At 68.0% G+C, this 55,194-nt stretch carries 60 protein-coding genes (2 of these 60 running past the window's edge); 45 read left to right on the plus strand and 15 right to left on the minus strand.

The window, feature by feature from the left end:
- The 3 genes from NYP18_RS02265 to NYP18_RS02275 form a co-directional block, all read right to left on the minus strand.
- Positions 1-758, minus strand: the 5' portion of a protein-coding gene (locus tag NYP18_RS02265; RefSeq protein ID WP_259426478.1) for an isochorismate synthase. The gene continues 346 nt to the left of window position 1, outside the view; only the first 758 of its 1,104 coding nucleotides appear in the window; it begins with the start codon at positions 756-758; its stop codon lies beyond the left edge, outside the window.
- A 5-nt stretch (positions 759-763) separates the two neighbouring features.
- The gene (locus NYP18_RS02270; RefSeq protein ID WP_259426479.1) at positions 764-1,414 is read right to left on the minus strand and encodes an isochorismatase family protein; all 651 of its coding nucleotides are present in this window, start codon (positions 1,412-1,414) and stop codon (positions 764-766) included.
- A gap of 134 nt (positions 1,415-1,548) precedes the next feature.
- A complete protein-coding gene (locus tag NYP18_RS02275) occupies positions 1,549-2,304 on the minus strand; it encodes an SDR family oxidoreductase (RefSeq protein ID WP_259426480.1) in 756 nt (251 codons plus the stop codon).
- A 176-nt stretch (positions 2,305-2,480) separates the two neighbouring features.
- On the opposite strand from NYP18_RS02275, the gene NYP18_RS02280 reads away from it, so the two are divergent.
- From NYP18_RS02280 to NYP18_RS02300, 5 genes are all read left to right on the plus strand, one after another.
- Positions 2,481-3,404, plus strand: a complete 924-nt coding sequence (locus NYP18_RS02280; RefSeq protein ID WP_259426481.1) for a hypothetical protein — start codon at positions 2,481-2,483, stop codon at positions 3,402-3,404.
- Positions 3,405-3,632: 228 nt separating this feature from the next.
- Positions 3,633-4,001: a 50S ribosomal protein L14 gene (rplN, locus tag NYP18_RS02285; protein ID WP_126120162.1), complete on the plus strand. Its 369-nt coding sequence runs from the start codon at positions 3,633-3,635 to the stop codon at positions 3,999-4,001.
- On the plus strand, positions 4,002-4,316 hold the full coding sequence (gene rplX / locus NYP18_RS02290) for a 50S ribosomal protein L24 (protein WP_259426482.1): 315 nt from the start codon (positions 4,002-4,004) through the stop codon (positions 4,314-4,316). It begins immediately after the preceding gene.
- Positions 4,317-4,318: 2 nt separating this feature from the next.
- A complete protein-coding gene (gene rplE, locus NYP18_RS02295) occupies positions 4,319-4,873 on the plus strand; it encodes a 50S ribosomal protein L5 (protein WP_126120160.1) in 555 nt (184 codons plus the stop codon).
- A 117-nt stretch (positions 4,874-4,990) separates the two neighbouring features.
- Positions 4,991-5,323 (plus strand): hypothetical protein, encoded by a 333-nt coding sequence (locus NYP18_RS02300; RefSeq protein ID WP_259426483.1) that lies wholly within the window; start codon positions 4,991-4,993, stop codon positions 5,321-5,323.
- Positions 5,324-5,335: 12 nt separating this feature from the next.
- On the opposite strand, the gene NYP18_RS02305 is transcribed toward NYP18_RS02300, so the two are convergent.
- From NYP18_RS02305 to betT, 3 genes are all read right to left on the minus strand, one after another.
- The gene (locus tag NYP18_RS02305) at positions 5,336-6,808 is read right to left on the minus strand and encodes an MFS transporter (RefSeq protein ID WP_259426484.1); all 1,473 of its coding nucleotides are present in this window, start codon (positions 6,806-6,808) and stop codon (positions 5,336-5,338) included.
- A 6-nt stretch (positions 6,809-6,814) separates the two neighbouring features.
- Complete coding sequence (locus NYP18_RS02310) at positions 6,815-8,056, minus strand: amidohydrolase (RefSeq protein ID WP_259426485.1); 1,242 nt, start codon at positions 8,054-8,056, stop codon at positions 6,815-6,817.
- Positions 8,057-8,373: 317 nt separating this feature from the next.
- A complete protein-coding gene (betT, locus tag NYP18_RS02315) occupies positions 8,374-10,626 on the minus strand; it encodes a choline BCCT transporter BetT (RefSeq protein WP_259426486.1) in 2,253 nt (750 codons plus the stop codon).
- A gap of 527 nt (positions 10,627-11,153) precedes the next feature.
- On the opposite strand from betT, the gene rpsH reads away from it, so the two are divergent.
- From rpsH to rplO, 6 genes are read left to right on the plus strand one after another with little or no spacing between them, the layout of a single operon-like run.
- A complete protein-coding gene (gene rpsH, locus NYP18_RS02320; protein ID WP_126120157.1) occupies positions 11,154-11,552 on the plus strand; it encodes a 30S ribosomal protein S8 in 399 nt (132 codons plus the stop codon).
- A gap of 16 nt (positions 11,553-11,568) precedes the next feature.
- Positions 11,569-12,105 (plus strand): 50S ribosomal protein L6, encoded by a 537-nt coding sequence (gene rplF / locus NYP18_RS02325; protein WP_259426487.1) that lies wholly within the window; start codon positions 11,569-11,571, stop codon positions 12,103-12,105.
- Between the two features lie 2 nt (positions 12,106-12,107).
- Positions 12,108-12,512: a 50S ribosomal protein L18 gene (gene rplR / locus NYP18_RS02330; protein WP_259426488.1), complete on the plus strand. Its 405-nt coding sequence runs from the start codon at positions 12,108-12,110 to the stop codon at positions 12,510-12,512.
- Positions 12,513-12,552: 40 nt separating this feature from the next.
- The gene (gene rpsE / locus NYP18_RS02335; protein WP_259426489.1) at positions 12,553-13,203 is read left to right on the plus strand and encodes a 30S ribosomal protein S5; all 651 of its coding nucleotides are present in this window, start codon (positions 12,553-12,555) and stop codon (positions 13,201-13,203) included.
- A gap of 3 nt (positions 13,204-13,206) precedes the next feature.
- On the plus strand, positions 13,207-13,392 hold the full coding sequence (gene rpmD / locus NYP18_RS02340; protein ID WP_259426490.1) for a 50S ribosomal protein L30: 186 nt from the start codon (positions 13,207-13,209) through the stop codon (positions 13,390-13,392).
- A 6-nt stretch (positions 13,393-13,398) separates the two neighbouring features.
- The gene (gene rplO / locus NYP18_RS02345; RefSeq protein WP_259426491.1) at positions 13,399-13,848 is read left to right on the plus strand and encodes a 50S ribosomal protein L15; all 450 of its coding nucleotides are present in this window, start codon (positions 13,399-13,401) and stop codon (positions 13,846-13,848) included.
- A gap of 69 nt (positions 13,849-13,917) precedes the next feature.
- Here the strand turns inward: rplO and NYP18_RS02350 are convergent, their stop codons facing one another.
- Positions 13,918-14,043, minus strand: a complete 126-nt coding sequence (locus NYP18_RS02350) for a hypothetical protein (RefSeq protein WP_259426492.1) — start codon at positions 14,041-14,043, stop codon at positions 13,918-13,920.
- Positions 14,044-14,229: 186 nt separating this feature from the next.
- On the opposite strand from NYP18_RS02350, the gene secY reads away from it, so the two are divergent.
- From secY to NYP18_RS02420, 14 genes are all read left to right on the plus strand, one after another.
- The gene (gene secY, locus NYP18_RS02355; RefSeq protein ID WP_259426493.1) at positions 14,230-15,552 is read left to right on the plus strand and encodes a preprotein translocase subunit SecY; all 1,323 of its coding nucleotides are present in this window, start codon (positions 14,230-14,232) and stop codon (positions 15,550-15,552) included.
- On the plus strand, positions 15,549-16,094 hold the full coding sequence (locus NYP18_RS02360) for an adenylate kinase (protein WP_126120150.1): 546 nt from the start codon (positions 15,549-15,551) through the stop codon (positions 16,092-16,094). The genes secY and NYP18_RS02360 overlap by 4 nt, the downstream gene beginning before the upstream one ends.
- Before the next feature lie 87 nt (positions 16,095-16,181).
- Positions 16,182-16,976 carry a type I methionyl aminopeptidase gene (gene map / locus NYP18_RS02365; protein ID WP_259426494.1) on the plus strand — a complete coding sequence of 265 codons (795 nt, stop codon included), beginning with the start codon at positions 16,182-16,184 and terminating at the stop codon, positions 16,974-16,976.
- 62 nt (positions 16,977-17,038) lie between these two features.
- The gene (locus NYP18_RS02370; RefSeq protein ID WP_259426495.1) at positions 17,039-17,755 is read left to right on the plus strand and encodes a L,D-transpeptidase; all 717 of its coding nucleotides are present in this window, start codon (positions 17,039-17,041) and stop codon (positions 17,753-17,755) included.
- A 266-nt stretch (positions 17,756-18,021) separates the two neighbouring features.
- On the plus strand, positions 18,022-18,240 hold the full coding sequence (infA, locus tag NYP18_RS02375; protein WP_003854422.1) for a translation initiation factor IF-1: 219 nt from the start codon (positions 18,022-18,024) through the stop codon (positions 18,238-18,240).
- A 202-nt stretch (positions 18,241-18,442) separates the two neighbouring features.
- Positions 18,443-18,811, plus strand: coding sequence for a 30S ribosomal protein S13 (gene rpsM / locus NYP18_RS02380; RefSeq protein WP_259426496.1), 369 nt, complete (start codon positions 18,443-18,445; stop codon positions 18,809-18,811).
- 3 nt (positions 18,812-18,814) lie between these two features.
- Positions 18,815-19,219, plus strand: a complete 405-nt coding sequence (gene rpsK, locus NYP18_RS02385) for a 30S ribosomal protein S11 (RefSeq protein ID WP_259426497.1) — start codon at positions 18,815-18,817, stop codon at positions 19,217-19,219.
- Positions 19,220-19,240: 21 nt separating this feature from the next.
- On the plus strand, positions 19,241-19,846 hold the full coding sequence (rpsD, locus tag NYP18_RS02390) for a 30S ribosomal protein S4 (protein WP_126120145.1): 606 nt from the start codon (positions 19,241-19,243) through the stop codon (positions 19,844-19,846).
- Positions 19,847-19,953: 107 nt separating this feature from the next.
- The gene (locus NYP18_RS02395; protein ID WP_259426498.1) at positions 19,954-20,979 is read left to right on the plus strand and encodes a DNA-directed RNA polymerase subunit alpha; all 1,026 of its coding nucleotides are present in this window, start codon (positions 19,954-19,956) and stop codon (positions 20,977-20,979) included.
- Positions 20,980-21,053: 74 nt separating this feature from the next.
- Positions 21,054-21,641, plus strand: coding sequence for a 50S ribosomal protein L17 (rplQ, locus tag NYP18_RS02400; RefSeq protein WP_259426499.1), 588 nt, complete (start codon positions 21,054-21,056; stop codon positions 21,639-21,641).
- A 106-nt stretch (positions 21,642-21,747) separates the two neighbouring features.
- Positions 21,748-22,608, plus strand: a complete 861-nt coding sequence (gene truA, locus NYP18_RS02405) for a tRNA pseudouridine(38-40) synthase TruA (RefSeq protein ID WP_259426500.1) — start codon at positions 21,748-21,750, stop codon at positions 22,606-22,608.
- A gap of 134 nt (positions 22,609-22,742) precedes the next feature.
- The gene (locus NYP18_RS02410) at positions 22,743-25,052 is read left to right on the plus strand and encodes a DUF6541 family protein (RefSeq protein WP_259426762.1); all 2,310 of its coding nucleotides are present in this window, start codon (positions 22,743-22,745) and stop codon (positions 25,050-25,052) included.
- 58 nt (positions 25,053-25,110) lie between these two features.
- Positions 25,111-26,349: a type VII secretion protein EccB gene (gene eccB, locus NYP18_RS02415; protein ID WP_259426501.1), complete on the plus strand. Its 1,239-nt coding sequence runs from the start codon at positions 25,111-25,113 to the stop codon at positions 26,347-26,349.
- 61 nt (positions 26,350-26,410) lie between these two features.
- The gene (locus NYP18_RS02420) at positions 26,411-26,839 is read left to right on the plus strand and encodes a TIGR02611 family protein (protein WP_259426502.1); all 429 of its coding nucleotides are present in this window, start codon (positions 26,411-26,413) and stop codon (positions 26,837-26,839) included.
- On the opposite strand, the gene NYP18_RS02425 is transcribed toward NYP18_RS02420, so the two are convergent.
- Both NYP18_RS02425 and eccD read right to left on the minus strand, forming a co-directional pair.
- Positions 26,802-27,923, minus strand: a complete 1,122-nt coding sequence (locus tag NYP18_RS02425; protein ID WP_259426503.1) for a S8 family serine peptidase — start codon at positions 27,921-27,923, stop codon at positions 26,802-26,804. The genes NYP18_RS02420 and NYP18_RS02425 overlap by 38 nt on opposite strands.
- A gap of 5 nt (positions 27,924-27,928) precedes the next feature.
- A complete protein-coding gene (gene eccD / locus NYP18_RS02430; RefSeq protein ID WP_259426504.1) occupies positions 27,929-29,257 on the minus strand; it encodes a type VII secretion integral membrane protein EccD in 1,329 nt (442 codons plus the stop codon).
- Between the two features lie 219 nt (positions 29,258-29,476).
- On the opposite strand from eccD, the gene eccCa reads away from it, so the two are divergent.
- The 10 genes from eccCa (at position 29,477) to NYP18_RS02480 (ending at position 39,567) form a co-directional block, all read left to right on the plus strand.
- Positions 29,477-33,109 (plus strand): type VII secretion protein EccCa, encoded by a 3,633-nt coding sequence (gene eccCa, locus NYP18_RS02435; protein ID WP_259426505.1) that lies wholly within the window; start codon positions 29,477-29,479, stop codon positions 33,107-33,109.
- Positions 33,106-34,080 (plus strand): type VII secretion-associated protein, encoded by a 975-nt coding sequence (locus NYP18_RS02440; RefSeq protein WP_259426506.1) that lies wholly within the window; start codon positions 33,106-33,108, stop codon positions 34,078-34,080. The genes eccCa and NYP18_RS02440 overlap by 4 nt, the downstream gene beginning before the upstream one ends.
- A 173-nt stretch (positions 34,081-34,253) precedes the next feature.
- Positions 34,254-34,571, plus strand: coding sequence for a WXG100 family type VII secretion target (locus NYP18_RS02445; RefSeq protein ID WP_126120134.1), 318 nt, complete (start codon positions 34,254-34,256; stop codon positions 34,569-34,571).
- A gap of 38 nt (positions 34,572-34,609) precedes the next feature.
- Positions 34,610-34,897, plus strand: a complete 288-nt coding sequence (locus NYP18_RS02450) for a WXG100 family type VII secretion target (protein WP_126120133.1) — start codon at positions 34,610-34,612, stop codon at positions 34,895-34,897.
- A gap of 324 nt (positions 34,898-35,221) precedes the next feature.
- The gene (gene rplM / locus NYP18_RS02455; RefSeq protein WP_126120132.1) at positions 35,222-35,665 is read left to right on the plus strand and encodes a 50S ribosomal protein L13; all 444 of its coding nucleotides are present in this window, start codon (positions 35,222-35,224) and stop codon (positions 35,663-35,665) included.
- Positions 35,662-36,207, plus strand: a complete 546-nt coding sequence (rpsI, locus tag NYP18_RS02460) for a 30S ribosomal protein S9 (protein WP_126120131.1) — start codon at positions 35,662-35,664, stop codon at positions 36,205-36,207. Before rplM ends, rpsI begins: the two co-directional genes overlap by 4 nt.
- A gap of 114 nt (positions 36,208-36,321) precedes the next feature.
- Positions 36,322-37,665, plus strand: a complete 1,344-nt coding sequence (gene glmM / locus NYP18_RS02465; RefSeq protein ID WP_259426507.1) for a phosphoglucosamine mutase — start codon at positions 36,322-36,324, stop codon at positions 37,663-37,665.
- A gap of 83 nt (positions 37,666-37,748) precedes the next feature.
- Positions 37,749-38,048, plus strand: coding sequence for a hypothetical protein (locus tag NYP18_RS02470; RefSeq protein ID WP_259426508.1), 300 nt, complete (start codon positions 37,749-37,751; stop codon positions 38,046-38,048).
- The gene (locus tag NYP18_RS02475; RefSeq protein ID WP_259426509.1) at positions 38,048-39,367 is read left to right on the plus strand and encodes a hypothetical protein; all 1,320 of its coding nucleotides are present in this window, start codon (positions 38,048-38,050) and stop codon (positions 39,365-39,367) included. The genes NYP18_RS02470 and NYP18_RS02475 overlap by 1 nt, the downstream gene beginning before the upstream one ends.
- A complete protein-coding gene (locus NYP18_RS02480) occupies positions 39,361-39,567 on the plus strand; it encodes a hypothetical protein (protein ID WP_439648039.1) in 207 nt (68 codons plus the stop codon). The genes NYP18_RS02475 and NYP18_RS02480 overlap by 7 nt, the downstream gene beginning before the upstream one ends.
- Here the strand turns inward: NYP18_RS02480 and NYP18_RS02485 are convergent.
- Entirely contained in the window at positions 39,564-40,409 is an 846-nt protein-coding gene (locus NYP18_RS02485) for a poly(ethylene terephthalate) hydrolase family protein (RefSeq protein WP_259426510.1), read from the minus strand. The two genes, NYP18_RS02480 and NYP18_RS02485, sit on opposite strands and share 4 nt — an antisense overlap.
- Before the next feature lie 154 nt (positions 40,410-40,563).
- Here NYP18_RS02485 and glmS point away from each other — a divergent pair, with 154 nt between their 5' ends.
- The gene (gene glmS, locus NYP18_RS02490; protein WP_259426511.1) at positions 40,564-42,426 is read left to right on the plus strand and encodes a glutamine--fructose-6-phosphate transaminase (isomerizing); all 1,863 of its coding nucleotides are present in this window, start codon (positions 40,564-40,566) and stop codon (positions 42,424-42,426) included.
- A gap of 12 nt (positions 42,427-42,438) precedes the next feature.
- Here the strand turns inward: glmS and NYP18_RS02495 are convergent, their stop codons facing one another.
- A complete protein-coding gene (locus tag NYP18_RS02495; RefSeq protein WP_259426512.1) occupies positions 42,439-43,566 on the minus strand; it encodes an FAD-dependent oxidoreductase in 1,128 nt (375 codons plus the stop codon).
- 2 nt (positions 43,567-43,568) lie between these two features.
- Positions 43,569-43,769 carry a ferredoxin gene (locus tag NYP18_RS02500; protein ID WP_259426513.1) on the minus strand — a complete coding sequence of 67 codons (201 nt, stop codon included), beginning with the start codon at positions 43,767-43,769 and terminating at the stop codon, positions 43,569-43,571.
- A gap of 104 nt (positions 43,770-43,873) precedes the next feature.
- On the opposite strand from NYP18_RS02500, the gene NYP18_RS02505 reads away from it, so the two are divergent.
- The 4 genes from NYP18_RS02505 to tsaE all read left to right on the plus strand — a co-directional run bounded on the left by NYP18_RS02505 (position 43,874) and on the right by tsaE (position 47,759).
- Entirely contained in the window at positions 43,874-44,821 is a 948-nt protein-coding gene (locus NYP18_RS02505) for a LysR family transcriptional regulator (protein ID WP_259426514.1), read from the plus strand.
- A gap of 88 nt (positions 44,822-44,909) precedes the next feature.
- Positions 44,910-46,115: a cytochrome P450 gene (locus NYP18_RS02510; RefSeq protein WP_259426515.1), complete on the plus strand. Its 1,206-nt coding sequence runs from the start codon at positions 44,910-44,912 to the stop codon at positions 46,113-46,115.
- A 58-nt stretch (positions 46,116-46,173) separates the two neighbouring features.
- Complete coding sequence (alr, locus tag NYP18_RS02515) at positions 46,174-47,271, plus strand: alanine racemase (protein ID WP_259426516.1); 1,098 nt, start codon at positions 46,174-46,176, stop codon at positions 47,269-47,271.
- Positions 47,268-47,759 carry a tRNA (adenosine(37)-N6)-threonylcarbamoyltransferase complex ATPase subunit type 1 TsaE gene (gene tsaE / locus NYP18_RS02520; RefSeq protein WP_259426517.1) on the plus strand — a complete coding sequence of 164 codons (492 nt, stop codon included), beginning with the start codon at positions 47,268-47,270 and terminating at the stop codon, positions 47,757-47,759. The genes alr and tsaE overlap by 4 nt, the downstream gene beginning before the upstream one ends.
- Before the next feature lie 115 nt (positions 47,760-47,874).
- On the opposite strand, the gene NYP18_RS02525 is transcribed toward tsaE, so the two are convergent.
- Positions 47,875-48,582 (minus strand): hypothetical protein, encoded by a 708-nt coding sequence (locus NYP18_RS02525; protein ID WP_259426518.1) that lies wholly within the window; start codon positions 48,580-48,582, stop codon positions 47,875-47,877.
- Positions 48,583-48,897: 315 nt separating this feature from the next.
- Positions 48,898-49,623: an NUDIX hydrolase gene (locus tag NYP18_RS02530; RefSeq protein WP_259426519.1), complete on the minus strand. Its 726-nt coding sequence runs from the start codon at positions 49,621-49,623 to the stop codon at positions 48,898-48,900.
- A 61-nt stretch (positions 49,624-49,684) separates the two neighbouring features.
- Here NYP18_RS02530 and nadB point away from each other — a divergent pair, with 61 nt between their 5' ends.
- On the plus strand, positions 49,685-51,358 hold the full coding sequence (nadB, locus tag NYP18_RS02535; RefSeq protein ID WP_259426520.1) for an L-aspartate oxidase: 1,674 nt from the start codon (positions 49,685-49,687) through the stop codon (positions 51,356-51,358).
- 6 nt (positions 51,359-51,364) lie between these two features.
- On the opposite strand, the gene NYP18_RS02540 is transcribed toward nadB, so the two are convergent.
- Positions 51,365-51,871, minus strand: coding sequence for a hypothetical protein (locus NYP18_RS02540; protein ID WP_259426521.1), 507 nt, complete (start codon positions 51,869-51,871; stop codon positions 51,365-51,367).
- Positions 51,872-52,069: 198 nt separating this feature from the next.
- On the opposite strand from NYP18_RS02540, the gene NYP18_RS02545 reads away from it, so the two are divergent.
- The 4 genes from NYP18_RS02545 to rimI form a co-directional block, all read left to right on the plus strand.
- Positions 52,070-53,683: an aspartate:alanine exchanger family transporter gene (locus tag NYP18_RS02545; RefSeq protein WP_259426522.1), complete on the plus strand. Its 1,614-nt coding sequence runs from the start codon at positions 52,070-52,072 to the stop codon at positions 53,681-53,683.
- 70 nt (positions 53,684-53,753) lie between these two features.
- Positions 53,754-54,239 (plus strand): hypothetical protein, encoded by a 486-nt coding sequence (locus tag NYP18_RS02550; protein ID WP_259426523.1) that lies wholly within the window; start codon positions 53,754-53,756, stop codon positions 54,237-54,239.
- An 18-nt stretch (positions 54,240-54,257) separates the two neighbouring features.
- A complete protein-coding gene (tsaB, locus tag NYP18_RS02555; protein ID WP_259426524.1) occupies positions 54,258-54,920 on the plus strand; it encodes a tRNA (adenosine(37)-N6)-threonylcarbamoyltransferase complex dimerization subunit type 1 TsaB in 663 nt (220 codons plus the stop codon).
- On the plus strand, positions 54,921-55,194 hold the 5' portion of the coding sequence (gene rimI, locus NYP18_RS02560; RefSeq protein ID WP_259426525.1) for a ribosomal protein S18-alanine N-acetyltransferase. The gene runs 188 nt beyond the window's last position; only the first 274 of its 462 coding nucleotides appear in the window; it begins with the start codon at positions 54,921-54,923; its stop codon lies beyond the right edge, outside the window.

Raw genomic sequence — 55,194 nt, forward strand, 5'->3', positions numbered from 1 at the left:
ATGTCCTGGTCGGCGAGGGTGCCGGTGATGCGGGTCCCCAGGTGCCAGGTGTGGGTGCTCCTGGTCAACGAGGGACCGACCGGGATGTGGAGGTCCGTGCACAGGGGTGCGAGGATCCGGTTGATCTCCCCGGTGACGTAGGCATGTTCCTCGGCGTCCTTGGCGGAACCGAGCAGTTCTGCCGCCCGTGCCCGGTCCTCCTCCGGATCGGCTGCACGGGGCACGGTGCCTGCGAGCGGGTGCGAGATGATGCTGCGCCCCCGCCGGGAGATGAGCAGTTCCGGGGTGGATCCGACAAGTGTGGCACCACGGTGGGTGGGGCCGGCGGGGGAGAGGTCGACCAGGTGGCCGTTGCCACCCGGGGAATTCTCCAGGAAGCGGCGCAACAGCACCTCCGGGTCCACTGCATCGTCGAAGAGGTAGCGCACCTGCCGGGAGAGGACGATCTTGTCGAAGTCCCCCTCCCGGATGCGGCGGATGGCCTCCCGCACCCGTTCCGCATGATCATGTTCGGTGGGCAGCTTCTCGGCCGCGAGGAACCCCGGAAGCGGGGCCCGGGGCAGGTCCGGCGCATCAGTGCCGAGGGTCTCGGGGGTGAACAGGACGGCGGGGTCGTCAGCGTGGAAGGGTAGGGCCCCGACCACCGGGCCCTGCCCGCGGCGCAGAGCCTGGTTCGCCGCGGAGGCGTCCGACCATCGGGAACGGATACCGCGGGCGCTCAACTCCCGCCTGGGAGTGCGCAGTATGAAAGAGTGCATGGTTCTCAGGCCTCCGGGCTGGTCGGGGCCGAGGTCAGCTGTTCGAGAACCCGGGTGGTCGGGAGGGCGACCCCGCAGCGGCGGGCCACCCAGTCGATGGTGTTGTGGTGGTCTGCGGCGGTGAAATCGGCGATACCGTCGGTGACCAGGAACGGGGCCACGTCATTCATGAATGCGTCGACGGCGCTGACCTGGCACCCCATGTGGCCGTAGACACCGGTGATGATGAGCTGGTCCCTGCCGGCGAAGGCCAGGGCGTGGCGCAGGTCCGTGCGTGCGAAGGCGGAGTAACGCCACTTGGTCACCACGTGGTGGTGCTCCCGGGGTGCGAGGTCCCCGACGATCGCGGCCTCCTCCTCGGTCCGGATGCCCTCGCCCCAGAACTCGCTGAGCAGTCCGCGGCGGGACTGCTGCTGGCGGGGCGGCTGGGCGGAGTAGAAGACCGGGACACCGGTGTCGTCTGCGGCGTCGATCAGCCGTCTGATGTTGGGGAGGACGGTGTCCATGGGGGAGGCGGAGGTGTCGTAGGCCTCGATGAAATAACTCTGCATGTCATGGACGAGCAGGGCACAGCGCTGCGGATCCAGACTCCATCTGGCTGCCGGGGAGATCGGGGCAGCGGGCAGGGGGTAGGGCGCTATCCGGGGAATGGCCATGGCGGTGGTGTGCTCCTTCGTGGGGTGGATCCGGGGTGGACGCAACGCATCCAGCCCCCTGGAAGTTAGCCAAGGCTGTCCTAAATGACAAGAGGGTGAATTTTCACCGCCTCCCCCGCATCGGGCGGGGCGGTTCAACTGTCGAGTGTGGCACCGCCGTCGACCCGTAGATCATGCATCGTGATGTGCTTCGCCGCCGGCGAGATGAGGAACAGGCAGGCTGCGGCGATGTCCGCCGGATCAGCCACCCGGCCGAGGGGGATGCCCAGCCGGAAATGCTCCGGCGCTCCGGCGATCACGTCTCCGAGATGGGCCTCGGCGGGCTGCGGTGAGTCGGCCGGCCACATGCCGCGCAGCATGGGGGTGTCGGTGGAGCCGGGGGAGACGATGTTGCAGCGCACGCCATGCGGGGCGCATTCCAGGGCCAGGGTCCGCAGCCAGGAGGTGGCGGCAGCCTTGGACAGCCCGTAGCTGGCCATTCCGGCCCGCGGCACGGCGGCTGCGTTCGAGGAGATTGCGACGATTGCACCCTCCCCGCGCTCGACCATGCGGCGGGCCACTGCGGAGCAGGTGGTCACCGTGCCCGTGAGATTGATGCGCACGGACTGCTCGAGGGTGGCCGGGTCCGGGTGCAGTGCGGAATCGGCGAGAAGCGTACCCGCGCAGTGGATGAGGGCGTCGAGGGGGCCATGCCGCTCCTCGAGGCTGGACAGCGCCGCCGCCACCCCTGCCGGGTCGGTGACGTCGTGTTCCGGGATGTCCCACGCATGGGCGGTGTGACCTGCCTGCCGGAGCAGGTCCACCGCGGCGGACCCGATTCCGCCCCCGGCACCCGTGACGAGGACGTTGAGCGGGGTGGTCGGGGTGGGGTGTAGGAGGCTGTCTGTCATGGAGACTGAGCCTAGCGCAGGCCCCCGCATAAGGTGAGCCTGCCCTTAGGTGAGGGGTGGGGGCTGTCCGGGCGGATCACGCCCGCAGACAACCCACCGGTTCCGAGGATGTCTCGATCTCACCCCATTCCTGCAGACAACCCCCAGGTGAGGGGCCCACATGCTTTACTGGGCCCATGGCATCCCTGGGCAGGTGGAAACGACTCGGCAGCGGACTGGCCGCAATGGTCCTGGGTGTGGGATCCCTCATCTCCTGCGGGCTCCCCGAGGCCACCCCCGTCGTGGAGATCTTACGGGCCCAGGCGCGTGCGCACGGACTGGAACAGCGCATCGACTACCGGGCGCAGGCCAGCGGACTATTGGGTGACTATCCCACCGCGGTCTCCACCTGGGAGGATGCCACCCGGGAGAACGTGCGGGCGATGGTCGCCCTGCTGCAGGAGAACACCGAGGCCACCCGGGAGGGGGGATTCCGGAACTTCAACTTCCACGTCAACCTCTATGTCGGCCAGACCCGCCTGGAGATGCGCCACGCCCCCTCCGATGAACTGGCCGGGGTGCTCATCGACCTGATCGCACCGGGTGTGGAGCGAGTTTCCGCTGTCTCCCCCGGCCATCTGGACGTCGCCATCGAAGAACACGCCCACGGACACCTGGTGGCCGGGGCGGAGCGGGTGGGGGATTCGCTGGTCTCCTCGCGCGAGGAGGCGGGCCTGTCGACTGCGCCTTATCTTGAGGTGCGGACGTCAGGATGGCCGGCCACCCTGGTCCTCCAGGCCACAGCGCAGCACCCCCTCACGCAGGACCACTTCCGCAGGCACCTGGACCTGGCCGCGGAGCTCCAGTCAGCTGCGGAGCCCATGCGGCTGTCCCGCATCCTGGTCCGCGCGGGGGAGGGGTTGGAGCTCACCGTCGACCATGGGCTCTTCGACCCCGTCCTGTTCACCACCCTCACCGAGACCGCCCCCGCCGGCACTGCCCTGACCGTGCGCGCGCAGACCGGTTCAGCCCTGCACGCCGTCATCGGGGGAACCTCCCCGGAACCTCCGCGGAATACGGCGGAGAAACAGCTGCGGGGGATCGTCGAGAAGCAGCTTTAGGCCGCAGCCGGGATTTGGATTCCGGCCTGCAGATATGGTTCACTGTCCAGGTTGACCGTACTGGTCGTTGAGGTGTGCTTATTTTCCGGGCCCCTCAGCGAGACCCCTCGACCGCCAGCTGTTCCGCAGGCAGGTTCGTTGACAGGTTCGGGAAGCAAGCAAGACATAGACCAGGTGCGTCCAGGCCGGAAATCTGGCGCACATCAATCCAGGTCAAGGAGACCCATCGTGATCCAGCAGGAATCGCGTCTCAAGGTCGCCGACAACACCGGTGCACGGGAGATCCTGTGCATCCGCGTGCTCGGCGGTTCCGGTCGACGCTTTGCTGGCATTGGCGACACCATCGTCGCCACTGTCAAGGAGGCCGCCCCGGGCGGCAACGTGAAGGCCGGCGAAATCGTCAAGGCCGTCATTGTCCGCGCCAAGAAGGAGACCCGTCGTACCGACGGCTCCTACATCCGTTTCGATGAGAACGCTGCCGTTATCATCAAGCCTGACAACGAGCCCCGCGGTACCCGCATCTTCGGCCCTGTCGCACGCGAACTGCGCGACAAGAAGTTCATGAAGATCGTGTCGCTGGCTCCGGAGGTGATCTAGTTGAAGATTCACAAGGGCGATATGGTCCTCGTCATCTCTGGCCCCGATAAGGGCGCCAAGGGCAAGGTCATCCAGGCGTTCCCGAAGGCCGACAAGGTCCTCGTCGAGGGCGTCAACCGCATCAAGAAGCACGTCGCCGACTCCTCTCAGGAGCGTGGCGCACAGTCCGGCGGCATCGTCACCCAGGAGGCACCGATCCACGTCTCCAACGTGATGGTCATCGACTCGGACGGCGACCCGACCCGCGTCGGCTACCGCTTCGACGAGAACGGCAAGAAGGTCCGTATCTCGCGTCGTAACGGGAAGGACATCTAGGCATGAGCGAGAACTACACCCCCCGTCTCAAGACCCGCTACCGCGAGGAGATCCGCACCAAGCTCGGTGAGGAATTCTCCTTCGACAACGTCATGCAGATCCCCGGCGTCGAGAAGGTCATCGTCAACATGGGCGTCGGCGACGCCGCCCGCGACTCCAAGCTGATCAACGGTGCCCTCGAGGACCTCACCCTGATCACCGGCCAGAAGCCGCAGCTGCGTCGCGCCAAGCAGTCCATCGCGAACTTCAAGCTCCGCGAGGGCATGCCGATCGGCGCGAAGGTCACCCTGCGCGGCGACCGCATGTGGGAGTTCCTGGACCGTCTGCTGACCGTGGCCCTGCCGCGTATCCGTGACTTCCGCGGTCTCTCCGACCAGCAGTTCGACGGCCACGGCAACTACACCTTCGGCCTCACCGAGCAGACCATGTTCTACGAGATCGACGTCGACAAGATCGACCGCCCGCGTGGTATGGACATCACCGTCGTCACCACCGCAACTGACAACGACGAGGGTCGTGCTCTGCTCCGCGAGCTCGGCTTCCCGTTCAAGAAGTAGTCACCTGCTTCGCAGTTGAATCAGCGACGCCCCCTGGTACCCCGGTACCAGGGGGCGTTCGTGATTCATGTTCTCTCCCGGATTCCTCAGTTCGCCCAGGAGCCCTAAGCTGCGGGCATGGGAAAATTTCTCGCGATATTCAACGGCTCGGCCACCGAAGAAGAACGTGGCAGCCTCACCCCGGAGGCGAACGCCGAGTTCCTCCACAGATGGGCGGCCTGGGCGGACTCCGTCGGGGACTCACTGGTTGATCCGGGCGCGCCGCTGCATCAGAAGATACGCCTCACCTCGACCGGTGCAGACCGCTTCGAGGACACCAAGGTCGCGTACGCGATTGTCGAGGCCCCGTCTCAGGAGCAGGCCCTGCAGATGTTCGCCACGCACCCGCATCTCGGCCTCCTGCCGGGCAACTCGATCGATGTGCTCGAGTGCCCGTCCCCGCCGGCCTGAACGGAGGGTGCCTCAGACCTTCTCCTCCTGACCTGCGTTGTCGGGGATGAACAGGATGATGGAGGCCAGGGCGATCAGGCCCATGATGAGGTTTGCGGCGAGACCGACCATACCGGCTTCACGGATGGCGATATTTTCCTGCCGGCCGGCGAAGGTGATTGCCTCACCGACGATCTCCATGCCACCTTCCTGCAGGGCGGTGAAGAGAGCGGCGGAGATGGCCACGCCGAAAGCGGCACCCAACGATGAGGCCATCTTGTAGATGCCCGACCCCGAGCCCGCCTGGTCCTCCGGCAGGGCCGAGAGCGCGGCATCGGTCGACGGCGTCGCATAAAACGCCAGACCGAGCCCGAACAGCGAGTACGCGATGACTGCGAGGATCTCGTAGGTGCCCTGCATGAGGTTCGTGGCCATGAGCAGGAGGATGGACAGCAGCACGATGAGGGTGCCCCAGATCATGGGCTTCTTCGCCCCGAACTTCTGCAGCAGCTTCTCACCGACGCGGATGAAGGCGATGATGAAGATCGCATAACCGAGGGTGAGGTACCCGGCTCGTGCCGCCGACATTCCGCCCGCGCCCTGCAGGACCCACAGGGAGACAGCCAGGGTGCCGGCGGTGGCGTTGAGGAGGAAGTTGGAGATCGTCGCACCGGTGAACACCATGTTCCTGAACAAACCGAAGTTGACGAAGGGGGCGGAGATGGTCAGTTCGTGGCGGACGAAGAATGTGATGGCCACCACGAACAGGGCGAGCAGCCCCCAGGTGATCATGCTGGTCCAGCCGATATCGGAACCCTGGGTGACCACGATCTGCAGGGCGATCATGGCGACGGCGAAGGAGATGATGCCCGACCAGTCGGTACGGCTGGTGGAGCCTGCAGCCGGCGCGGATTCCGGGATGTGGCGCATGAGCAGAATCGACAGCACAGACACGATCGCGCCCAGAACGAAGATGGAGCGCCATCCCAGCACAGTGGAGGCGAGGAAACCTCCGAAGATGGAGCAGAGACCGGAGCCGCCCCACGAGCCGATCGACCACATCGAGACGGCGCGCTGGCGGGCTTTACCCTCCCAGTAGGTCTTCACGAGGGCCATGGTGGCGGGCATGATGCATGCGGCCGAAAGACCCTGGAGAATGCGGCCGAGCAGAACAAGGGGGGTGGCGAGGCCACCGAAGGCCAGGGCGATCATCAGCGAGCCGACGATGTTGAGGATGTTGCCGATCAGCGCGATCTTGACCCGCCCGGTCTTGTCTGCCAGGCCACCGGCGACGACGATGAAGATGCCGGAGAACAGCGCGGCCAGGGCGATGGCGATGTTCATGGTGGACATCGGCATGTCCATGTCCTCGGCCATCACCGGGCCGATATTGAGGGTGGTCTGCGCGAAAAGCCAGAAGGTGACGACAGCCAGGACAATACCCAGCAGAGCTCTGTCGTCCCCCTTGAAGGTAGTTCCGCGGTCAACAGTGGTGGAGGTGGTCATTGCCGGTCACACGCCCTTCGGGGTCAGCCAGGCGGCTGCCGCCACGACGGCGGCCTGCACACCGAGGTCAAGGGTGGGTTGGAGATCCGGTGCGAACGCCGGGTTGTGGTTTCCGGGGGCATTGGCCATGTCGGCGAAGCCGCCGATCCCCCAGTAGGTGTAGGGCACGCCGAGGGCATCCGGGATTACGGAGAAATCCTCGGAGGCGGGAACCGGCGTCAGATCGAGGGACCTCTCACCGAAGTACTCGTCGAAGGCGGCACGGACCGTGGCGGTGACGTCGGCGTTGTTGTCGGTGAGCGGGTAGGTGTCGTAGTACGTGAACTCCGGGTCCTGCGGGCTGCGGGCCGCGGCGCACTCATGGCGGACAATCCTCTCGATCGCCTCGTGGATGTGCTTTTCGACGTCGCGGTCGTACGCCCGCGTATTGATGAGCAGCTCCGCGGACGCCGGAATGATGTTGGATTTGGTCCCGGCGTGGATTGCACCGACGGTGACCACTGCGGTCTCCCGGGCCGCGACCTCGCGGGACACGATGGTCTGCAGACGGACCACGATCGTGGAGGCCAGCACCACGGGATCCACACCCAGTTCGGGCATGGAACCGTGGGACCCTTTACCGTGGACCACGACCCTGATGGAGGAGGCCGCGGACAGTACCGGTCCTGGCGTGGTGCCCACAGCGCCACCCGGCACGGAGGCCAGGACGTGCTGACCCAGGTAGACGTCCGGTTCCGGCATGACGTCGGCTATCCCGTTTGCCACCATGTCGCGTGCGCCGGCCGCGGTTTCCTCGGCGGGCTGGAACACCCCGACGAAGGTGCCCCGCCACACATCCCGGTGCCGGTGGAAGGCCAGACAGGCGCCCAGCACTCCCATGATGTGGAAATCATGTCCGCATGCGTGGGCGACCGGGGTCTCCTCGCCGGTGGCCTCATTGATCTGGGTGGCGGTGGAGGCGTAGGGCTTGCCCGAGGCCTCCCGGACGGGCAGCCCGTCGATGTCGCCGCGCATGGCGACCACAGGGCCGGCACCGTTCTCGATCACGGCGACCAGGCCGGTGCGGCCGACCGGGTGGACGTCGATGCCCGCGGCCTCAAGCTCCGTCCGGATGCGGGCCGCGGTCTGGTCCTCCTGCAGGGACAGCTCAGGGTTCTGGTGGAAGTGGATGTAGAGATCCTCCCGGGCTTCCCGGGTGGGCTCCAGATCGCTGAGGAGAGTGGACACTGCATCATGGTTCAGACTCATGCTGACATCTTCCTGTTCTGCGGGCCATCCCGTGGATACAGACGTCACCGGGTCGGCGCGGCGGTTGTCGTCCTGTCCGACCTCCTGCCGGGGGACTGGGCGTCCCCCATTCTATGTCTGGCCCCCTCCGCCGCAGAGGAGCATGATTTCGTTCACGGGGAGTTCACCTGATCGTTTCATTCCGGAACTCGCCGGGGCCGTTGACCTGCTGGTATCGGATCCGGAAAGGGGGGATCGTCAGGGAGGGGGAAGAAAAATCCCCGTCCCGCAGTGCCCCTTTCGGGGGACCGGTGTGGAACGGGGCGTCGATAGGCGGACTACCGGGGGTCGGTGACCTCCGGATCCTCCTCTGCATTCTCCTCCAGCGGCGGGGTGGGCACGACCGGGGGAGTGAGGACGGATGCGGTCAGGACGGTCGCCGAGTAATTCAGGAAGCTGATGTGGCCCTCGAAACGGTCGATGACATCGTCGATGAGCTGTCCCTGCGTGAGACCGTAGATGTCGTAACCCTCGGAACCGGTCTCGGTGAAGACCTCCAGACGGAGATACTCCTGGATCCTCGGGGAGGGGCGGGCGCCGAAGGTCGGCACCGCGGTCGGCACCGCCACCACCCGGTAGAGGAACGTGCGCTCCTCCGGGATGTACACATGCAGCGAGTGCGTCGGCAGCGAGGTCAGCTCATCATCCCCGGAGGTGTAGGACACGTTGTATCCCTGCTCCTGGAACTCTGCGGCGACCTGCTCCAGGGCCGGGGCAACGGTCTCCTCAAGGTAGCGGTGGGAGGCCTTCTCCGAGGGGTAGTTGCGGACACCCGCCAGGCGTTGACGCCAGTTGCGCTCGGGGGCCCGGCCACCTGTCGCGGCCTCGGTGCGTCGGCGCAGGGTCTGGCCCTCACGGTCGGCCTTCTCCATGCGCAGCGCCTTGGTGAAGGAGAACATGACCAGGTAGGCCACGATCGTCACCGGCAGAGCGAAGATCAGTGTCGCGTACTCCATGGTGACCACGCCACCGGCGAGCAGCATCGCGATGGTGAGTACCGCGGTGATCACCGCCCAGTAGATGCGCAGCCACTTGGGGCCGTCCTCCGAGGGGTTGGGGATGGAGGATGAGAAGTTGGACATGACCATGGCGCCGGAGTTGGCGGAGGTCAGGTAGAACAGCAGACCGGACAGGGTGGCCAGGCCGATGAGGAACATCGCGCCGGGGAACATCTCGAGCAGGGCGTACCAGCCGCGCTCCGGGCTCTCGATGGCCAGCTGCCCGAAGGCGGTGTTGCCCTGGAAAACGACCTCATTGATGGCGCTGTTGCCGAAGAGGGAGACGATCACCAGATCACACAGCACCGGGATGGTGATGGCGGCGATGACGAACTCCCGCAGCGTGCGGCCGCGCGAGATACGCGCCAGGAACAGGCCGACGAACGGGCCCCACGCCAGCCAGAACGCCCAGAAGAACAGGGTGTTGCCGGACATCCACTCACCACCGTCGACCTCGTAGCCCATGGTCTGGGTGATGCGCTGGGGCATGGTCCACAGGAAGCGCCCGACGTTCTCCACCAGGGAGTTGAGGAGGAAGGCGGTCTTACCGGTGACGAGGATGTAGAGCATCATCGCGGCGGCCACCCAGAGGTTGAGCTCGGAGATGATGCGGATGCCCTTGTCCACGCCCGAGGTACAGGCCGCGATGGTCATCACGACAGCCACGGCAACGAGGGCCACCTGCATTCCCAGTCCCTGCGGCAGACCGAAGAGCAGGGAGAAGCCGACATTGAGCAGCACGACACCGATGCCCATGGAGGTGGCGACACCCATCACGGTGCCCACCAGGACGATGATGTCGAGGATGTCACCGGTGGCGCCGCGCACCCGCCGGCCCAGCAGCGGGTAGAGGGCGGCACGGATCGACAGGGGCATGCCCCAGCGGTAGGCGAAGTAGCCCATGGCCATGCCGAGCAGCGAATACATCGCCCAGCCGGCCATGCCGTAGTGGAACATGGTCCAGATGACGGAGTCCTGCAGGGCCGCAGCGCTCTGCGGGTCCGCGTTCGGTGGGTTGATGTAGTGGCTGATGGGGCCGGTCACCGAGTAGAAGAGCATGTCGATGCCCACGCCGGCTGCGAAGAGCATGGCCACCCAGGTCACCAGGCGGTACTGGGGACGGGAGTGGTCGGGCCCCAGCCGGACGCTGCCCTCCCGGGAGAATGCGACCCAGATGACGAAGCCGATCACGATGGTCACGGTGACCACGTAGACCCAGCCGAGGTTGTCGCCGATCCACAGCACCAGCGACTGCATGGTGGAGGCGGCGTGCGCGGGGGCGAAGACCGCCCAGAGGGAGAAGGCCAGGATGATGGCCGAGGAGATGCCCAGCACGCGCCAGTTGACGCGGATCCGGGTGTCCTTGGGGATGTCCGACGCGCCCTTCAGCAGCTCCTTGGAGGAGGCGGGCGGACGGTTCTCCTCCCGCTCGGCCTCGCGCGGGGTGCGCTGGCGGGTCCGGAGCTTGTCGAGGGGCTCAGAAAGTTTCTTCAGTTTCTGCTCGGGCGTACTGATGTCCTCGGGATCAACCATAGGGCGGTCACTCTCTTTCGTTCACGCCGGGGAGATTCCCGGCAGACGTAAAGCAGCGGAGCCCGTGGTCGACGCATCGGCCCCATTGCGTGGATCGTACCGCCGACGATCTGCTCTCCACGGGATTTCGCTGCACACAACCTTGCTCTCCCTCAGAATTAACACGAGGGGAGACGGTTCAATGATAATGAAATGATCATTGCCGTCAAGGGTGCGGGGAGCTTTCTCCTCTTCGCCGGGGTCCGGCGATGGAACTGTGTCTGAGGGGTGATTTTGTTCTGCCCCCGCGAGGGGGTAGCCTTGGCCGCTGGACTTGTGCCCGCCCCTGTGGGGCGCCCAAGACCATCCAAGAACTGAACATCCAACTTTGTTGCAGGCCCCCCGCCAACACTGGCGACCGGGTGGAAAGTGGCAGCGAGCGCCCCGGACTACTGAGTCCGCGGGAGCGTCAAGTGGCCCGACGGAACACCCGGTGAACGCCCCGGTGGGAAGGGAACCGCAGCAAGAAAGGTAAACGGTCACCACATATGACCATGACTGACCCCATTGCCGACATGCTGTCGCGCGTGCGCAACGCAAACCATGCGCACCACGAGACCGTGTCGATGCCTTCCTCCAAGCTGAAGATCAACATCGCGGAGATCCTCAAGCAGGAGGGCTACATCGCCGACTACAACCTCGAGGACGCCAAGGTCGGCAAGACCCTGTCCCTGGAGCTGAAGTACGGCCCGTCCCGCGAGCGTTCCATCGCTGGTGTCCGCCGCGTCTCCAAGCCGGGTCTGCGCGTGTACGCCAAGTCCACCAACCTGCCGCAGGTCCTCGGTGGCCTGGGCGTGGCGATCATCTCCACGTCCCAGGGTCTCCTGACCGACCGCCAGGCAACCGAGAAGGGTGTAGGCGGAGAAGTCCTCGCCTACGTCTGGTAAGGGAGGATCAAGCAACATGTCGCGTATCGGCAAGAACCCGATCACCATCCCCTCCGGCGTCACCACCACGGTGAACGGCCAGAACGTCGAGGTCAAGGGCCCCAAGGGCACCCTGTCCTTCGAGGTCCCGGCCCCGATCGCCGTCGCCGTCGAGGAGAACGAGATCGTTGTCACCCGTCCGGATGACAACCGCCAGAACCGTGCCCTGCACGGTCTGTCCCGCTCGCTCGTCAACAACCTTGTTGTCGGTGTGACCGAGGGCTACACCATCAAGATGGAGATCTTCGGCGTGGGCTACCGCGTCCAGGCCAAGGGCAAGAACCTCGAGTTCGCCCTCGGTTACTCCCACCCGATCCTCATCGAGGCCCCGGAGGGCATCGCCTTCGCGGTCGACGGGAACACCAAGTTCTCCATCACGGGTATTGACAAGCAGCAGGTCGGACAGATCGCCGCCAACATCCGTCGTCTGCGGAAGGACGACCCCTACAAGGGCAAGGGCATCCGCTACGAAGGCGAGCAGGTCCGCCGCAAGGTCGGAAAGACGGGTAAGTAAGCATGAGCAACACTGCACAGAACACCAAGCGCACGCCGGTCGGCAAGGACATCTCCACCCGCCGACGCGAGGCCCGCGCACGCCGTCACTTCCGTATCCGCAAGACCCTGCGTGGCACCCCCGAGGCGCCGCGCCTGGTCGTGCACCGCACCTCCCGCCACCTGCACGTCCAGGTCATCGACGACCTGGCCGGCCACACCCTGGCTGCCGCCTCCACCATGGAGCCGGACGTCCGCGCTCTCGAGGGCGACAAGAAGGCCAAGGGCGCCAAGGTCGGCGAGCTCATTGCTGAGCGCGCCAAGGCTGCAGGCATCGAGCAGGTCGTCTTCGACCGTGCGGGTTACAAGTACCACGGTCGCGTCGCCGCTCTGGCTGATGCCGCTCGTGAAGGTGGTCTGAAGTTCTAATGACCATCGCAATCAAGTACATCAACGGAAGGACCGCGTAATGCCGGGACGTGAACGGCGTGACGGCGGACGCACCGCCGCCAGCAGCACCAACACCAACACCAACGAGCGTAACGAGCGCAAGGGCAGCAACCGCCGCGAGCGTGACGATCGTCGCAACCAGCAGCAGGACGAGCGCAACCAGTACATCGAGCGCGTCGTCACCATCAACCGAGTCTCCAAGGTCGTCAAGGGTGGTCGTCGCTTCAGCTTCACCGCTCTCGTGATCGTCGGCGACGGCCAGGGCATGGTCGGCGTCGGCTACGGCAAGGCCAAGGAAGTTCCCGCCGCCATCCAGAAGGGTGCCGAGGAAGCCCGCAAGAACTTCTTCCGCGTCCCGATGGTCGGAGGCACCATCACCCACCCGGTCCAGGGTGAGGCCGCAGCGGGCATCGTCATGCTCCGCCCGGCTGCCCCGGGTACCGGTGTCATCGCCGGTGGCGCAGCCCGCCCGGTGCTCGAGTGCGCCGGTATCCAGGACATCCTCTCGAAGTCCCTGGGCTCCGACAACGCCATCAACGTCGTCCACGCCACCGTGGCCGGCCTGAAGCAGCTCGTCCGCCCCGAGGAGGTTGCCGCACGTCGCGGTAAGACCCTCGAGGAGGTCGCACCGGCTCGTATGCTGCGTGCACGCGCAGGTCAGGAGGCGTAAACCATGGCACTGAAGATCACACTCGATAAGGGTTTCATCGGTGAGAAGCCGAAGACCCGTGCCAACCTGCAGGCCCTCGGCCTGCGGAAGATCCGCCAGTCCGTGATCAAGCAGGACAACGATGCCACCCGTGGCATGCTGCATGTCGTGCGCCACCTGGTCACCGTTGAAGAAGTGGCAGGGGAGTAGTAAAACATGAGCGATATCATCAAGCTCCACGACCTGCGCCCGGCCAAGGGCGCCAACAAGCCGAAGCACCGCGTCGGTCGCGGTGAAGGCGGCAAGGGCGGCAAGACCGCCGGCCGCGGCACCAAGGGCACCCATGCCCGCAACAAGGTGTCGGCAGCATTTGAGGGTGGCCAGATGCCGCTCCAGATGCGTCTGCCGAAGCTCAAGGGCTTCAAGAACCCGAACAAGGTCGTCTTCCAGGTCGTCAACGTCTCCGACCTCGAGAAGGCCTTCCCGAACGGTGGCGACGTCACCGTGACCGACATCGTTGCAGCGGGCCTCGTGCGCCCGAAGCAGCCGGTGAAGGTTCTGGGTAATGGCGACCTCGGCGTCAAGCTGAACGTCACCGCAACCAAGTTCTCCAAGTCTGCCGTCGAGAAGATCGAGGCAGCAGGCGGTTCCGTCACCGAGGCTTAAAGAAGCTTCCCGACGCCCGCGTCGTACCGCACCCCCGCACTGTTCACCCAGTGCGGGGGTGCGGTCTTTTTACTGCAGGATCACCACGACCCACCCGATGGCAAGCGCGATGCCCGGGGAGAAGACCAGGACGGCTGCGGCCACGCCGGGCAACCGGTCCCATCTCTGCCGGGCCACGAAGAAGGCGGAAGCCACCAGGGGGATCACGGCCGGGCGAACGCGTTCGCACGCCCCCGCCCGGTGCTTACGGGGGAAACAAAAGTGTTAAGTAGGCCGCAAATCAGCCTATGTGCGGGGGCGCTGGTAGGCTGATCGAGTCAATCGTGTCAATTCCCCCACCCCTGGCATACGCATGCCAGTTCTGTGGGGCCAGGAGGCTTCGTGTCCGCCATTATCCAGGCATTCAAGGACGTCGACCTGCGCAAGAAGATCATCTTCACAGTGCTGATGGTGATCATCTATCGCATAGGTGCGCAGATCCCGTCGCCGGGCGTCGACTATGCATCAATCAGTGGTCGCCTGCGTGATCTCACCCAGGAGCAGGGCAGCGTCTATTCGCTGATCAACCTGTTCTCGGGTGGCGCGCTGCTGCAGTTGTCTCTCTTCGCCATCGGCATCATGCCGTACATCACGGCGTCGATCATCGTCCAGCTGCTCACTGTCGTCATCCCGCACTTCGAGGAGCTCAAGAAGGAGGGGCAGTCGGGACAGGCGAAGATGATGCAGTACACCCGCTACCTCACCCTGGCTCTGGCCCTGCTGCAGTCCTCCGGCATCGTCGCCCTGGCGGACCGCGAGCAGCTGCTGGGCCAGGGCATCTCCGTCCTCGCCGCGGACCGCACCCTGTGGGACCTCATCATCCTGGTCGTGACCATGACCTCCGGCGCCATGCTGGTGATGTGGCTCGGTGAGCTGATCACCGAAAAGGGCATCGGCAACGGCATGTCGTTGCTCATCTTCGCGGGTATCGCCACCAGCCTGCCGACCGACGGCATGAACATCCTCCAGACCTCCGGCGGCGTGATGTTCGCCGTCGTCCTCGTCGCCGTCGTCATCCTCGTGGTCGGTGTCGTCTTCGTGGAGCAGGGTCAGCGCCGCATCCCGGTGCAGTACGCCAAGCGTATGGTCGGCCGTCGCCAGTACGGCGGCACCTCCACCTACCTGCCGCTCAAGGTCAACCAGGCCGGCGTCATCCCGGTGATCTTCGCTTCCTCACTGATCTACATGCCGGTGCTCATCACTGAGATCGTCAATTCCGGCTCGACCGCGACCGCGGACAACTGGTGGCAGCGCAACGTCATCCAGTACCTGCTCACCCCGGCGTCCTGGCAGTACATCGTCCTGTACTTCGTGCTGATCATCTTCTTCTCCTACTTCTATGTGTCGGTCCAGTACGATCCGGCTGAGCAGGCGGATAACATGAAGAAGTACGGCGGCTTCATCCCGGGCATCCGTCCGGGACGGCCGACCGCGGAGTATCTCGGTTTCGTCATGAACCGTCTGCTCTTCGTCGGTGCCGCCTACCTCGGCATCATCGCCGTGCTGCCGAACATCGCGCTCGACCTGGGTGTGGGCAACAGCAGCGCCGGTATGACCGCCTTCGGCGGCACGGCCATCCTCATCATGGTGTCGGTCGCCCTGACCACTGTGAAGCAGATTGAATCCCAGCTTCTCCAAAGCAACTACGAAGGACTGCTCAAATGAGACTTGTACTCCTCGGACCCCCCGGTGCCGGCAAGGGCACCCAGGCCGTCATCCTCTCCGAGAAGCTGGGCGTGCCCCACATCTCCACCGGTGACCTCTTCCGCGCGAACATCGGTGAGGGCACCCCGCTGGGTGTCGAAGCCAAGCAGTACATCGACGCCGGTAAGCTCGTGCCGACCGATGTCACCGCCCGCATGGTCAAGTCCCGTCTGGAGGAGGCGGACGCCACCGGTGGTTTCCTGCTCGACGGCTTCCCCCGCACGGTGGAGCAGGCCGGTATCCTCAAGGACCTGCTGGCCGAGAACGGCCACGAGCTCGACGGTGTGCTGAACTTCCAGATCGCCGAGGACGTCGTCGTGGAGCGCATGCTCGCCCGCGGCCGTGCCGATGACAACGAGGAGACCATCCGCACCCGTCTCGGTGTCTACCGCGATGAGACCGCCCCGCTGATCGAGCACTACGGTGACAAGATCATCACCATCGAGGCCGAGGGTGAGGTCGAGGAGATCAACGACCGCGCCATGAAGGCTCTGGGCAAGTAACCTCTGCCCGTTCCCCAGGGGGCCGCGTTCCGGAAGAAGACCCGGGCCGCGGCCCTTCCCCCTTTTCTGCTGTCAGGAGCACACACCATGGGATTCCGTTCCAAGCGCCGCGCCATCCCGGCGAAGACACCGGGCGAACTCGACGCCATGCAGGCCGCCGGCGAGGTCGTCGGCCGCGCACTGCAGGCCGTGAAGGCCGCAGCGGGGCCGGGGGTGACCACCCTCGAACTCGACCGGGTCGCCGAGGCCGTCATCCGCGATGCCGGGGCGGTCCCCAGCTTCCTCGGTTACCAGGGTTTCCCGGGATCGATCTGCTCCTCGGTCAACGACGTCATCGTCCACGGCATCCCCACCGATGAGGACATCCTCGAGCCGGGTGACCTGATCTCCATCGACTGCGGTGCCACGCTCGACGGCTGGGTGGGGGACTCGGCGTGGTCCTTCGGTATCGGGGAGGTGGACGAGGACGTGGAGAAGCTCAACCAGGCCACCGAATGGGTGTTGGCTGAGGGGTTGAAGGCGATGGTGCCCGGCAACCGCCTCACGGACGTCTCCCACGCCCTGGAGACCGCCACCCGGCGCGCCGAGGAGAAATTCGGCGTGAAGCTCGGGATCGTCGACGGTTACGGTGGCCACGGCATCGGCCGTGAGATGCATGAGGAGCCCTACCTGGCCAATGAGGGACGTGCCGGCCGGGGACCGCTCATCCAGGCAGGCTCAGTGCTCGCCATCGAGCCGATGCTCACCCTGGGCACGACTGATTCCGCCGTGCTCGACGATGACTGGACCGTGGTCACCCTCGACGGTTCCTTCTCCGCCCACTGGGAGCACACCGTCGCCGCGACCGAGAACGGTCCGCGGATCCTCACTCCCCGCAGGTGAGACCTACCCCACAATGGGGTTTCGGCCGGTGGAATCGGTTGTGGGGGCTTATACTTCAGGGCATGAGTTCCATCTCCCGTCGCCTCACCGGCCTCCTCGCCTCTGTCGCAGCCGCCGCAACGCTGCTCGTTGCCCCTGTGGCCGCGCAGGCGCAGCCCGCCCTGCCGGATGCCTCTTCGAACGTCGCCGGCGCGGTGGGTTCCTCACAGCAGGATCTGCGCGATTCGGCATGGAGCACCCGTAACCAGATCCACCAGCAGACCTCCGCACTGCACCCGCAGGCGGCCAATGCCGTACGCGGCGCCTATGACGCGGCCATTGAGAGCGCGTTCCCGGGCCTGATCAACCAGCGCACCGAGGCCGCCCGCCCGAAGCCGCAGCCGGCGCCCGCCCCGGTGGCCGCGCCCGTGGGCACCCCGGCGATGAACACCGGCCCCTGCCCGGCGGACGCCAAGGTCTGCGTCGACATTGACGGCCGCCGTACCTGGCTGCAGAACAATGGTCAGGTCTACTACGGCCCCGTCGCCCATGCTCCGGGCAAGCCGGGGCAGGAGACCCCGCGCGGCACCTTCTGGGTCAACCGTAAGGTCAAGGACGAGGTGTCCTACATCTTCAACAACGCCCCGATGCCCTACGCCGTGTACTTCACCTACAACGGCCATGCCTTCCACCAGGGCAACCTGGCCTACGAGTCCGCGGGCTGCATCCGCCTCAACCCGAACGACGCCGTGACCTACTTCAACGACCTGCAGATCGGCGACAAGGTCTTCATCTACTAGTACCGGCCGAGCAGCAGAACACAGGGAACAGGAGAGGGGCCCGGCGTCAGCCGGGTCCCTCTCTGTTGTTCCCGGCCTTGCCTGGCAGGGGTGACCTGCAGAGAGACGAAGGTCGGGGCAGGGTTGTCGGTTCACCGGTTGTTTGGTATTTGGGACTCGCGCGTGTAACCTTTGACAATGGTGTATACGCAGTTCGCGTTATGCCACCTTTTTGCAGTGGAAAACTAAGGGGCCGGCCCTGGGCCGGCCCCGGGAATGTGGAGGATATGGCTAAGGAAGGCGCCATCGAGGTTGAGGGTCGCATTGTCGAGCCCCTGCCGAATGCAATGTTCCGTGTCGAGCTCGACAACGGGCACAAGGTTCTCGCTCACATCAGTGGCAAGATGCGCCAGCACTACATCCGTATCCTGCCCGAGGATCGCGTCGTTGTGGAGCTGTCTCCGTACGACCTGACCCGCGGACGCATCGTCTACCGCTACAAGTAAAGCAAACCGCCTCCCTACTCCACGGCATTCGCCGCGGGGTTGCTCAACGCCGCCCCTGCGAGTGTCACACTCACCTTCGGCCACGGTGGCTGGAGCCCCACGAATCACGGTCCATCGCCCGGTCATCGGTCCGGGAAAAGCACCGTCTGGTGGGGATGAGTAGGGAGAAAACCACCGTAACAACCCGAAAGGTACGTACCACATGGCACGTCTTGCTGGTGTTGACCTCCCGCGCAACAAGCGCATGGAGGTTGCACTCACTTACATCTACGGCATCGGCCCCGCCCGTGCCGCCAAGCTTCTCGAGGAGACCGGCGTCTCTCCCGACCTGCGCACCGACAACCTGACCGATGATCAGGTTGCGGCTCTCCGTGACGTCATCGAAAACTCCTGGAAGGTCGAGGGTGACCTCCGCCGCGAGGTTCAGGCTGACATCCGTCGCAAGATTGAGATCGGCTCCTACCAGGGCCTGCGCCACCGTCGTGGCCTGCCCGTCCGGGGCCAGCGCACCAAGACCAACGCACGTACGCGTAAGGGTCCGAAGAAGACGATCGCCGGAAAGAAGAAGTAGAATATGCCTCCGAAGACTCGCTCTGGCGCACGCCGTACCGGCCGTCGCGTCGTAAAGAAGAATGTGGCCCAGGGCCACGCCTACATCAAGTCCACCTTCAACAACACCATCGTGTCCATCACCGACACCACCGGTGCTGTCGTGTCCTGGGCATCCTCCGGCCACGTCGGGTTCAAGGGCTCCCGTAAGTCCACCCCGTTCGCCGCGCAGATGGCCGCCGAGAACGCTGCCCGCAAGGCAATGGACCACGGCATGAAGAAGGTCGACGTGTTCGTCAAGGGCCCGGGTTCGGGCCGCGAGACCGCAATCCGTTCCCTCCAGGCCGCCGGCCTTGAGGTGTCCTCCATCTCGGACGTGACCCCCCAGCCGCACAACGGCTGCCGTCCGGCCAAGCGTCGTCGCGTCTAAGAAAGGAAGAGGTAAGCAGATATGGCTCGTTATACCGGTCCTGTAACCCGTAAGTCCCGCCGCCTCCGCGTCGACCTTGTCGGCGGAGACATGGCGTTTGAGCGTCGCCCCTACCCCCCGGGTCAGGCTGGCCGCGCCCGCATCAAGGAGTCCGAGTACCTCCTGCAGCTGCAGGAGAAGCAGAAGGCTCGTTTCACCTACGGCGTGATGGAGAAGCAGTTCCGTCGCTACTACGCCGAGGCCAACCGTCGCCCGGGTAAGACCGGTGACAACCTGGTCATCCTCCTGGAGTCCCGCCTCGACAACGTCGTCTACCGTGCCGGACTGGCCAAGACCCGTCGTCAGGCCCGCCAGCTGGTGTCCCACGGCCACTTCCTGGTCAACGGCAAGAAGGTCAACGTCCCGTCCTACCAGGTGTCGCAGTACGACATCATCGACGTGCGTGACAAGTCCCGCCAGATGATCTGGTTCGAGGAGGCACAGGACTCCCTCATCGACGCCGTTGTCCCGGCCTGGCTGCAGGTCGTTCCGTCCACCCTGCGCACCCTCGTGCACCAGCTGCCCGAGCGCGCCCAGATCGACGTTCCGCTGCAGGAGCAGCTCATCGTCGAGTTCTACTCGAAGTAATTCTTCACCCGGACCGGCACACGCCGGTCCGGGTTGGAATCCTCTCAACTGCAATCCTCATTTTCTTCAACGACGTCAAATAGCGGGCGTCGACAAAGGAGAGTCTCATGCTCATTTCCCAGCGTCCTGTGCTCACCGAGGAGTACATCGATTCCGCTCGTTCCCGGTTCGTCATTGAGCCGCTCGAGCCCGGTTTCGGCTACACCCTCGGCAACTCGCTGCGCCGTACCCTGCTGTCGTCCATCCCGGGCGCAGCCGTCACCTCCGTCAAGATCGATGGTGTGCTCCACGAGTTCACCACGATCAACGGTGTGAAGGAGGATGTCTCCGAGATCATCCTCAACATCAAGGGTCTGGTCCTGTCCTCCGACTCCGACGAGCCGGTGGTCATGTACCTGAGCAAGGAAGGCCCGGGAGAGGTCACCGCCGGCGACATCCAGCCGCCGGCCGGTGTGGAGATCCATAACCCGGAGATGCACATCGCGACCCTCAATGAGCAGGCGCGTCTGGACATCGAGCTGATCGTGGAGCGTGGCCGCGGCTACGTTCCGGCGTCCATCACCGCCGGCGGCGGAGACATCGGCCGGATCCCGGTCGACCAGATCTACTCCCCGGTGCTGAAGGTCACCTACAAGGTCGAGGCCACCCGTGTCGAGCAGCGCACGGACTTCGACAAGCTGATCATCGACGTCGAGACCAAGAACTCCATCACCGCCCGCGACGCAGTCGCCTCCGCAGGCAAGACCCTCGTCGAGCTCTTCGGCCTCGCCCGTGAGCTCAACACCGCCGCCGAAGGCATTGAGATCGGACCCTCCCCGCAGGAGACCGAGTACATCGCCGCCTACGGTATGCCGATCGAGGACCTGAACTTCTCTGTCCGTTCGTACAACTGCCTGAAGCGTCAGGAGATCCACACCGTCGGTGAGCTCGCAGAGTGCACCGAGTCTGATCTGCTGGACATCCGCAACTTCGGTCAGAAGTCCATAAACGAAGTGAAGATCAAGCTCGCCGGCCTGGGTCTGACCCTGAAGGACGCCCCCGAGGATTTCGATCCCTCCACCCTGGAGGGCTACGACGCCGAGACCGGCGACTTCGTCGACAACGACGGAGACGCAGCCGAGGATTCCGAGTAGCACGCCCAACCGGGCCCCGGCACTGACGCCGGGCGCCCACGCGCTCAACACACACGTACCCGAGGAGTACCAACATGCCTACCCCCAAGAAGGGCACCCGTCTCGGCGGCGGCGCAAGCAACCAGAAGAAGATCCTCTCTAACCTGGCTGCCGCGCTGTTCGAGCACGGTGCTATCAAGACCACCGACGCGAAGGCCAAGACCCTGCGTCCCTACGTGGAGAAGCTGATCACCAAGGCCAAGGACGGTTCCGTCAACGCCCGCCGCCAGGTGCTCGCCGATGTCCCGCAGAAGGACGTCGTGGCCTACCTCTTCAACGAGCTGGCCCCGAAGTTCGAGAACCGTGATGGTGGCTACACCCGCATCATCAAGCTCGAGAACCGCGCCGGCGACAACGCCCCGATGTCCCAGATCTCCCTCGTTCTCGAGGAGACCGTGAGCTCCGAGGCTTCCCGCGCCACCCGCGCGGCAGCCTCCAAGAAGGCCGCTGAGGAAGCGGCCGAGGAGACCCCGGCTGAGAACGTCGAGGTCAATGCCGAGGAGACCGCCGCAGATCCGACCGAGCCCGCTGAGGGCGACGTCTCTGCTGAGGCTCCGGCCCAGGAGGGCTCCGTTGCCGAGGCCGAGGCCGAGGTCAAGTCCGAGGAGACCGAGAACAAGTAGTTCGCGGTCCCATCCGGCACCACCGCAGCGCCCCTTCCCCCGCATCAGCGGGAGGAGGGGCGCTGCGCCTTTCCCCCTCCCGCGGCCGGTAACCTTGGTTCCCATCATGGACACTGATCTCATCCGCCTCCGGCTCGACCTGACCTACGACGGCACCGACTTCCACGGCTGGGCCCGCCAGAAGGCCCAGGAGGGTGCCCCGCCGCTGCGCACCGTGCAGGGGGTGCTGGAGGAGGCGTTGTCGCTGATCCTGCGTATCGACGCCGTCCTCACCGTCGCCGGCCGCACCGACGCCGGTGTGCACGCCGCCGGGCAGGTGGCTCATCTCGATGTGCCGGCGGACCGGTTGCAGCAGCGCACCATCGACGGGGACCCCATGCGGTTGGTCCGCCGACTGGCGCGCCTGTTGCCCGACGATGTCCGCGTCCACGCCATCACCTTCGCCCCCGATGGTTTCGACGCCCGGTTCGCAGCGCTGCGCCGCCATTACGTCTATCGGCTGACCACCCACCCCCGGGGTCCGCTGCCCACCCGCGCCCGGGACACGGCGCACTGGCCGAAACCGGTGTACATCGGGGCCATGCAGGCGTCCGCCGATGTGCTGGTGGGTCTGCATGATTTCGCCGCCTTCTGCAAGGCCCGGCCGCACGCCACCACTATCCGGGAACTACAGGCTTTTAACTGGCACGACGTCTCCACTCCTCTGGAGCCGCAGCTCTATGAGGCGCACGTGAGCGCGGACGCGTTCTGCTGGAACATGGTGCGCTCCCTGGTGGGGACGTGCCTGACGGTGGGGGAGGGGCGTCGGGAAGCGGAGCTGCCTGGGCAGCTGCTGCAGGAGAATGAGCGCTCGCCCATCATCCCCCTGGCCCCGGCGAGGGGGCTGAGCCTCGTCGGCGTGGACTACCCGGCCGATGATGAGCTGGCCGGGCGAGCGCACATCACCCGTGACAGGCGTAAGCTCTAGGAGTTTGATGCCACTTGGGTGAGTCCGTGGGGGACCTGTGAAGGCGTGAGTTGTAGACTCAGGCTTTGTTTGAACGGTCTGTGCCGTGAGTTGGTCCTAATATGAGGCCGGAAAGGCTGGTGTCTGGGGTGGAGATGTTCCCGCTGGTGCTCGTCGCAGCCCTGGTGTTCAGCGTGCCGGGTGCGATCCTGGGCTGGGTGTCGGGACTGAGGTTGCCGTGGGCGGTCGCCTCCTCGGTACCGGTGAGCTTCGGTATCTTCGGGCTGGGAGCGTGGGTCCTCGGCCAGACGGAGATCCGTTACACGTGGGGGACGTTCCTGGCGTTCTGGCTGGCGGTCCTCGTGCTGGCCGCCCTGTGGCGGGGGGCTTTCCTGCTGCTGGGCCGGCGCCGCGCGCGCCGCGCCACCACCCCTGTGGCGGACACCGGTGGGGATGAACCCCCGGAGGACCCGGAGACCACCGGGCGACGCCCGCGGCGCTCCCGCCGGGGTGGCCTGCTCGATCCGGCGTGGCTGCTGCCGGCTGCCGGCGCACTGACCGGGATGTGGCTGTTCATCGACCGCGGCCTGGAGTTCTTCCGGGACGTGCCAGGTGAGCTGGAGAACATCGTCCAGGGTTGGGACGTGCACTGGCATGCCTCGATGGTGCGCTGGTTCATGGATGAAGGCATCGCGGATCCCACCCGGCAGGGCGAGCTGCGCAACATCGAGACCGGCAACGACATGTACTACCCCTCGGCGTGGCACGTCGGTGCGGGACTGGTCGGCGAGGCCGCGGACATCAGCCCGATTGCCGCATTGAACCTCACCAGCATCGTCCTGCCGGGCATGCTGCTGCCGTTGTCGGTGGCGATGATCGCGTGGAAGATGGTGGGCCGCGGTGGCCTGACCGCCCAGCTGGCGGCAGGCATCGGCGGCATCGCCGTCTTCGCCTCCCCGGTGCTCATGTGGATCGGCTATTACGTCGGTGCCTGGCCCTACCTGGCGGCGGTGGCGGCCTCGGGTGTGGTCATGGCGCTGTTCATGCATGTGCCCTACCGGCCGGTGGCGGCCTTCGCGGCGATGCTCTCGCTGGCGGGCATGGTGCAGCTCCACCCCTCGGCGGTGACCATCGTCGTGTTGGCGCTTGCACTGTGGTGGCTGCTGTATCTGCTGTGGGCGCCCTCCCGGACGGCGGCGCCCCTCGGCGGGAAGGTGCTGGTGCGCCTGCAGGACGTCGGCTGGTTGGCGCTGGCCGGTGGTGTGGGCACCGCGATTCTGGTGCCGCAGCTGCTCAGCGGCACCAGCGAGGGGGAGGAGGTCTCGTCCTTCACCGCCTTCGAGGACGTCACCCGTGCCGAGTCGTGGGCGAAGGCCTTCGAGATGCAGACCCGCCACACGGACATGTTCCCGGACTTCAACCAGACGCCGCTGCTGTGGCTGGCCGGCATCGGCGGTGTGGCGTTGATCCTGTGGCGCCGTAACCTGTGGGCCCCGCTGTTCTGGTTCGTCTCCGCGGCGATGACGGCCAACTCCCTCAGGCTCTTCGGGGAGCCGTGGGGCGACTGGCTCAACATCATCGGCAATCTGCACTACGCCACGGCACATCGTCTGGTCATGCCGGTGGCCATGTTCACCTTCGCCGCCGCGGGAGTCGGCCTGGCGGTACTCATCCGTCTCATCAGCCTGGCGCCACTGCGGATGAACGGCACATGGACGCGGGTCTCGGTTGCCGTGTCCGTCATCCTGGGTATCGGGGCCGGCTACGGTACCGCGGTGTGGGCGACCCGCGACTCCGTCATGGAGGGGGCGGAGTGGTCGATCAACGCCCCGCGCCACGATGACCGTATGGTCAATGCCGCAGACATCCGAGCCTTCGAGTGGTTGGCGCAGCAGCCGCACGCCTATGAGGGTGCCATCTTCGGTGAACCCGCTGACGGCCACGGCTGGATGTACGCCTACAACGGTCTGCCCTCGGTCATGCGCCACTATCTGTGGCCCAACGTCGACCGGGCCTCGGCCACGGATCTGCTCTACTGGCACCCCAACCTCCTCGGGGTGGGCAACCACGGTGACCCGGAGCAGATCAACAACGTGGACAAGGCCGCCCGGGAGCTGGGCGTGAACTTCTACTTCGTCTCCCCGTGGAGCTTCTGGGGTTTCCAGGAGCCGCGTTTCGAGATGATCGACGGGCTCTGGGAGACCCCGGGGGTCACCCCCGTGTACCGGGACCAGAACGTCGCTGTTTTCGCCGTCAACCAGGCCTTCACTGATGCGGAGCTGGAGCAGATGCGGGAGCCGGGCAACTCCCCGGAGGAGCTGCCGCCGCTGCTTCTCGACGCCGGGGGCGACCCCGTCTTCCACCGGCCCAGCAAGCCGGACCAGGGTGGGGAGGATGCCCTGGCGACCCCGGGTAACCCCGCGACGGATCCCGCTCCGGTTGAGATCCCCGCGACCCGGCCTTAGTCTGACGGCGGTATAACCCGCCCGTCACGGGGTGTTGAGTCATCAAGGGGGAGATGACATGAGTTCCACAGTGCTGCCCACTACCCGGGCGCAGGTGACCGGACACCGGTTCCTGCGCCGCCGGGTCGAACACGGTCTGGTCTTCGGTGACATCCGGATGATCCATGACCCGTTGGCCGCCCGCCACCGGGCGATGCTCTTCGGCCTGGTGGCCACCGTCCTCATCGCCGTGGGCGCGGGTCTGCTCGCCTGGCTGCGGCCGGCGGCGGACCCGGGGGACGCACCCATCCTGCAGACCTCCGAGGGCGCGTTGTTCGTGCGTGTCGACGACCGCGTCCACCCCGTGGCCAACCTCGCCTCCGCCCGGCTCATCGCCGGGGAACCGGCGGAACCCGCCCGCATCGGCGCAGAGCTGCTGGCCGCCACCGACCGGGGTGTGCCCCTGGGCATCCACCCCGCCCCGCTGGTCCTGGGTGGGGAACCGGCCGGTGAGCTGGTCTGGTCCGCCTGCCACCGCCCGGATTCGGGCACCGTCACCGTCGCGGTGGGGGATCACGTCACTCCGCTCGGCGGCCACCGGGGTGTGCTGGCCACCGCGGCGGGTGTGGAGTGGCTGCTCACCACCGCCGGGCGCAGGCAGCTGCCGGATCCGGTGACAGAGGAGGGGCGCATCATCCGCCGGGCCCTGGGGATCAGTGCGGACACCCCGCGCTGGGAACCTCCCGTGGAGGTGCTCAACGCCGCGGCAGAACTGGAGCCGCCGCGCCTGCCGGACCCGCTGCCGGGCGAGATCCTCGACACCGGTGCCGGCCGGTGGGCCCGGGTGCCGGGCGGGATCGCCCCTGTGAGCGGCACCCAGGCAGAGATGCTGGCGGACGCCGGGGTGCCGGTGCGCAGCGTGCCCCGTGCAGAACTTTCCGCCCACCCGGACGCGGAGTTCCACCTGTCCCTTCCGGAGGTGGCTCCGTTGTGGCTCGACCCGGCGCAACTTGCGGTGTGCGCCACCGACGCGGGGAAGGTGACCACCCTGCGGCCCGGTGAGCACCGTCCCGTGACGCTGTCGGGGGAGGGGACGGCCGCCGAGTTCCTCAGCAGCCTGCCCGCGGCGGTGGCGGTGGACACCGGCAACAGCCTCCACGTCATTGACACCACCGGGCTGCGTCACCCCGTGCCTCACGCTGCTGACCTGCAGTCGCTGGGTCTCGGTGCGCCGGTCGCGGCACCCTGGCCGGTGATCCGGTTGCTTCCGGAGGGCGCTCCGTTGAACGCGGCGACCGCCGTGGGGGCAGCCTACTGAGATCCGCACAGGTATGACCATAGGTCGGGAACCGGCTGCTGTTCCCGTTCGTTATGTACGCATGGCTTCTATGCGACAGATGGTCTCCTACCGGGTGGACAGACTCGCGCACACCCACACGAAGGCCAAGGACGGCCGCTACGGCTACCTCGTGCGGCCACTCACGCTCATCCTCGGTTGGTCCGTGCTGATCATCGGCCTGATCACCATCCCCCTGCCCGGCCAGGGCTGGCTGACCACCTTCATCGGCGTGGGCATCCTCTCCCTGGAACAGGAATGGGCCCGACGCCTCCTCGGTTACGGGGTGCGTCTCTATGACCGGTTCCACTTCTGGTTCAACCGTCAGCCGCAGCTCTTCCGGATCCTCGCCACCACAGCCCTGATCGTCCTCATCTGGGTGGTCTTCTTCGGTGTCACCTGGGGTGCCTGGCGGATGGGCAACCTCGACTTCCTCACCCCCTACGCGCACCGGATCGGCCTGGTGCGCTGAACCCGCTGAGCCCGCGCACCAGCACCCCCGCGAGCACCACCACCCCGAGCCCACCCACGATTGCCGCGGCCCTGCCCGGCGCCTCCGGGACAGGGCGCTCCTGCTGCCCGATGCCCACTTCTCTGCCCGCCACCGCATAGTCCCCGGCCAGATGGGTGAGTGTGGCCTGCGGATCCACCACCCCGTGCCCCGGCTGTGCCGCCTGGCGGATGCGTCCCCGGATCTGTGCGGCCGATTCGTGCGGATACCGCTCCCGCAGCAGCGCCGCCACCCCCGAGACCACCGGCGCCGCGAAGCTGGTCCCCTCGAAACCGCTCTCCTGGCCCCGGGCGTCCACCACCCCGGAGGCCCAGCCCACACCCGTAGGAGACGGTCCCACCGCGACCCGGCCCGGCGCGGCAACCTGCCCCACCCCCGGCATGACATAGTCGGCCACCGCATGCGGGTCCTGCGGATGCACCGCCGCCACCGCGAGCACGGTCTCCTCCTGGGCCGGATGGACGACCATGCCCGGCTGGCAGACCGAACCGGCGTTGCCGGCCGCGGCGACCACCACCGCCCCCTCGGACTCGGCGCGGTGCAGGGCGTCGTGGAGGGGTCGGGCGTCGAGAAGCACTCCCGCATCCAGGCAGGAGACGACAGAGACGTTGATCACCTGCGCCCCGGCGTCGAGCGCCTCATGGACCGCCGCGGCCAGACCCGCCAGGGTGCCGGCGGCACCACCGTCGACCTGCTGGTGGTGGGCGCTGGACTGGCGGATGCTCAGGATCACCGCGCCGGGGGCGATGTCAGTGACCACCCCGGCCACGACGGTGCCGTGGCCGTCGCAGTCCAGGTGGGGATCCGGGGCACCGGGGCTGACCAGATCCGCGACAGGTTCGACCCGCAGCCGCGGATGGGCGGCCACACCCGTGTCGATGACCGCCACCCGCACCCCCTCCCCGCGGGCCAGGCGGTGCAGATCCGGGTCAGGCTGCGCCGGGGCGGGGGCCTCGACCGGTCGCGTGCACGGCACATCCGGTACCTGCGCCGCCGCCGGAACAGCGGCGGGCAGGGCCAGCAGCAGACCCAGGCCGAGCACCACCCGCCTCAACTCAGCCCCCGGACGAGCACGAAGAGACCGGCCAGGTGCGCCGCCAACGGCAGGGAGGCAGCCAGGGCGAGGGATTCCGCCCGCTCCCACCACACCAGCGCGGTCGGTTCCAGGTCCGGCACCCGCGGCGCCCACACCGGTGCGCCCAACCCCGCACCCGCCAGAACCAGGGCCACGGCCCACTGCAGAGGATTCCCCGGTTCGGCGGCCGCCACCGCCCCGGCCACGCACGCCACCAGGCCGACCAGCATCCAGGACCACGCGGCCACCGCCTGCCGGTGCCGGGCCGCGTGCAGGAGAACCGTCCCGGCCACCGCCACACACAGGGCCTGCGCGAAACCGCCGCCGTGGAGGCCGATGACCGCCAGCGCCGGGATCATCGCCCCCGCCGCACCGAGCGCGGCACCCTCGTGCAGGTGCCGGGCGCGCCGGGCGCGGGCGTCCACATCCGGCTGCACCTCATCCGCCACCCCCAGGTCCTGCCCCGCCGTGGGCAGCCGGGGTACCCGCAGGCCGGCAGCACGCGTCGCCAGGCCCGGGAGCTGCCCCATGAGCATCACCCCGGCGGCCAGCACCAGGGCGGCGGAGGCCGCACCCGGTTGCGCGGCATGACCGGGCAGGAAGGCGCCTGCAGCGGCGAACGAAGCCATACCGAGCACCGTCGCCGAGGCCGCGGCGGTGCGCGCCCCGATTCCGGCGATCACCACCGTGAGCAGCAGCATCACCGCGGCACCGGCCACGGCCGTCAAGGCCGCCAGACCCAGCGTCGCAGATTCCGCAGCCTCCTCCGGGCGGGCGGCCTCGAGCACGCCGGCACCCGCCGCTGAGCCGGCCAGGAGCACGGCCACCGGCGCCAGCACCCGGACCCTGCGCCGCACCACGAGCACCGTGACCGCGGCGACCGCTGCCAGTGCCAGGGCCTGGGCGGTCGGGAGCAGGCCCACCCCCACCGCCAGCACCGCCGCCACCCCGGCCACCGCGCCGGCGGCGGCCAGGCCACCGGTGCCGGCCTCCCCGGCGGATTCCGACAGGGCCTCCGCCGCATCCCGCACCACCGGCGCGACCGCCTCGTGGCGCGGGGTGAGAACGACCACGGCACCATGGTCCAGCGGGGTCTGGTGCAGCGGCACCGCCGGGTCCAGGGTGGTACCGGCGGCGGTCATCGCCTGCCAGGGCCGGGAGATCCGGGGTGCGCCCACCAGGGTGACGATCTCCGGGATCACCTCCGCCAGCGTCGAACCCGCCGGCAGGGCCAGGTCCGCCTCCCGGTGGTAGGTGCCCACCTGGAAACGGACGGTCAGGCGCAGGACATGGTCGACGGACACGGTTCTTCCCCCTGGTATTCATGCGGACACACCCCCTGTGCGACCGCTCCACCGGGCATTGTCACCCGGCCCCGCCCCACTGTCCACCCGGCGCGTGGCCGCCCCCTGACCTAACATGTCGGGCACACGCCCCGTGCGTCCGTGCCCTCTCATTGTTTCCGGTTGGGGTGACCGGCAGGCCGGACGCACACCAGGGGGCGGTCGATCAGGGGGACAGGTATGTCAGTACTCGGGGTCAGTGACATCGTCAGCAGAGTCGTGGAGCCGCTCACGCCTGCCGAACGGGAACCCGCACCACCGTTGCCGCAGGGGACTATCGCGGCGGAACCGGTGCCGGCGGCGCACCGGCCCGCCCCGGTGCCCGTCCTGCGGATCCTCATGCCGGTGGTGATGGTTGCGGCGATGGTGGCGATGGTCGCCCTCATGATGCTCGGCGGGGCCGGGACGAATCCCATGATGCTCATCCTCCCGCTCATGCTGGGCATGTCGATGCTCATGATGTTCTCCCCGCCGCAGGGCGAGGACGTCGATGAGACCCGCCGGACCTACCTGCGCCATCTCGGCGCGCTGCGGGAGAAGGCCCTGGGCAACGCCGCCCGGCAGCGGGCGCACGAGTTCCACCGCCACCCGGAACCCGATGAGCTGTGGAGCCGGGCGGACAGCCGCCGCCTGTGGGAACGCGGCCCCGATGACGCCGACACACTTGAGATACGCATCGGGCTCGGCGACACCGCCCTGTGCACGCCGGTGCAGGTGCCCGACGCCGGGGCGGCGGAGGACCTCGACCCGGTGTGCGCGGTGAGCCTGCGGCGCACCGTCCAGGCGGTGGGCAGGTGCCCGCGGATGCCGGTGGCGGTGCAGCTGCAGGCCTTCCGCTTCCTCGGCATCGCCGGGCCCGGGGCAGGCGACCTGGCCCGGGCGATGGTGGCACAGCTGGTGGTGGCACACGGCCCGGAGACCGTCGCCGTGGAGGTGGTCGGGCAGGGCTGGGACTGGCTGAAATGGCTGCCGCACACCCGCCATCCGGAGCAGGCCCGCCACCGCATCCTCGTGGTCGACCACACCACCACGACCGGGACAGAGCCCTACCTCGACGATCCCACCTGGACCACCATCATCGACGTCGGCTCCCGGGCGACCACCGCGCTGGGGATGCGCGCCGAGCAGGAGGGTCTGGCGTTGAGCGCCGACGGGGAGCTGTCGGCCCACACCGCCGCCGGCGTGGAGACCCTCGGCGTCGCCGACGGGCTGGACACCGCCGAGGCGGTCATCCTGGCCCGGGCACTGACCCGGTACCGCCGCCCCGACACCGCGGCCACCGGCGCCGGCGGCCGGGACCTGACCTCCCTCATCGGCCTGGCCGACATCGAGCAGCTCACCCCGGAGACCATGTGGCCCGGCCGGGAGCTGAGCCGCCAGCGCCTCGTCGTACCCATCGGCACCACCCCGCAGGGCGCACCCGTGCGCCTGGACCTCAAGGAGTCCGCCCACGGCGGCATGGGCCCGCACGGCCTGTGCATCGGGGCGACCGGCTCGGGCAAATCGGAACTGCTGCGCACCCTGGTGGTCTCCCTCGCAGCGACCCACAGCCCCGATGAGCTCAACCTCGTCCTCGTGGACTTCAAGGGTGGGGCAACCTTCCTCGGCTGCGAGCGCCTGCCGCACACCTCGGCGGTGATCACCAACCTCTCGGATGAGGCGGTTCTCGTGGAGCGGATGTTCGACGCGATCTCCGGTGAGCTCAACCGCCGCCAGGAGGTCCTGCGGGAGGCGGGCAACTTCGCCAACGTCACCGACTACACCACCGCCCGACTGTCCGGCCGCGGGGACCTCCCGCCGCTGCCCGCCCTGGTCCTCGTGGTGGACGAGTTCTCCGAGCTGCTCGCCGCCCACCCCGACTTCGCGGAACTGTTCGTCGCGGTCGGCCGACTCGGCCGTTCCCTGCACGTCCACCTGCTCCTGGCCAGCCAGCGCCTCGAGGAGGGCCGCCTGCGCGGCCTCGATTCGCACCTGTCCTACCGCATCGGCCTGAAGACCTTCTCCGCGGCCGAATCCCGCCAGGTCCTCGGCGTCACCGACGCCCACCACCTCCCCGCCCAGCCGGGCGCAGGCTTCCTCAAACACGACGCCGAGGACATCACCCGGTTCCAGGCGGCGTACGTCTCCGGCCCACTGGAACGCCGTGACGTCACCGCCCTTCCGGGCGCGCCGGGCAGGGTCGCCCTGTTCACCGGGTGGGAGCAGTTCGAACAGACTGAGGCGCCGCTGGTCGTCGACGAGTCGACGACGCTTCTCGACACCGTCGTCGACCGCGCCTGCGCCACCGCCCGGGCCCGCGGGCAGTCGGCCCACCGGGTGTGGCTGCCGCCGCTGCCCCCGGTGGTGGAGCTGGCCGGGGTGGCCGAGGAGGTGGGGGAGCTGGCGGCCACGGTCGGCATCATCGACGTGCCCTACCACCAGCGCCAGGATCCGCTGATCCTGGATCTGTCCACCGGCGGCGGCCATGCGGCGGTGTGCGGTGGCCCGCAGACCGGCAAGTCCACGGCGTTGCGCACCATCGTCGCCTCGCTCGCGGCGACCCACACGACAGCGCAGATCCGCTTCTACGTCATCGACCTCGGCGGGGGCCAGCTGGCCACCCTCGACCGGCTGCCGCATGTGGCGGGGGTGGCCGGGCGCGGGCAGCCGGAACGCATCCGGCGCATCCTCGATGAGGTCACCGCCCTGGTGGAGGAACCGGAGGAACGCCACACCTTCCTCGTTGTCGACGGGTGGCATGCGGTGGCGGCGGACCACGAGGACCTGCTGGAGCCGCTGACCTCCCTGGCGGCGGACGGGCCGTCGAGCCGCGTGCACCTGCTGGTGTCCACCCCACGGTGGACGGTGCTGCGCCCGGCGATCCGGGACCTGATCACCCACCGTCTGGAACTGCGCCTGGGTGAGGCGATGGATTCTCTCGTCGACCGGAAGGCCCAGCAGAAGCTGCCCGCCCTGCCCGGCCGGGGCCTGGATGAACACGGCCGGCAGATGCTCATCGCGCTCAGCTCCAACCAGGACCTGGCGCACATCGCCGCCACCGCGGCTGCGGCGGGGCAGGAGCCGGTGCCGGCGCTGCGGGTGCTGCCCGCCGCTGTCCGGCTGGCCGAGCTCCAACCCGCCGCCGGCATCATGCTGGCGGTGGGCGGACCGCGTCTGGACACCATCGCCTGGGAGCCCGCCACCAGTCCGCACCTGGTGTGTGTCGGTGGGCAGGGGGCGGGAAAATCGACGCTGCTGACCACGGTCATGACCGGGATCAGTGCGCTGGGCCGGGCTGCGGCACGCCTGGTCGTCATCGACCACCGGCGCGCCCATCTGGGGGCGGTGGACGAGGGGATGCTCGCCGCCTACTCCGCCACCACCACGGCCACCGCCACGGTGCTGACGGACACCGTGGCCACCCTGAGTGCCCGTCTGCCCGGCCCGGACATCACCCCGGCGCAGCTGGCGGCCCGCGACTGGTGGGAGGGACCGGAGATCTTCCTGGTCATCGACGACCTCGACCTGGTCGCCGACCATGAGCTGATGCGGTTGACCGAACTGCTGCCGCACTCCCGGGACATCGGCCTGCACCTGGTCCTGGCGCGTAAATCGGGCGGCATCGGCAGGGCATTGTTCGGCCCCTTCCTCTCCGCGGTGCGCGACCAGACCCCGGCGGTCCTGCTTCTCGACGCCGACCGCGAGGAGGGCGCCGTATTCGGCATCCGCCCCGCACCCCAGCCACCCGGCCGCGGCACCTGGCAGGTGCGTGGGGAGACGGTGGGCATCTGCCAGGTGGCGACAGCAGGGGACAAGCCGGGGGAGGAGTCATGAGCGCCCCGGCCGTTCCGGATGTCCTGACCATCACGGTCCTGGAGAGCGCGACGATCTTCGAGGGCCCCGACACCATCTACCGCTACGACCTGCCGGGTACCGGCATCATCGACGGTTGGGCACTGGCTGCCGTGATCGACCAGGCCAGGGAACTGTACAGCCTCGACTGGCCGGACGTGGAGATCATCGTCGACGCCGACGAGCCCACCACGGAGCTCCTCACCCGCACCCTGCTGAACAAGGGGGTGGCGGCCTACCCCAGCGAGGTGCTCCATGAGACACCCCTGCCGGAGCCGGAGTCCCGGGAGGTGACCGTCACCCGTCCCACCCGGCGGGCGGGTCAGCACCGGCTGCGCGGCGGGATCTCCCCCTTCCATCTGGTCACCGCCGCCGTCGTCCTGGTGATCGTGGGTCTGAGCCTGTGGGTCGTGGGTGGCCCCTCCGGGGCGGAGGGGCAGCCGGCTCTGCCGCCGGTGCCGAGCAGTTCCGCCCCAGGCACGGACCCGGGGAAGGACAGGGCGGGGGAGGTGACGTCGGCAAGCCGGGAACCGGAACCCCCGAAGGCGGTGCTCGAACATGAGCACCTGCGGGTCGTCGTCCCGGCCGGTTTCCGGCTGGAGGACCGTGGTGACGGGCTGCTGGCCACCGGGGAGGACCCGGGCCTGCGCATCCACCTGGCCGCTGACCCGGTGTACTCCGTGCCCGCTGAGACGGTGGCGGCGCAGATCCACACCATGGTCGAGGAGGACCACACCCTCCACCCCCTGGAACCTGAACGCGCGGCCCGCGGGCTGGAGGTCATCCGCTACCGCGAACTGCCCGGCGACGATTCGGAGGTCACCTGGAGCACCTGGGTTGAGGACGACCATCAGTTCTCCGTCGGTTGCCACACCCGGCAGACCCCGACCATCCCGCAGGAGGCGGCCTGCCGCATGGCGGTGGATTCCATCGAACTGACCGGACGCGTCTGAGCTGCACAGACACGGACGCGGAAAGAATTTCCGCGGCCCCGGGAACCGCAGGCGTGTTTTCACAGTCCAACAATGATGAGAGGGCCCACCGGGCGGCCTTTTCGGGAGAGCGAACGGGGAGGGACCCCGGCACCTGATTCAATCACCACACCAATTCGGGAGGGATGGCCACCATGAGCCAAATGTTCAGGACCGAAGCCGATGTGATGCTGGCGACCGCCGGCCACGTCGACACAACCAACAATGAGGTGCAGGGCGAACTGACCCGCCTGCAGGGCGTCGTCGACGGCGTCCGCGGCAGCTGGGCCGGCAACGCCCAGGTCTCCTTCGACGGGCTCATGCAGCGGTGGAACACCTCCGCCCGCGAACTGCGGGAGGCGCTGACCAGCATCTCGGAGAATATCCGGCACAACGCACGCGGATTCGATTCCATGGAGGCCCAGAACACGCAGGCCTTCTCCAACGTCGGCGGCCAGGGCCTCGCGCTCTAGGGCGCACCCGCCACACCACGAAAGGGTCCAGAAGAATAATGAACGCGATCAAGTACCAGTTCGGCGCCATCGAGGCCGCCGCCGCAGACATCAACGCCAGCTCAGGCCGGATCAACGCACTGCTGGATGACCTCAAGTCCCAGCTCCAGCCGATGGTGGCGACCTGGGAGGGTGATTCCGCGCTGGCCTACCAGGAGGCCCAGGCGAAATGGGACCGCTCAGCCGCGGAACTCAACACCATCCTCGCGACCATCTCCCGCACCGTTTCGCAGGGCAATGAGCGCATGAGTGACGTCAACCGGCAGGCCGCCGCCAGCTGGGGCTGAGCCGGCCACGCGCTGACTGATCAGTCCCGGTCCGGTCCACCCGTCAACCACGGGGCAGACGCGGAACCTGCCACCACCGGACCGGGATCCGCCACGTGGTGGCCCGGGCAGGCCACCACCTGACTCCACCGACCGCCTCCGACCGGCCACTTCTCCAGCAGAAGGTGCCGCGGAGGCGGTTTGGGTTTTCCGGGGGCAGTCCCCTACACTAAAGCGGTTGTGTGCGCTGTGCGCGGGTCCCCACCGGCCGCCGCGTTCCGGATACGTGCACCTCAGATCTTTTCAGGCCGGCAGCCCCCGGACAGACTTTCAAGGAGTCATTTAGTGTCTACTTACCACCCGAAGAGCGGTGACATCACCCGTAAGTGGTACGTCATCGACGCCACCGACGTGGTGCTGGGCCGGCTCGCCACCCACGCAGCAGGCCTGCTGCGCGGCAAGGGCAAGCCCCAGTACGCACCCAACGTTGACTGCGGTGACCACGTCATCGTCATCAACGCCGACAAGGTTCACGTCTCCTCCAACAAGCGTGACCGCGAGATGCGCTACCGCCACACCGGTTACCCGGGTGGCCTGCGCTCCATGACCCTGGGCAAGGCTCTGGACACCCGTCCGGAGCGCGTGATCGAGGAAGCTGTGACCGGCATGCTGCCGCACAACAAGCTCTCCCGTGCTTCCGTGAAGAAGCTCCACGTTTATGCCGGCTCTGAGCACCCGTACGCCGGCCAGCAGCCCGAGACCTACGAGATCAAGCAGGTGGCACAGTGACCGAGCAGAACCAGAACGAGGACCTGAACGTGGCTGAGGCCGGCGACATCGAGGCCGCCGCAGCCGCCACCGAGGAGTTCGCCTACACCATCGGCGACGCTGTCGCTCCGGAGGCCACCGAGGAAGAGGCCGAGTTCGCGGCTCCGATCGAGCTCGACGGCCCGATCCAGACCGTCGGCCGCCGTAAGCGTGCCATCGCCCGCGTCCACCTGGTCGCCGGCTCCGGCAACATCACCTGCAACGGCCGTGCACTCGAGGATTACTTCCCGAACAAGCTGCACCAGCAGGACATCCTGACCCCGCTCGAGCTGCTCGAGCGCGTCGGCCAGTTCGACATCAAGGCCAACATCGCCGGTGGCGGCCCGACCGGCCAGTCCGGCGCCCTGCGCCTGGCCATCGCCCGTGCACTGAACCTGTACAACCCGGCTGACCGCGCCGCCCTGAAGAAGGCCGGCCTGCTCACCCGTGACGCCCGCGCAGTCGAGCGTAAGAAGGCCGGTCTGCACGGCGCACGTCGCGCCCCGCAGTACTCCAAGCGTTAAGCTGCGCCTTCGCTTCCTGTCGACGCCGTCCCACCTCTCCCGGTGGGGCGGCGTTCGCTGTTCCCGGGCTCGGTGAAGCCAGCGCGGCGCGGCCTGTGGTGCATAATGATCCCCATGACTCGACTCTTCGGTACCGATGGTGTTCGCGGGCTCGCGAACAAGGATCTCACTGTCTCCCTGGCTCTCGAGCTGGGGGCGGCCGCCGCGCATGTGCTCACCCGCGACCGCCGGTCGAGTGACCGCCGTCCCACGGCGATCGTCGGGCGTGATCCCCGTGTCTCCGGTGAGATGCTCGCCGCGGCCCTGTCCGCGGGCATGGCCTCCCGCGGTGTCGATGTCCTGCGCGTCGGTGTCATCCCCACCCCCGGTGTCGCCTTCCTCACCGATGACTACGGTGCGGACATGGGCGTGATGATCTCCGCCTCGCACAACCCGATGCCGGACAACGGCATCAAGTTCTTCTCCGCCGGCGGCCGTAAACTGCCGGATTCGGTGGAGGATGAGATCGAGGCGGCCATGGCGGATCTGTCGCCCAACGGTCCGACCGGTACCAGCGTCGGAAGGGTCATCGAGGAGGCCCCCGACGCCCAGGACCGCTACCTCAAACATCTCGCGGAGAGCACCCCGGCGGACCTGTCCGGCCTCAAGGTCGTCGTCGACGCCGCCAACGGCGCGGCCTCTGCGGTGGCCCCGAAGGCTTACGAGGCAGCCGGTGCAGAGGTCATCGCGATCCACAACAGCCCCGACGCCTACAACATCAACGACAACTGCGGCTCCACCCACATGGAGCAGCTGCAGAGGGCTGTCATCGAGCACGGCGCGGACCTCGGCCTGGCCCACGACGGTGACGCCGACCGCTGCCTCGCCGTGGACGCCGAGGGCAACATCATCGACGGCGACCAGATCATGGCGGTCCTGGCGGTGGGGATGAAGGAGAAGTCCGAGCTGCGCAAGAACACGCTCGTGGCCACGGTGATGAGCAACCTGGGTCTGCGTCTGGCGATGGAGGAGCAGGGGATCACCATGCTCGAGACGAAGGTCGGCGACCGCTACGTCCTCGAGGAGCTCACCGCCGGAGGTTACAGCCTCGGCGGGGAGCAGTCCGGCCATATCGTCCTGCCGGGTCTGTGCCCGACCGGTGACGGCACCCAGTCCGGCCTGCGCCTCATGGCCCGTATGGCCGAGACCGGCTGCTCCCTGAAGGAGCTGGCCGGTGTGATGAAGGTCCTGCCCCAGGTGCTCATCAACGTCCCGGTGTCCAATAAGTCCGCCATCCTCCAGGCTGCCGCCGTGCAGGACGCCACCGCCGAGGCGGAGTCCGAGCTGGGCGGCACAGGCCGTGTCCTGCTGCGTCCTTCCGGCACGGAGCAGCTGTTCCGCGTCATGGTGGAGGCCGCCGAGAGCGAGCAGGCCCGCCGCGTCGCGGGGCGTATCGCGGCGGTCGTCGCGGCGGTTTAGCCACACCCGGGAACCTTTCTCCCCTTTGCGCAGTCCAATGATGGTGAGACATCAGCCACGGACTTTCGCAAAGGGGATTTTTCATGTCCGGTTTCTTCCTCGACCACGCGGGGGCGCTCGATGCGCTGCAGCGCCTGCTCACTGACGGTGAGGAACAGCACACCCGTCACTTGAGCACCCGCCCGGCACTGCCCGCCACCGCGGCAGGCCGGGACTTCGCCGACCGCGGTGCCGCGATCGCCGCGATGCTGCAGCGTGTCCACGACACCGGCACCGAGCGTATCGACGCCGTCCGCACCACCGCCCGGGCCGCAGCCGCGCAGGTGCGGGTGCTCCGCGATGTCGACACGCAGCTCGCCGCCGAGCTGCGCGGTGGGCTCTGATGGCCGCCCCTGCCGCTGCCCTGGGCTACCGGGGAATCGTGCAGATGCTCAACTCCGCCTCCCGCGGCAGCTACCGCGGACCGAGCATCTCCGTGGACATGCTCAGCCGGGTGCTGGGTTCCACCGAAGGACTCGACACCGCCCAGCTGGTCGAGCACACCCGGGCCGCCGTCGGCTCCTCGGATACGGGGACGCTGAAGGGCGGGATCGTCGAGTCCCTGTTCACCTTCCTCGCCCAGGCCGCCTTCGGTGAGATTCTCGGCCGCGTGGTCGACAACGTCGGCGACTGGTTCAGCAACCGGGACGACAGCGAGGACATCGTCCGCGACGCGGAGGCCGTGGACAAGACCCTGTGCGACATCGAGGAGGTCAACGAGGCGGGCATCGAGGAGATCCTCCTCGCGCTGCGGGCGGTGATCGGACAGCTGTGCGCCTTCCTCAACCAGGTGGACCCCGCCCAACATCCGAGGGAGTTCGCCGAATGTGTCGCAGCGGGGGCCGATCTGATTGATTCGGCGGGTGGCACCATCATGGACTGCTGCCGGGACCGCGACAGCGCCGTCACAGCCTGCCTCGACGAATTCCTCGACCGTGGCACGGCAGTCTGTGAGAAACCCGCCACCGGCGCCTGCGCCACTGTCGTCTGTGAGGAGAACCCGCCGACCGCACCCACGAAGCACGTGCCCGGGAAGGGCACCACCGTCACGGAGACACCGACCGTCCCGCAGTCGGTCGGGGAACCGGGGCCCGAGAAACCGGTCCCCGAGACTCCGGTCCCTGAGAAACCGGTCCCCGGGAAGCCGGCACCCGTCGAAGAACCCGACTGTGATCCCCCGGCCCCACCCGGGAAACCCGTCTCGACACCGGACTGTGAACCGACCGTGCCGCAGTCCGTGGAACCGGTGGAGGACTGCCCTGAGCCGGTGGAGACCCCGGAACCGGAGTGCGTGGACCCGCCCGCACCGGGGGAGTCGGGCAGCAGTGACTGCTGCGGTGTCCTCGGCCTGGTCGGGGTGGGGGCGGCGATCCTGGGTGTCGGCCTGCTGATCACCGCGCTTGAGGACTGCATTCCGGAGCTTCCACCGGCACCGGAACCTGTTCCGGAACCGGCACCTGAGCCCGTGCCCGAGCCCGTCGCGGAACCACCGGCACCGCCCAAGCAGGATCTGACAGATGTGCCGGAACCACCGCCACCACCGAAGCAGACGGCCGCGGCTCCGGCAGTCGCTCCGGCGGCTGTCCCGGTGTCGGTGACCCCTGAGCCGCAACCTGCCCCTGCCCCTGCGCCGGGTGGAGCACGGAAGGCGGGTGTGTGGTGATGGAGTTTGAGGAGTTCTCAAGGCAGTTCCGTCAGCGGACCACGCAGCGGATGATCGAGTTCGAGAAGGCCCTGGCCCAGGCGCAGCAGCGAGTGGAGAAGGCCGTCACCCCGCAGCCGGCCGCACCCCCGCCGCTGCAGCCCCGGCCGCGGACGAGCCCGGCGCGGGGCCGGGTCCAGGGGTTGCTCCGCAGGGGTTAGAGCCGGGTGCTGGTGCTCAGCTTGACCCCGGCCTTGTCCGCCAGCTCGGTACCGGCGTAGGAGGTGACGTTTTTCGCGTGGGCGAGTGCCTCGGAGAAACCGGAGTATTTGTGCTCGTCGTCCAGCTGGTGCAGCAGGAAGCCGGTGAGCAGGCCGCGGGCGGTCTCCTGGGCGGAGAACTGCGGGATGCCCTGGCCGAAAGCGATCTGGAGGAAGGTGTCCTCGGTGAAGCCGGCCTGGTTGCCGCCCTTGATCTCCCGGTAGGCGACGTCACCGCCCCAGTGGAAGGCCACCTTGGCGGGGTCGCCCGTGCCGATGAGATCGGGGCGCCCCGGGGCGATGATCAGTCCGGGGGCCTTCACGGTGCGGGCCGCCTCCACCGAGGAGGGGGCGGTATCGGCGGGGTAGAGGGCGGCCACCGCCTTGATGCGGGGGTTGTTTGCGGCGGTGAGGATCGCCGCCCCGCCGCCCATGCCGTGGCCGGCGACGCCGAGCTTGCCGGGGGAGACGGTTACCTTCCCGTGGCCGAGCTTGACTCCGGAGGCGATCTGCAGGGCGGATTCCAGGTCGGCGGCGAAACCGCGGTGGTCCGGCATGAAACCGGTCTCGGTGTCGGGGGCGGTGACGACGATTCCCCAGCTGGCCAGGTGGCGCAGCGTCGCGTGGTAGGTCTTCACCGACTTCAGCCAGTCGTGTCCGAAGGCGATGGCCGGCACGCTGTTGCCCTCGGCGGGGGCGTAGACCTTACCCGGGATCCCGGCGTAGCTGAGATCGCCGACGAGGACGCGGTGGGGGCCGCGCTTGGACAGTTGAGCCAGGTGCTTCTTCAGATTCTCAGACACGGATTCCAGGATAGTGGAAGAGGCAGGGGCGGGGTTGCGAATGTCACACCCCCGGAAAACGGCGAGCGTACGGGGTGGTGACGGGGGCGGAGCGGGTGGCATGAAGCATCAGATACCTGTCGCAGGACCGGTCGATTCGTCTACGATTTCCCCCATGTGTGGAATCGTTGGATACGTCGGTGAACGACAGGGACTGGGCATCGCGCTGGAGGCGCTGCGCCGGATGGAGTACCGGGGGTACGACTCCTCGGGCATCGCGGTCCCCGACGGCACCGGGATCAACCTGGTCAAGCGCGCGGGCAAGCTCGCCAACCTGACGGAGAGGATCGCTGAGATCGGCGAGGACAGCCTGCGGGGAACTACGGCGATCGGGCACACCCGGTGGGCCACCCACGGCCGGCCCACCGACGGCAACGCCCACCCGCACCTCTCCTTCGACGGCCGCGCGGCCATCGTCCACAACGGCATCATCGAGAATTTCGCGCAACTGCGCGCCGAGCTGGAGGAGTCCGGTGTCACCCTCGTCTCCGAGACGGATTCCGAGGTGACCGCCCATCTGCTGGCGCGCGCCTACAACGAGGGGGAGACCGCGGGTGATTTCCGCGCCTCCGCGCTGGCCGTCCTCGCCCGTCTCGAAGGTGCCTTCACCCTCCTGTTCACCCATGCCGACCATCCGGGGCAGATCATCGCGGCCCGCCGCTCCACCCCGTTGATCGTCGGCGTGGGGGAGGGGGAGATGTTCCTCGGTTCGGACGTCGCGGCATTCATCGAGCACACCCGCAATGCCGTTGAACTTGAGCAGGACAATGTCGTGGTGATCACCGCCGGGGGTTACGAGGTCCTCAACTTCGACGGCTCGCGCGCGCAGGGCCGCCCCTTCACCATCGACTGGGACCTCGCCGCCGCCGAGAAGGGCGGCTACGACTCCTTCATGATGAAGGAGATCCACGAGCAGCCCGCCGCCGTCCGTGACACCCTCGGTGGCCACTTCCACGACGGCCGCGTGTTCCTCGACGAATCGGATATCTCCGAGACTGACCTGAAGAGCATCAACCAGGTCTTCGTCGTCGCCTGCGGTTCGGCCTACCATTCCGGCCTGCTGGCCAAGTACGCCATCGAGCACTGGGTGCGCATCCCCGTGCAGATCGAGGTCGCCTCCGAATTTCGCTACCGCGACCCGGTCCTCGACGAACGCACCCTCGTGTTGGCGATCTCCCAGTCCGGCGAAACCGCCGACACCCTGGAGGCCGTGCGCCACGCGAAGACACAGGGGGCGAAGGTGCTGGCGGTGTGCAACACCAACGGCTCGCAGATCCCGCGGGAATCCGACGCGGTGCTCTACACCCACGCCGGCCCCGAGATCGGTGTGGCCTCCACGAAGGCCTTCCTGGCGCAGGTCGCCGCCAACTACATCGTCGGTCTGGCCCTGGCGCAGGCCAAGGGCACCAAGTACCCGGATGAGATCCGGGAGATCTGGGACGCCCTCGAGGAGATCCCCGCCAGGATTGACCAGCTGCTCTCGGTCAGGGAACAGGTCCAGGCCATCGCCGCGGACCTCGGTGCGGTGCGCACCATGCTCTTCCTCGGCCGCGGCGTCGGCTTCCCCGTCGCCCTGGAGGGTGCGCTCAAGCTCAAGGAGCTGGCCTACATCCATGCCGAGGGTTTCCCGGCCGGTGAGCTCAAGCACGGGCCCATCGCCCTGATCGAGGATGATCTGCCCGTGGTGGTGGTCGTGCCCTCCCCGCGGGGTGTGAAGCTGCTGCACTCCAAGATCGTGTCCAACATCCAGGAGATCCGGGCGCGTGGCGCGAAGACCATCGTCATCTCCGAGGAGGGTGATGAGGCGGTCGTGCCCTACGCCAACTGGCTGATCCGGGTCCCGGCGACGCCTTCGATCATGCAGCCGCTGCTGGCCACCGTGCCGCTGCAGTTCCTCGCGGCCGATATCGCGCGCGAGTGCGGCAACGAGGACATCGACAAGCCTCGCAACCTGGCCAAGTCCGTGACGGTGGAGTAGCTGGGAACCTCCTCAGGCCGAGGTGACCGCCTCCCGGGCCAGCTTGTGCAGGCGCGGGATGGGCATGCGCATGTTCATCGCCGCCGCGGTGCCGGATTCCGGCCAGTGCAGGACCGCCGCGCGTTCCTCGAGGGAACCCTTGACCACCAGCGGTTCGGTGCCGTGGGGGATGGGGCCGGACATCTTGAGGTTGAGGCCCCACTGGTCGGTCCAGAAATAGGACTGGAAGTCCAGGGATGCGGCCTCATCGCCCTGCAGCAGGGCGGCGGCGGCGATCTTCGCCTGTTCGATGGCGGCGGTCCAGATCGGGGTGCGTCGCGGCCCCTCCCCGTGGTCGATGAAGGTGACGTCGCCGGCGGCGACGATGGAGCCGGTGATGCGGCAGCGGGGGTCGGCGATGAGGCGGCCGTCGACAAGCAGACCGGAGTCCTCGAGCCAGGCGGTGGCGGGCAGGTCACCGGCGGCGGTGACCACGATGTCCGAACCCACTTCGGTGCCGTCGGTGAGGGTGACCACCATGCCCCCGTCCTCCTCGTGCACCGCGGAGACCATCGAGTCGACGATGTTCAGGCCGTGTTCGAGTGCGGCCTGCGTGAGGATGCCTCCGAGCAGCGGGCCGAGATGCAGTTCCATCGGGGTGCCGGGGTGGACGAGGGTGACGTCGCAGCCCAGGCCCACGGCTCCGGAGGCGACCTCCATGCCCAGGGGCCCACCGCCGATGACGGTTACCGTGGGGCGGTTGACCAGGCTGGCCTTCAGGCGTGCGGCGTCGTCGAGCGAGCGGATGGTGTATTCGCGGGTGGAGGGGGTGAAACGGCGGGCCTCGGAGCCGGTGGCGATGACCAGTCCGTCAAAGCCCAGTTCGGTGCCGTCGTCCAGGGTGACCACCTGCCGCTCCGGGTCCAGCCCGGTGACCGAGCGGCCCCGGAATTCGGTGGCGCCGTGGGTGGCCGCCGGGAGCGTACCGACGTCGAGGTCCTCGCCGGGGGCGAGCGCGACCTTCGACAGGGCGGGCCGGGAGTAGGTGGCGTGGGGTTCGGCGCCCACGACGGTCATGGTGCCGGTGTAGCCGAGGCGGCGGAGGGTGTCACCGGCGGTGAGCCCTGCGATGCCGTTGCCGGCGATGACGATGTGTTCCATGCTCACACCAGCTTCAGGGCAGCGACGGGGCAGACGCGGACGGCGTCGCGGGCGGCCTCGAGGTCCTCCGGGCCGACCTCGGTCCGGTCGAGGATGAGTTCGCCGTCGTCGTCCAGGTGCATGAGGTGCGGGGCGGCCTCCTCGCACAGGCCGTGGCCTTCGCAGCGGGGGCGGTCGAGTTCGATGCGGGTGGTGGTGCTCATGATCGGATCCTTCCGGTGATGCAGGTCATGTTTTCCTGATCGACAGCGTGGCAGACCGGGGTAAATCTGTCTAATGAATAACCGACATGATCTATATTCAAAGTATGAATAATCCGGATCTGGTTCAGCTGTCCACCGGCACCTTCGGGGTGAAACTGGCCTCCGTCGACCTCAACCTGCTCGTCTCCCTGCACGCGGTCCTTGAGGAGCGTTCCGTCACCGGGGCCGCTGAGCGGGTCGGTCTCTCGCAGCCGGCCATGAGCCACGCCCTGCGGCGCATCCGCCGACTCTTCGGCGATGAGATCCTCATCCGCGACGGCTCCCGCAGCATCCTCACCCCGCGCGCCCAGGAACTGCTCGGTCCGTTGCGGGTGGTGCTGCACGGGGTGGCGGACCTGCTCGGCGGGCGCGCCTTCGATCCGGAGACGAGCCGGCGTACCGTGACCATCGCGATGTCCTCGAGCATGGCGTACATCCTGGGCAGCGCCCTGTCGACGATGCTCGAGGAGGAGGCGCCGTGGATGGAGCTGCGGATCATCACCGTCCAGGGGGCCAACGGTGGTGTCTTCACCGAGGAGGGCGTCGATGTCCTGCTGCTGGCGGAGGGTTACGAGAGCGACCATGCCCGGGAACGGCTCTTCGACGACGATTGGGTCGTCGTCGGCGGCGTGCCGGAACTGCATGAACGGGATGTGATCGGCATCCTGCAGGACTGGCCGCATGTCGCCCTCATCTCGGAGCAGACCACCCGGCCCTACGAGGTGTTGCGTCACCGCGGGGTGGAGGTCTCCATCCAGGCGCGGATCAATGACTACCTGCTGCTGCCTCAGTTCGTGGCGGGCGCCCGCAAGGTGGGGCTGCACCGGCGCGCCGTGGTGGAGCGGATGGCGCGGTTCTACCCGCTGTACGTGGCGGACTTCCCCTTCCCGATGCTGGGGCTCGGGGTGGACATGGTGTGGAACCCCTGGCTGGGCGACGATGCCTATCGTCGCTGGCTGCGTAAGCTGCTCCGCCGGGCCAGCATCATGCAGGGATTGAATGTGCCAGATTGACAATATTCATTGGACGGATGATCACTCTCCGGGTTCAATGTGAGCCAGATCAAGTTCCGGCCACCCCGGCCCCGACGAGAGGATCCCCATGTCCGCCCCTTCATCCACCACCTCCGGCATCACCGCCCCGCAGTCCGATATCGACCTGTTCTCCGACGAGGTGCTCTCCCTCAATGACGACACCGTTTTCGCGCAGCTGCGTGAACTGGGCCCGGTCACCTACCTGCCGGCCAACGACGCCTACGCCATCACCCACTACGAGGAGGTCCGCGCCGCGTTGAGCGACCCGGCGACCTTCTCCTCCAAGGCTGTGGCCTTCAACGCGCAGATGAACGAGATCCTCTCGGGCACCTCCCTGGCTGCCGACCCGCCGGAGCACGGCAAGCTGCGCGCCATCCTCACCGACAACCTCTCCCCGCGCGCCATGCGCCGCATGAAGGACGGCATCGACGCCTCGGCACAGCAGCTTGTCACGGAGCTGACCCAGCGGGAGTCCTTCGACGGCATGTCCGACATGGCCGTCGCCTTCCCGGTCTCCGTCGTCCTCGACCTCATCGGCGTGCAGGGAGACCTGCGCGAGAAGATCCTGCCCTGGGGTGAGGCCGCCTTCAACCTGCTCGGCCCCCTCAACGAACGCGCCCAGGCCTCCTTCCCGGTCGCCGGGGAGCTGTTCAAGTGGACCCACGAGGAGATGCAGGGAGCGGACCTGGCGGAGGGGTCCATCGGCCGGGCGATCTTCGAGGCCGCCGAACGCGGTGACATCTCGCATGAGTCCTTCGGTTACATCGTCCACCAGATCCTGGCGGCCGGCATGGACACCACCATCACCACCATCGGCAACGCCCTGGTGCTGCTCGGCCAGCATCCGGAGCAGTTCCAGAAGCTGCGCGAGGACGTCTCCCTCGTGCCCTCCGCCCTCGCCGAGGTCCTGCGCCTGCGCACCCCCGCCCCGGTCTTCGGCCGCCGCGCCACCACCGACGTCGTGGTCGGCGGCACCCTCATCCCGGCCGGTTCCCAGGTGGCCATGTGCTACGGCGCCGCCAACATGGACCCGCAGAAGTTCGAGAACCCCGAGGTCTTCGACATCACCCGCAACGCCGTCGACCACATCGGCTTCGGCTACGGCATCCACTCCTGCGCCGGCCAGGGCCTGGCCAAGCTGGAGATCAACGGCCTGCTCACCGCCTGGGCGCAGCAGGTCGAGGACTACCGCATCGGTGCGGTGGTGCCCCGCCTGAACAACTTCACCCGCCCCTACGAATCCATCGAGATCACCGACATCAGGCGCGCCTGAGGCCGTCCCTGACGGTGCCGTTCCGGAACTTCACGTTCCGGGTGGCACAATGTCAGCCATGGATCTTCTCTCCGCCCGTATCGATCTCGACGCCATCGCGCACAACACCCGCCTGCTCAAGGAGCTGGTGGGCCCGACGCAGCTGATGGCGGTGGTCAAGGCTGACGGCTACGGCCACGGTGCGGGCCGGGTAGCCAGGGTCATGGCCGAGAACGGCGCCGACTCCTTCGGCGTGGCCACCCTGCAGGAGGGGCTGGCGCTGCGGAAGGCGGGCGTCGAGAAGCCCATCCTCGCCTGGATCTGGTCCCCGGAGCAGGACCTGGTGGAGGCCCTGGCCGTGCGCATCCAGCTCGGCGTGCCCTCCGTGCGCCACGCCCGTGCGCTTGTCGACGCCGGCGTGCCCACCCGCGTCACCGTCAAGGTCGACACCGGACTCCACCGCTCCGGCGTCGACGAGGCTGACTGGGTGGAGGTCCTCACCCTGCTCCGAGATGCGGAGCACATCACCGTCACCGGCCTGTTCTCCCACCTGGCCTGCGCCGATGAGCCGGAGAACCCGTCCAATGACCGGCAGGCCGAGAACTTCCGGCGTGCCATCGACCTCGCCCGGGAGCTGGGCCTGGAGGTGCCGGTCAACCACCTGTGCAACTCGCCCGGCACGCTCACCCGCCCCGACCTGCACCATGAACTCGTCCGCGTGGGGCTGTCCCTCTACGGCCTGGAGCCGATCCCCGGCCTTGACCACGGCCTGAAGCCCGCGATGAGCTGGTCCGGGCGGATCACCGCCGTCAAGCCGATCCGGCCGGGCGAATCCACCAGCTACGGCCAGACCTGGACGGCCACCGAGGAGGGCTGGCTCGCTGTGGTCCCTGCCGGTTACGCCGACGGAATCCCGCGCTCGTGGCAGGGAAGGCTGCAGGTGGGTATCGGCGGCAAGCTCTACCCGCAGGTCGGCCGCGTGTGCATGGACCAGATCGTGGTGGACCTGGGCGCCAATGAATTCGGCGTTTCCCCGGATGATGAGGCCGTCATCTTCGGTGAAGGCGGCATGAGCGCCGATGCACTCGCCGCGGCCACCGACACCATCAACTACGAGATCATCTGCACCCCCACCGGGCGCACCACCCGCATCTACGAGGGCGGGGTCCAACTGTGAGGGCCTCCTTCCCCTCCTCGGGCAGCCGCGAACTGGCCACCGCAGAACAGACGCAGACCTTCGGTGAGGAGCTCGGCCGCGCCCTGGAGCCGGGGGACGTGGTCATCCTCGACGGTCCCCTGGGGGCCGGGAAGACCACCTTCACGCAGGGCATCGCCCGGGGTCTGCAGGTCAAGGGGCGGATCACCTCCCCGACGTTCGTCATCGCCCGGGAGCACCGCTCGGCAGTCGGGGGCCCCGCCCTCATCCACGTCGATGCCTACCGGCTGCTGGGGGAGGGCTCCTCCGGTGACCCCCTGGGTGAACTCGACGCCCTCGATCTGGACACCGAGTTGTCTGCGGCAGTAGTGGTCGCGGAGTGGGGTGGCGGACTGGTCGAGCAGATCGCCGAGGACTACCTGCTGGTCAAGGTGGACCGGGAGACCGCGGTGCTGCGCGATCCGGAGTCCGAGACCCGCATCTTCAGCTGGGAACTGGTCGAGGCCTGACCATCCGGGGGATGGGTGCGAGGGCGCCTGACTGCCCCACCTGAATGACGGAAGGCGCGGTACGGGATCCATCGTCCCGTACCGCGCCTTCCGTCTGCCGGGAAGTGTCCGGCGGTTAGTTGGTGCGGCGGCGCAGCAGGAGAGCGGCGCCGGCACCGACGGCGACCAGGCCCACTGCCAGGGCGGTGAGGGCACCGCCGATGCCGTTGTCGGCCAGCTGGGTCTGCTGGGCGGCCGGGGCCGGGGTGACCTCGGCAGGCTTCTCAGCGGCGGCCGGGGCCGGCGCCGGGGCGGCCGGAGCGTTCATGGCCTGCTGCTGGGCCAGGACCTTCACGTCCATCTGCTGGGAGGCATCGGTCCACTCCTCCGGGCCCTGGGAGTCGTCCTTCTCCTCGTCGCCGGCGCAGGGCACGGGCAGACGCTCGGTCCAGGTGCGGCTCTCGGTGATGTCGCGCTCGACGACCTTGAAGGTGGTGTTCTCCGAGACCTGGTTCTTGGAGTAGCCGAAGTGGTAGACGGTGGCGTCGTACTCACCGGCGGGGGTGTTCTCCGGGATGTCCGCGGTGATGGTGCCGTCCCCGGTCTCCGGGTCGAAGGTCCAGCCCTCCGGTCCCTCGATGTCGCCGACAGGCCAGTCGCCCTCACGGTCGACGGGCTCAGCGACGGTTTCGGTGCCCACGATCTCTTCCTGGACGACGATGTTCTCGATGAAGCACTCGCCGCCGATCTCGAGGATCTCGTCGGCGGTGGCCGCCGGAGCGAGGAAGGTGGCAGAAGCGATGGAGGCGCCGGCGAGCGCCGCTGCGATGCGCTTGTTCAACATGAGTTTCCTTTGTTGGGGGATAGGTGATTGTGGTTTGTTCGCCGGGGCCGGGCCCCTTCGGTAGCGGTCACAGGGAAGTGTCTGAGGTGGTGATGAAACAGCCTGTGCCTAGAACCGTATGTCAATCTCAACCTCAGGTTGAGACTCTTTAAAGGTGTCCTGCGGAAACCCTGCAAAACTCTCCACCATTTGCCCCATTCCGGGGGTAATTCCCTGGTGAAACCGTTTGCTCAATTGCGTTCCCGGGTCGAATTCCCTTCAGAATGTGACTCAGGGGATGTCTGTGATTCTTGTGGCCCCCGCGCCCCGTCCCGGTCACGGCCGCAGGACCGCGAAAGGGTCCGTGACTGTGAGGCTGTGTGCCGTGAAACGGAAGAGCTGGGCGGGCCGCCCGCCACCGGCACCGGAGACCGTGCGCTCCCCGGTCGCCACCAGCTGGCCGCGCCGACTGAGGATGCGCTGCAGATTCGTCGCCGAGACCTCATGGCGGAGAACCGCCGAGTAGGCTTCGCGCAGCTGGGCGATGGTGAAGGTCTCCGGGGCGAGGGCGAAGGCGATGTTGGTGTAGGAGAGCTTGGCGCGCAGCCGTTCGGCCCCCACCTGCACCAGCTCCCCGTGGTCGAAGGCCATCTCCGGCAGTTCCGCCACCGGCAGCCAGCCCAGTTCCCCGCCGGCCTCCGGGCCTTCCGTCCACGGCACCAGGGCGAGAAAGGCGGTGGCGATGGTCCGGTCCCACGGGTCCCGCCCGGGCGCGCCCCGGGTCTCCAGCTGCTCCACATGCGCCGGGGTACGCGTCCCGGTGCGCTCGCCAAGGTGGCGCAGCACCGATTCCCCCAGGGTCTCGTCAACCTCGACGGGGCCGCTGGGCAGCGCCCACCGGCCCTCGAAGGGCGGACGGTACCGCCTGTGGGCGAGCACCTCCAGGCGCTGAGGCGCCGCATCAGCGAGTCCCACCCGCAGCAGCACCGCGACGGCCTCATGGCGGTATTTGGCCACGCCCTGTAGATCACGCAGAGGGCCGGGTTTTCTGGGGTTGTGCACGGGCAGGATGCTAGCATGCTGCGTAGTTTCCGACTCCCGGTCGAAAACCCGAGGAGGAGCCATGACACCCACCCACACCACCGGCCAACTCGCCACGCCTGCACCCACCTGGCGGCGTGAAACTGGAGTCGTCATCATCGGCTCCGGGGCCGCCGGGCTGACCGCCGCAGTCCACCTCGCCGACGCCGACATACCCGCGGTGCTGCTCACCCGCGCGACCGACCCGGCGGAATCCGCCACGAACTGGGCCCAGGGCGGGCTGGCAGCCGTCTGGGACTCCACCGACTCCACCGACGCCCACATCGCCGACACCCTGACCGCCGGGGCAGGACTGTGCGATCCCGCGGCGGTGCGCACCCTCGTCGAGTCCGCGCCGGAGGTCATCCGCCGCCTGGTCGACCTCGGTGCCGATTTCGACCGGTCAGGGGAGAGCCAGGATGACTACGACCTCCACCTGGAGGGCGGGCACAGCGCCCGCCGCATCCTCCACTCGCGTGGCGACGGCTCCGGCCGGGAGGTGGAGCGCACGCTCCTGCACGCCCTACGCCGGCGTCTCGACCAGCCGGGCTGCAGCGTGCGGCTGCGCACCGGGCTGCGCGCCGTCGACATCCTCACCGACCGCCACGGCGCGGCCTGCGGGGTACGCGTGTGCGACGGGGCGGGCGCGATCGGCGACCTGTCGGCCATCACCGTCATCCTGGCCACCGGCGGCGCCGGTCAGGCGTGGACCCTGACCTCGAATCCGGCTGTGGCCACCGGTGACGGGCTGGCCATGGCCTGGCGTGCCGGGGCTGCGGTGCGGGACATCGAGTTCACCCAGTTCCACCCCACGATCCTCCACCGCCGCGCCGGGCAGCCCCGTGCCGGCGGACGTGACGTGCTCATCTCCGAGGCGGTCCGCGGCGAGGGCGCCGTGCTGCTCGACCATGGTGGTCACCGCGTCATGGTGGGTGTGCATCCGCTGGCCGATCTCGCCCCGCGGGACGTGGTCTCTGCGGCGATGCACGCGCACATGGCGGGGACAGGGGAGGAGTGCCTGCTTCTCGACGCCCGCCACTTCGGCCCCGCAGCCTGGGTGGAGAAATTTCCCGGCATCCTGCGGATGCTGCGTGAGCGCGGCGTCGATCCGGTGACCGAACCCGTCCCGGTGCGTCCCGGTGCGCACTACCTGTGCGGTGGGGTGGCCGCCGACATGATGGGGCGCACCACCGTCCCCGGCCTGTTCGCGATCGGGGAGGTGGCCACGACCGGGGCGCAGGGCGCGAACCGGCTGGCCTCGAATTCGGTGCCTGAGGCGCTGGTCATGGGCGACCGGTTGGGTCGATGGCTGCGCGGTCTGCCGCGGGAGACCCCCGGACAACCGGTGGTGCGCCCCTCGGTGCCCCTGACAGAACCGGGCGGCCGGGCCCGGATCAATGAGCTCATGGACACCCACGTCGGGGTCCTACGGGAGGCCGCGCGCCTGGACACCGCCATCGCGGAACTGGAGGCGCTGCCCGGCACCGGGGTGCTGGACGACGCGGCCCTCGACACCACCGCCATCCACACCACCGCGCTGCTGGTCGCGCACGCCGCCCGGGAACGGACGGAGTCCCGAGGCGCCCACCGCCGCGCCGACCACCCGGAGACCGCCCCGGCCTGGGAGGTGCATCTGTGCCTGCAGGCCGGTCCCACCGGCATGCGGATCAGCCGTGAACCGGTGGGCCGGGACAGCACCGTCGCGGCGCTGATCTGAACTGCGCTAAAGCAGGAACTGCGCGGCCTGCCGGTAGAAAGGCTCCGATTCCCGGCCGACGTTGAGGGCCGCGAAGGTGGTGGGTTCGATGCCGCATTCGGTGTCGTGGAAGATATACAGGATGGGATCAGCCCCCAGCGTGCCCAGCGCGCGGCGGACGGGGTCAGCCCCGAGGGCCCCGGAGAATGCGGACAGGGAGGCCCGGTGCCATTCTTCGTCAGTCCCGGCCCATGCCTCGTGCAGCTCCCGGGTCAGGGCGCAGACCTCCGCGAGGCGCGGGGTGTGCAGCGGTTGGCAGAAATCATCCGGTGTCCACCGCTGGCAGGGGGTCATGCCGATGGTGTCGGTGTCATCCAGCACCCCGAACCACGGCGACAGGTTGCCGGGGTCGGGCACCAGGGTGGCGCCGTAGATCTTCTCGCCGCGCAGGTGCTCGGAGTTCCGGTGGATCGTCTCGACGAGCGCAGACGTGAGCAGCGTGCGGAAGGACTCGATGGTGTGGGGCACGGTCAACGGGGGCTCTCCTGCAGGCATGGGGTGGTGGAAGTCACCTTAAGCGCCCCGCGCCGCCCGCGCCACCAGGGGAGCCGGGCTCAGCGGTGCTCGCCGACATCCTGCCGGGAAGACCGTCGGTCATTGCCACATGTGCCCCGGGCACAGCCTTGTGGCCTGCGCTTGCTGACGTCCCCGGCCCCGGGTTCAATGGAGGTTGTGCTTGATTTCCTCGCCGCCAACCCGCTGATCGCCCTCGTTGCGATCCTCGCCGTGGGTCTCGCGCTGGGTAAGATCCGTATCCTCGGCATCTCGCTGGGCGCAGCGGCGGTGCTCTTCGTGGCCCTCGGCCTGTCCACGGCGAACCCCGACATCCAGATCCCCACGCTCATCTACCAGCTGGGCCTGGCGATGTTCGTCTACGCGATCGGGCTGACGGCCGGCGAGCAGTTCTTCGCGGAGTTCCGGGCCCGCGGCTGGCGCCTCACGCTGTTCATGATCCTGCTGCTCACCGGCCTGGTCGGGGTCGGCTACGCCATCATCCGCGCCTTCGGTCTGGGCGAGCTGACCGGTGCCGGCATGTTCGCCGGCGCGCTGAGCTCCACCCCGGGCATGGCCGCAGTCGTCGACATGGTCAAGGACGGATCGCTGGTGGACCCGGGGCGCGCCGGGGAGCCGGTCATCGGTTATTCGCTGGCCTACCCCGGTGCGGTGGTCGGCTCCATCCTGGTCGCCGCAGTCGGTGCGAAGCTGCTGAAGGTCGACCACCGGGCGGATGCGGAGAAGGAGGGGTTGATCATCGCCCCGCTGGAGTGGGACGGGGTGCGCATCGGACCGGGCATCGAGGGGACGGTGGCGCAGCTGCCGCGGCTGGCCGGCGCGGAGATCATCCCCACCCGCATCGTCCACGGCGAGCTCGACCATTCCCTGGCCGCGCCCGGGGACCGCCTGCATGAGGGGATGGTGCTGCTCATCAACGGCACGCGGGAGGCCCTCGCCACTGCCCAGCGCAACCTCGGCGGTCAGGTGACGGTGAAGATCGAGGACACGGACCTCGTCTACAGCCGGATGACGGTGTCGAATCCGAAGGTGGTCGGCCGTACCCTCGCGGAGCTGGACACCGTCTCCTCGGGTTTCCGGATAGCGCGCATCCGCCGCGGGGATGCGGAGGAGGTGCCGCATCCGGAGGACGTGCTCAACTACTCCGACCGGGTGCGGGTCGTCGCCGCCCCCAACCGTATGGCGGAGATCCGGGCGTTCCTGGGGGATTCGGAGAAGTCCCTGGCGGCGCCTGATCTCCTGCCCTTCGCACTCGGTCTGCTCGGCGGTCTGCTGCTGGGGGCCATCCCCATCCCGCTGCCGGGTGATTCGGTGCTCTCCCTCGGTTTCGGCGGTGGCCCCATCGTCGTCGGACTCATCCTCGGGGCGCTGCACCGCACGGGTCCGCTGACGTGGACGATGCCGTACCACGCCGTCCACACCCTCAACACCCTCGGTCTCTCCCTCTTCCTGGCCGGGGTGGGCACCACCGCGGGCGCCGGTTTCCGGGAGGCGCTGACCGACCCCTCCTCGCTGACGGTCATCGGGGCGGGACTGCTGCTCACCCTGGTCTCCGCGGTGGTGTGCGCGGTCGCCGGCATGCTGGTGCTGCGCCTGACCTGGGATGAATCGATGGGTGTCGCGGCCGGGGCGACGACCAACCCGGCGGTGATCTCCTACCTCAACGGCCAGACGGGCACGGAGTTGGCGGCGCGGGGTTATGCCACGGTGTACCCGACGGCGATGATCGGCAAGATCATCGCCAGCCAGATCCTCGTCCTCCTGCTGCTCTAGCCCCAGCAGGTTCCCAGGAAACGGGAGTAGTCTGGACGGGCTTGTCTCATCCATCCCTGAAGGAGCCCCCGTGCGTCTGTCCAACACCGGCCGATACCTCATCGCCATTGTCCTCGTCGCCTGGATCGGCGTGCTGGCGCTGCTCATCGGGATGCGCACTACCACGGGTGCGGAGACCCGTTTCGACACTGCGGGGGCCCTCGAGCAGGCGGTCGGCACCGTGGATGCCCAGGGTCTGAACATCGTGGGCCTGTCCCCGCAGGACCTCTACGGCGATGAGTGGGTCGCGGCCGCCGTCGTCTGCCCCTACGCCACCACGCAGGGCATCACCGAGAACTTCGAGGCCGACGCCACCGAACTGGAACTGGGTTCCGGCGGGGTCCCGGAGGACACCAACTACCTGCTGCTGCGTTCCGCGGACGGCGGCCAGGCCTTCGACCGCATCGCGCGCGCCGACATCGACCTGTGCAGCGTCCCGCTGGGCGGTTACTTCGATTCGCGTGTCATGCTGCCGCTGGGCAAGACCACCGAGGGCGGCTGGGTTCTGCTGAACTAGCTGGCCTATCCTGGGGGCGTGCTTGTACTGGCGATTGACACCTCCACCCCCGACCTGGTCACGGGCCTCGTCGACACGTCCACGGGTCAGGTCCATGACCGGGTGCTCCCGGGGACCCGAGCCCATAATGAGCAGCTCACTCCCGCCGTGCGGGCCCTGCTTGCCGACGCCGCCGTGGACTTCACCGACCTCGACGCCGTCGTCGTGGGCTGTGGTCCGGGCCCCTTCACCGGCCTGCGGGTCGGGATGGCCACCGCCGCCGCCTTCGGTGACGCCCTGGGCATCCCGGTCCACGGGGTGTGCTCGCTCGACGCCATCGCCCGCCGCCTGCCGGATGCGCGCAGGCTGGTGGCCACCGACGCCCGCCGCCGGGAGATCTACTGGGCCACCTACGAGGGGGAGACCCGGACGGCGGGCCCGGACGTGGTGAAACCCGCTGAGCTCACACTCCCGCACGAGGTGACGGTCATCTCCGTGCCGGCACATCTGGCGGAGCAGTTGCCGGAGGGGCTGCGGGGCGTCGATAAGCAGGACCTGTCACCGGACGCCGCCTCCCTCGTGGCGGTCGCCGACCTTGAGGCGGTGCCGGACCCGCTGGTGCCGCTGTACCTGCGCCGGCCGGACGCGAAGGAACCGAAGCCGGTGCCGAAATCACCCGCCATCCCGGAAGTGGAGCTGTAGATGGAGATCCATCGCCTGAGCTTTCAAAACGCCGCCCGCTGCGCCGAACTGGAGCAGCTGCTGTTCCCGGAGGACAACCCGTGGTCCCGGGACATCTTCGTGGTGGAGTTCGCCCAGCCGAACAACCTCTACCTGGGGGTCTTCGACGGGGATGACCTGCTGGCCTACGGCGGGATCTCCCAGCTGGGCCCGCGGCACGACCCGGAGTTCGAGATCCACACCATCGGCGTCGACCCTGACCACCGGCGCCGCGGACTCGGCCGCCTGCTCATGC

Source organism: Corynebacterium lemuris (genome assembly GCF_024919295.1).
Classification (GTDB): Bacteria; Actinomycetota; Actinomycetes; order Mycobacteriales; family Mycobacteriaceae; genus Corynebacterium; species Corynebacterium lemuris.

Excerpts from the sequence above, each read along its gene's own strand:
- NYP18_RS02270 (WP_259426479.1), bottom strand. The coding sequence starts at position 1,414 with ATGGCCATTCCCCGGATAGCGCCCTACCCCCTGCCCGCTGCCCCGATC.
- NYP18_RS02275 (WP_259426480.1), bottom strand. The coding sequence starts at position 2,304 with ATGACAGACAGCCTCCTACACCCCACCCCGACCACCCCGCTCAACGTC.
- NYP18_RS02280 (WP_259426481.1), top strand. The coding sequence starts at position 2,481 with ATGGCATCCCTGGGCAGGTGGAAACGACTCGGCAGCGGACTGGCCGCA.
- rplE (WP_126120160.1), top strand. The coding sequence starts at position 4,319 with ATGAGCGAGAACTACACCCCCCGTCTCAAGACCCGCTACCGCGAGGAG.
- NYP18_RS02300 (WP_259426483.1), top strand. The coding sequence starts at position 4,991 with ATGGGAAAATTTCTCGCGATATTCAACGGCTCGGCCACCGAAGAAGAA.
- NYP18_RS02305 (WP_259426484.1), bottom strand. The coding sequence starts at position 6,808 with ATGACCACCTCCACCACTGTTGACCGCGGAACTACCTTCAAGGGGGAC.
- NYP18_RS02310 (WP_259426485.1), bottom strand. The coding sequence starts at position 8,056 with ATGAGTCTGAACCATGATGCAGTGTCCACTCTCCTCAGCGATCTGGAG.
- betT (WP_259426486.1), bottom strand. The coding sequence starts at position 10,626 with ATGGTTGATCCCGAGGACATCAGTACGCCCGAGCAGAAACTGAAGAAA.
- rpsH (WP_126120157.1), top strand. The coding sequence starts at position 11,154 with ATGACCATGACTGACCCCATTGCCGACATGCTGTCGCGCGTGCGCAAC.
- rplF (WP_259426487.1), top strand. The coding sequence starts at position 11,569 with ATGTCGCGTATCGGCAAGAACCCGATCACCATCCCCTCCGGCGTCACC.
- rplR (WP_259426488.1), top strand. The coding sequence starts at position 12,108 with ATGAGCAACACTGCACAGAACACCAAGCGCACGCCGGTCGGCAAGGAC.
- rpsE (WP_259426489.1), top strand. The coding sequence starts at position 12,553 with ATGCCGGGACGTGAACGGCGTGACGGCGGACGCACCGCCGCCAGCAGC.
- rpmD (WP_259426490.1), top strand. The coding sequence starts at position 13,207 with ATGGCACTGAAGATCACACTCGATAAGGGTTTCATCGGTGAGAAGCCG.
- rplO (WP_259426491.1), top strand. The coding sequence starts at position 13,399 with ATGAGCGATATCATCAAGCTCCACGACCTGCGCCCGGCCAAGGGCGCC.
- NYP18_RS02360 (WP_126120150.1), top strand. The coding sequence starts at position 15,549 with ATGAGACTTGTACTCCTCGGACCCCCCGGTGCCGGCAAGGGCACCCAG.
- map (WP_259426494.1), top strand. The coding sequence starts at position 16,182 with ATGGGATTCCGTTCCAAGCGCCGCGCCATCCCGGCGAAGACACCGGGC.
- NYP18_RS02370 (WP_259426495.1), top strand. The coding sequence starts at position 17,039 with ATGAGTTCCATCTCCCGTCGCCTCACCGGCCTCCTCGCCTCTGTCGCA.
- infA (WP_003854422.1), top strand. The coding sequence starts at position 18,022 with ATGGCTAAGGAAGGCGCCATCGAGGTTGAGGGTCGCATTGTCGAGCCC.
- rpsM (WP_259426496.1), top strand. The coding sequence starts at position 18,443 with ATGGCACGTCTTGCTGGTGTTGACCTCCCGCGCAACAAGCGCATGGAG.
- rpsK (WP_259426497.1), top strand. The coding sequence starts at position 18,815 with ATGCCTCCGAAGACTCGCTCTGGCGCACGCCGTACCGGCCGTCGCGTC.
- rpsD (WP_126120145.1), top strand. The coding sequence starts at position 19,241 with ATGGCTCGTTATACCGGTCCTGTAACCCGTAAGTCCCGCCGCCTCCGC.
- NYP18_RS02395 (WP_259426498.1), top strand. The coding sequence starts at position 19,954 with ATGCTCATTTCCCAGCGTCCTGTGCTCACCGAGGAGTACATCGATTCC.
- rplQ (WP_259426499.1), top strand. The coding sequence starts at position 21,054 with ATGCCTACCCCCAAGAAGGGCACCCGTCTCGGCGGCGGCGCAAGCAAC.
- truA (WP_259426500.1), top strand. The coding sequence starts at position 21,748 with ATGGACACTGATCTCATCCGCCTCCGGCTCGACCTGACCTACGACGGC.
- NYP18_RS02410 (WP_259426762.1), top strand. The coding sequence starts at position 22,743 with ATGTTCCCGCTGGTGCTCGTCGCAGCCCTGGTGTTCAGCGTGCCGGGT.
- eccB (WP_259426501.1), top strand. The coding sequence starts at position 25,111 with ATGAGTTCCACAGTGCTGCCCACTACCCGGGCGCAGGTGACCGGACAC.
- NYP18_RS02420 (WP_259426502.1), top strand. The coding sequence starts at position 26,411 with ATGGCTTCTATGCGACAGATGGTCTCCTACCGGGTGGACAGACTCGCG.
- eccCa (WP_259426505.1), top strand. The coding sequence starts at position 29,477 with ATGTCAGTACTCGGGGTCAGTGACATCGTCAGCAGAGTCGTGGAGCCG.
- NYP18_RS02440 (WP_259426506.1), top strand. The coding sequence starts at position 33,106 with ATGAGCGCCCCGGCCGTTCCGGATGTCCTGACCATCACGGTCCTGGAG.
- NYP18_RS02445 (WP_126120134.1), top strand. The coding sequence starts at position 34,254 with ATGAGCCAAATGTTCAGGACCGAAGCCGATGTGATGCTGGCGACCGCC.
- NYP18_RS02450 (WP_126120133.1), top strand. The coding sequence starts at position 34,610 with ATGAACGCGATCAAGTACCAGTTCGGCGCCATCGAGGCCGCCGCCGCA.
- glmM (WP_259426507.1), top strand. The coding sequence starts at position 36,322 with ATGACTCGACTCTTCGGTACCGATGGTGTTCGCGGGCTCGCGAACAAG.
- NYP18_RS02470 (WP_259426508.1), top strand. The coding sequence starts at position 37,749 with ATGTCCGGTTTCTTCCTCGACCACGCGGGGGCGCTCGATGCGCTGCAG.
- NYP18_RS02475 (WP_259426509.1), top strand. The coding sequence starts at position 38,048 with ATGGCCGCCCCTGCCGCTGCCCTGGGCTACCGGGGAATCGTGCAGATG.
- glmS (WP_259426511.1), top strand. The coding sequence starts at position 40,564 with ATGTGTGGAATCGTTGGATACGTCGGTGAACGACAGGGACTGGGCATC.
- NYP18_RS02495 (WP_259426512.1), bottom strand. The coding sequence starts at position 43,566 with ATGGAACACATCGTCATCGCCGGCAACGGCATCGCAGGGCTCACCGCC.
- NYP18_RS02500 (WP_259426513.1), bottom strand. The coding sequence starts at position 43,769 with ATGAGCACCACCACCCGCATCGAACTCGACCGCCCCCGCTGCGAAGGC.
- NYP18_RS02505 (WP_259426514.1), top strand. The coding sequence starts at position 43,874 with ATGAATAATCCGGATCTGGTTCAGCTGTCCACCGGCACCTTCGGGGTG.
- NYP18_RS02510 (WP_259426515.1), top strand. The coding sequence starts at position 44,910 with ATGTCCGCCCCTTCATCCACCACCTCCGGCATCACCGCCCCGCAGTCC.
- alr (WP_259426516.1), top strand. The coding sequence starts at position 46,174 with ATGGATCTTCTCTCCGCCCGTATCGATCTCGACGCCATCGCGCACAAC.
- NYP18_RS02525 (WP_259426518.1), bottom strand. The coding sequence starts at position 48,582 with ATGTTGAACAAGCGCATCGCAGCGGCGCTCGCCGGCGCCTCCATCGCT.
- nadB (WP_259426520.1), top strand. The coding sequence starts at position 49,685 with ATGACACCCACCCACACCACCGGCCAACTCGCCACGCCTGCACCCACC.